Source organism: Nocardia sp. alder85J, from assembly GCF_020176955.2.
In the GTDB taxonomy this organism is placed as follows: domain Bacteria; phylum Actinomycetota; class Actinomycetes; order Mycobacteriales; family Mycobacteriaceae; genus Nocardia.
Window position 1 is genome coordinate 977,850 of record NZ_JAIUCZ020000003.1, and the last position, 55,822, is coordinate 1,033,671.

Annotated in this window: 52 protein-coding genes, 5 tRNA genes, 1 other RNA gene and 1 pseudogene (1 of these 59 running past the window's edge); 24 read left to right on the top strand and 35 right to left on the bottom strand. The window is 68.5% G+C overall.

Annotation, left to right across the window (positions count from 1 at the left end; genetic code table 11):
- From LBW94_RS15645 to LBW94_RS15655, 3 genes are all read right to left on the bottom strand, one after another.
- Positions 1–463 carry the 5' portion of a transglutaminase-like domain-containing protein gene (locus LBW94_RS15645; protein ID WP_225058145.1) on the bottom strand. 338 nt of this gene lie to the left of the window's left edge, so only the first 463 of its 801 coding nucleotides appear in the window; its start codon is at positions 461–463; its stop codon lies beyond the left edge, outside the window.
- A 523-nt stretch (positions 464–986) separates the two neighbouring features.
- Positions 987–1,072, bottom strand: a tRNA-Ser gene (locus LBW94_RS15650).
- 63 nt (positions 1,073–1,135) lie between these two features.
- Entirely contained in the window at positions 1,136–2,122 is a 987-nt protein-coding gene (locus LBW94_RS15655) for a hypothetical protein (protein ID WP_225058144.1), read from the bottom strand.
- 175 nt (positions 2,123–2,297) lie between these two features.
- Between LBW94_RS15655 and ffs the strand changes: the two genes are divergently transcribed.
- Both ffs and LBW94_RS15665 read left to right on the top strand, forming a co-directional pair.
- Positions 2,298–2,392, top strand: an RNA gene (gene ffs, locus LBW94_RS15660) — signal recognition particle sRNA small type.
- Positions 2,393–2,548: 156 nt separating this feature from the next.
- Positions 2,549–3,838 carry an aminotransferase class I/II-fold pyridoxal phosphate-dependent enzyme gene (locus tag LBW94_RS15665; protein WP_225058143.1) on the top strand — a complete coding sequence of 430 codons (1,290 nt, stop codon included), beginning with the start codon at positions 2,549–2,551 and terminating at the stop codon, positions 3,836–3,838.
- Positions 3,839–3,907: 69 nt separating this feature from the next.
- Here LBW94_RS15665 and LBW94_RS15670 read toward each other — a convergent pair whose 3' ends face one another.
- Together LBW94_RS15670 and LBW94_RS15675 are read right to left on the bottom strand one after the other, a co-directional pair.
- Entirely contained in the window at positions 3,908–4,732 is an 825-nt protein-coding gene (locus tag LBW94_RS15670; protein ID WP_225058163.1) for a methyltransferase domain-containing protein, read from the bottom strand.
- 87 nt (positions 4,733–4,819) lie between these two features.
- Positions 4,820–6,301, bottom strand: coding sequence for a WS/DGAT domain-containing protein (locus LBW94_RS15675; RefSeq protein ID WP_225058162.1), 1,482 nt, complete (start codon positions 6,299–6,301; stop codon positions 4,820–4,822).
- A gap of 200 nt (positions 6,302–6,501) precedes the next feature.
- Here LBW94_RS15675 and LBW94_RS15680 point away from each other — a divergent pair, with 200 nt between their 5' ends.
- Positions 6,502–7,044: a hypothetical protein gene (locus LBW94_RS15680; RefSeq protein ID WP_416276892.1), complete on the top strand. Its 543-nt coding sequence runs from the start codon at positions 6,502–6,504 to the stop codon at positions 7,042–7,044.
- Between the two features lie 83 nt (positions 7,045–7,127).
- On the opposite strand, the gene LBW94_RS15685 is transcribed toward LBW94_RS15680, so the two are convergent.
- A complete protein-coding gene (locus LBW94_RS15685) occupies positions 7,128–7,337 on the bottom strand; it encodes a DUF397 domain-containing protein (protein WP_225058142.1) in 210 nt (69 codons plus the stop codon).
- A 394-nt stretch (positions 7,338–7,731) separates the two neighbouring features.
- On the opposite strand from LBW94_RS15685, the pseudogene LBW94_RS15690 reads away from it, so the two are divergent.
- From LBW94_RS15690 to LBW94_RS15700, 3 genes and pseudogenes are all read left to right on the top strand, one after another.
- A pseudogene (locus tag LBW94_RS15690) lies at positions 7,732–8,031 on the top strand (DUF309 domain-containing protein); the annotation flags it as partial.
- A 129-nt stretch (positions 8,032–8,160) separates the two neighbouring features.
- On the top strand, positions 8,161–9,111 hold the full coding sequence (gluQRS, locus tag LBW94_RS15695; RefSeq protein ID WP_416276903.1) for a tRNA glutamyl-Q(34) synthetase GluQRS: 951 nt from the start codon (positions 8,161–8,163) through the stop codon (positions 9,109–9,111).
- Positions 9,112–9,166: 55 nt separating this feature from the next.
- Positions 9,167–10,015: an RDD family protein gene (locus tag LBW94_RS15700; RefSeq protein ID WP_225058141.1), complete on the top strand. Its 849-nt coding sequence runs from the start codon at positions 9,167–9,169 to the stop codon at positions 10,013–10,015.
- 80 nt (positions 10,016–10,095) lie between these two features.
- Here the strand turns inward: LBW94_RS15700 and LBW94_RS15705 are convergent, their stop codons facing one another.
- Entirely contained in the window at positions 10,096–10,632 is a 537-nt protein-coding gene (locus LBW94_RS15705; RefSeq protein ID WP_225058140.1) for a DUF4190 domain-containing protein, read from the bottom strand.
- A 157-nt stretch (positions 10,633–10,789) separates the two neighbouring features.
- On the opposite strand from LBW94_RS15705, the gene LBW94_RS15710 reads away from it, so the two are divergent.
- On the top strand, positions 10,790–11,464 hold the full coding sequence (locus tag LBW94_RS15710; RefSeq protein WP_266271237.1) for a queuosine precursor transporter: 675 nt from the start codon (positions 10,790–10,792) through the stop codon (positions 11,462–11,464).
- A gap of 60 nt (positions 11,465–11,524) precedes the next feature.
- Here LBW94_RS15710 and LBW94_RS15715 read toward each other — a convergent pair whose 3' ends face one another.
- The 6 genes from LBW94_RS15715 to LBW94_RS15740 form a co-directional block, all read right to left on the bottom strand.
- Complete coding sequence (locus LBW94_RS15715) at positions 11,525–12,118, bottom strand: universal stress protein (protein ID WP_225058138.1); 594 nt, start codon at positions 12,116–12,118, stop codon at positions 11,525–11,527.
- 189 nt (positions 12,119–12,307) lie between these two features.
- A complete protein-coding gene (gene tgt / locus LBW94_RS15720) occupies positions 12,308–13,603 on the bottom strand; it encodes a tRNA guanosine(34) transglycosylase Tgt (RefSeq protein WP_416276893.1) in 1,296 nt (431 codons plus the stop codon).
- 136 nt (positions 13,604–13,739) lie between these two features.
- Positions 13,740–15,668, bottom strand: a complete 1,929-nt coding sequence (locus tag LBW94_RS15725) for an ABC transporter ATP-binding protein (RefSeq protein ID WP_225058137.1) — start codon at positions 15,666–15,668, stop codon at positions 13,740–13,742.
- 70 nt (positions 15,669–15,738) lie between these two features.
- Positions 15,739–17,475 carry an ABC transporter ATP-binding protein gene (locus LBW94_RS15730; RefSeq protein WP_225058136.1) on the bottom strand — a complete coding sequence of 579 codons (1,737 nt, stop codon included), beginning with the start codon at positions 17,473–17,475 and terminating at the stop codon, positions 15,739–15,741.
- Between the two features lie 12 nt (positions 17,476–17,487).
- Positions 17,488–18,015, bottom strand: a complete 528-nt coding sequence (locus tag LBW94_RS15735) for an RrF2 family transcriptional regulator (protein ID WP_225058135.1) — start codon at positions 18,013–18,015, stop codon at positions 17,488–17,490.
- Positions 17,999–18,643: a TetR/AcrR family transcriptional regulator gene (locus tag LBW94_RS15740; RefSeq protein WP_225058134.1), complete on the bottom strand. Its 645-nt coding sequence runs from the start codon at positions 18,641–18,643 to the stop codon at positions 17,999–18,001. Before LBW94_RS15740 ends, LBW94_RS15735 begins: the two co-directional genes overlap by 17 nt.
- 219 nt (positions 18,644–18,862) lie before the next feature.
- On the opposite strand from LBW94_RS15740, the gene LBW94_RS15745 reads away from it, so the two are divergent.
- On the top strand, positions 18,863–21,229 hold the full coding sequence (locus LBW94_RS15745) for an MMPL family transporter (protein ID WP_225058133.1): 2,367 nt from the start codon (positions 18,863–18,865) through the stop codon (positions 21,227–21,229).
- Positions 21,230–21,407: 178 nt separating this feature from the next.
- Here LBW94_RS15745 and LBW94_RS15750 read toward each other — a convergent pair whose 3' ends face one another.
- Entirely contained in the window at positions 21,408–22,343 is a 936-nt protein-coding gene (locus LBW94_RS15750; RefSeq protein ID WP_225058132.1) for an LLM class F420-dependent oxidoreductase, read from the bottom strand.
- Between the two features lie 145 nt (positions 22,344–22,488).
- Between LBW94_RS15750 and LBW94_RS15755 the strand changes: the two genes are divergently transcribed.
- Positions 22,489–22,683, top strand: coding sequence for a DUF6374 family protein (locus LBW94_RS15755; protein WP_225058131.1), 195 nt, complete (start codon positions 22,489–22,491; stop codon positions 22,681–22,683).
- A 37-nt stretch (positions 22,684–22,720) separates the two neighbouring features.
- On the opposite strand, the gene LBW94_RS15760 is transcribed toward LBW94_RS15755, so the two are convergent.
- The 3 genes from LBW94_RS15760 to LBW94_RS15770 all read right to left on the bottom strand — a co-directional run bounded on the left by LBW94_RS15760 (position 22,721) and on the right by LBW94_RS15770 (position 23,899).
- Positions 22,721–22,811 (bottom strand) — tRNA-Ser (locus LBW94_RS15760).
- 65 nt (positions 22,812–22,876) lie between these two features.
- Positions 22,877–23,332, bottom strand: coding sequence for a nucleoside deaminase (locus LBW94_RS15765; RefSeq protein ID WP_225058159.1), 456 nt, complete (start codon positions 23,330–23,332; stop codon positions 22,877–22,879).
- Between the two features lie 30 nt (positions 23,333–23,362).
- Positions 23,363–23,899 carry a tRNA adenosine deaminase-associated protein gene (locus tag LBW94_RS15770; RefSeq protein ID WP_225058130.1) on the bottom strand — a complete coding sequence of 179 codons (537 nt, stop codon included), beginning with the start codon at positions 23,897–23,899 and terminating at the stop codon, positions 23,363–23,365.
- 58 nt (positions 23,900–23,957) lie between these two features.
- On the opposite strand from LBW94_RS15770, the gene LBW94_RS15775 reads away from it, so the two are divergent.
- A complete protein-coding gene (locus LBW94_RS15775) occupies positions 23,958–24,908 on the top strand; it encodes a prephenate dehydrogenase (protein WP_225058129.1) in 951 nt (316 codons plus the stop codon).
- A gap of 9 nt (positions 24,909–24,917) precedes the next feature.
- Here the strand turns inward: LBW94_RS15775 and LBW94_RS15780 are convergent, their stop codons facing one another.
- From LBW94_RS15780 to LBW94_RS15820, 9 genes are all read right to left on the bottom strand, one after another.
- On the bottom strand, positions 24,918–25,466 hold the full coding sequence (locus LBW94_RS15780; protein WP_266271240.1) for a putative glycolipid-binding domain-containing protein: 549 nt from the start codon (positions 25,464–25,466) through the stop codon (positions 24,918–24,920).
- Between the two features lie 174 nt (positions 25,467–25,640).
- The gene (locus LBW94_RS15785) at positions 25,641–27,767 is read right to left on the bottom strand and encodes an ABC transporter ATP-binding protein (protein ID WP_225058127.1); all 2,127 of its coding nucleotides are present in this window, start codon (positions 27,765–27,767) and stop codon (positions 25,641–25,643) included.
- A gap of 34 nt (positions 27,768–27,801) precedes the next feature.
- Complete coding sequence (locus LBW94_RS15790) at positions 27,802–29,577, bottom strand: ABC transporter ATP-binding protein (RefSeq protein WP_323137870.1); 1,776 nt, start codon at positions 29,575–29,577, stop codon at positions 27,802–27,804.
- 279 nt (positions 29,578–29,856) lie between these two features.
- Positions 29,857–30,681 (bottom strand): DUF998 domain-containing protein, encoded by an 825-nt coding sequence (locus LBW94_RS15795; RefSeq protein ID WP_225058126.1) that lies wholly within the window; start codon positions 30,679–30,681, stop codon positions 29,857–29,859.
- Between the two features lie 87 nt (positions 30,682–30,768).
- Positions 30,769–31,185 carry a very short patch repair endonuclease gene (locus LBW94_RS15800; protein WP_225058125.1) on the bottom strand — a complete coding sequence of 139 codons (417 nt, stop codon included), beginning with the start codon at positions 31,183–31,185 and terminating at the stop codon, positions 30,769–30,771.
- Between the two features lie 96 nt (positions 31,186–31,281).
- A complete protein-coding gene (locus LBW94_RS15805; protein WP_225058157.1) occupies positions 31,282–32,424 on the bottom strand; it encodes a DNA cytosine methyltransferase in 1,143 nt (380 codons plus the stop codon).
- A 194-nt stretch (positions 32,425–32,618) separates the two neighbouring features.
- Positions 32,619–32,691, bottom strand: a tRNA-Arg gene (locus LBW94_RS15810).
- 48 nt (positions 32,692–32,739) lie between these two features.
- A tRNA-Ser gene (locus LBW94_RS15815) sits at positions 32,740–32,829 on the bottom strand.
- A gap of 87 nt (positions 32,830–32,916) precedes the next feature.
- Positions 32,917–33,636 (bottom strand): dienelactone hydrolase family protein, encoded by a 720-nt coding sequence (locus LBW94_RS15820; protein WP_225058124.1) that lies wholly within the window; start codon positions 33,634–33,636, stop codon positions 32,917–32,919.
- Positions 33,637–33,760: 124 nt separating this feature from the next.
- Here LBW94_RS15820 and hisC point away from each other — a divergent pair, with 124 nt between their 5' ends.
- Positions 33,761–34,840, top strand: a complete 1,080-nt coding sequence (gene hisC, locus LBW94_RS15825) for a histidinol-phosphate transaminase (RefSeq protein WP_225058123.1) — start codon at positions 33,761–33,763, stop codon at positions 34,838–34,840.
- Positions 34,841–34,844: 4 nt separating this feature from the next.
- Here hisC and LBW94_RS15830 read toward each other — a convergent pair whose 3' ends face one another.
- A complete protein-coding gene (locus tag LBW94_RS15830) occupies positions 34,845–35,753 on the bottom strand; it encodes an alpha/beta hydrolase (protein ID WP_225058122.1) in 909 nt (302 codons plus the stop codon).
- Between the two features lie 301 nt (positions 35,754–36,054).
- Between LBW94_RS15830 and LBW94_RS15835 the strand changes: the two genes are divergently transcribed.
- The 3 genes from LBW94_RS15835 to LBW94_RS15845 all read left to right on the top strand — a co-directional run bounded on the left by LBW94_RS15835 (position 36,055) and on the right by LBW94_RS15845 (position 37,134).
- A tRNA-Ser gene (locus LBW94_RS15835) sits at positions 36,055–36,139 on the top strand.
- Between the two features lie 464 nt (positions 36,140–36,603).
- Positions 36,604–36,798, top strand: coding sequence for a hypothetical protein (locus LBW94_RS15840; protein ID WP_225058121.1), 195 nt, complete (start codon positions 36,604–36,606; stop codon positions 36,796–36,798).
- 24 nt (positions 36,799–36,822) lie between these two features.
- Positions 36,823–37,134, top strand: coding sequence for a Clp protease N-terminal domain-containing protein (locus LBW94_RS15845; protein WP_225058120.1), 312 nt, complete (start codon positions 36,823–36,825; stop codon positions 37,132–37,134).
- 384 nt (positions 37,135–37,518) lie between these two features.
- On the opposite strand, the gene LBW94_RS15850 is transcribed toward LBW94_RS15845, so the two are convergent.
- The 3 genes from LBW94_RS15850 to LBW94_RS15860 are packed head-to-tail and all read right to left on the bottom strand — an operon-like array spanning position 37,519 to position 39,175.
- Positions 37,519–38,262 (bottom strand): hypothetical protein, encoded by a 744-nt coding sequence (locus LBW94_RS15850; protein WP_225058119.1) that lies wholly within the window; start codon positions 38,260–38,262, stop codon positions 37,519–37,521.
- The gene (locus LBW94_RS15855; RefSeq protein WP_225058118.1) at positions 38,259–38,888 is read right to left on the bottom strand and encodes an RNA polymerase sigma factor; all 630 of its coding nucleotides are present in this window, start codon (positions 38,886–38,888) and stop codon (positions 38,259–38,261) included. The genes LBW94_RS15850 and LBW94_RS15855 overlap by 4 nt, the downstream gene beginning before the upstream one ends.
- Positions 38,885–39,175, bottom strand: coding sequence for a hypothetical protein (locus LBW94_RS15860; protein ID WP_225058117.1), 291 nt, complete (start codon positions 39,173–39,175; stop codon positions 38,885–38,887). Before LBW94_RS15860 ends, LBW94_RS15855 begins: the two co-directional genes overlap by 4 nt.
- Positions 39,176–39,477: 302 nt before the next feature.
- On the opposite strand from LBW94_RS15860, the gene LBW94_RS15865 reads away from it, so the two are divergent.
- Positions 39,478–40,464 (top strand): NAD(P)H-quinone oxidoreductase, encoded by a 987-nt coding sequence (locus LBW94_RS15865; protein WP_225058116.1) that lies wholly within the window; start codon positions 39,478–39,480, stop codon positions 40,462–40,464.
- A 4-nt stretch (positions 40,465–40,468) separates the two neighbouring features.
- Here the strand turns inward: LBW94_RS15865 and LBW94_RS15870 are convergent, their stop codons facing one another.
- Complete coding sequence (locus LBW94_RS15870; RefSeq protein WP_225058115.1) at positions 40,469–41,674, bottom strand: cysteine desulfurase-like protein; 1,206 nt, start codon at positions 41,672–41,674, stop codon at positions 40,469–40,471.
- 88 nt (positions 41,675–41,762) lie between these two features.
- Here LBW94_RS15870 and LBW94_RS15875 point away from each other — a divergent pair, with 88 nt between their 5' ends.
- From LBW94_RS15875 to LBW94_RS15905, 7 genes are all read left to right on the top strand, one after another.
- Positions 41,763–42,341 (top strand): bacterial proteasome activator family protein, encoded by a 579-nt coding sequence (locus tag LBW94_RS15875; protein ID WP_225058114.1) that lies wholly within the window; start codon positions 41,763–41,765, stop codon positions 42,339–42,341.
- Positions 42,342–42,466: 125 nt separating this feature from the next.
- Positions 42,467–43,333, top strand: coding sequence for an ABC transporter permease (locus tag LBW94_RS15880; protein ID WP_225058113.1), 867 nt, complete (start codon positions 42,467–42,469; stop codon positions 43,331–43,333).
- An 8-nt stretch (positions 43,334–43,341) separates the two neighbouring features.
- Positions 43,342–44,154, top strand: coding sequence for an ABC transporter ATP-binding protein (locus LBW94_RS15885; protein ID WP_225058112.1), 813 nt, complete (start codon positions 43,342–43,344; stop codon positions 44,152–44,154).
- A gap of 11 nt (positions 44,155–44,165) precedes the next feature.
- A complete protein-coding gene (locus LBW94_RS15890; protein ID WP_225058111.1) occupies positions 44,166–45,089 on the top strand; it encodes a glycosyltransferase in 924 nt (307 codons plus the stop codon).
- 540 nt (positions 45,090–45,629) lie between these two features.
- A complete protein-coding gene (locus tag LBW94_RS15895; protein ID WP_225058110.1) occupies positions 45,630–46,478 on the top strand; it encodes an SDR family oxidoreductase in 849 nt (282 codons plus the stop codon).
- Positions 46,479–46,641: 163 nt separating this feature from the next.
- The gene (locus tag LBW94_RS15900; RefSeq protein ID WP_225058109.1) at positions 46,642–47,226 is read left to right on the top strand and encodes a UbiX family flavin prenyltransferase; all 585 of its coding nucleotides are present in this window, start codon (positions 46,642–46,644) and stop codon (positions 47,224–47,226) included.
- A gap of 24 nt (positions 47,227–47,250) precedes the next feature.
- Positions 47,251–48,354, top strand: a complete 1,104-nt coding sequence (locus LBW94_RS15905; protein ID WP_225058108.1) for an LLM class flavin-dependent oxidoreductase — start codon at positions 47,251–47,253, stop codon at positions 48,352–48,354.
- Between the two features lie 152 nt (positions 48,355–48,506).
- Here LBW94_RS15905 and LBW94_RS15910 read toward each other — a convergent pair whose 3' ends face one another.
- A complete protein-coding gene (locus tag LBW94_RS15910) occupies positions 48,507–50,084 on the bottom strand; it encodes a DUF2142 domain-containing protein (RefSeq protein ID WP_225058107.1) in 1,578 nt (525 codons plus the stop codon).
- 65 nt (positions 50,085–50,149) lie between these two features.
- On the bottom strand, positions 50,150–51,121 hold the full coding sequence (locus LBW94_RS15915; RefSeq protein ID WP_225058106.1) for a glycosyltransferase: 972 nt from the start codon (positions 51,119–51,121) through the stop codon (positions 50,150–50,152).
- A 130-nt stretch (positions 51,122–51,251) separates the two neighbouring features.
- On the opposite strand from LBW94_RS15915, the gene LBW94_RS15920 reads away from it, so the two are divergent.
- Together LBW94_RS15920 and LBW94_RS15925 are read left to right on the top strand one after the other, a co-directional pair.
- Positions 51,252–51,806: a GtrA family protein gene (locus LBW94_RS15920; RefSeq protein ID WP_225058105.1), complete on the top strand. Its 555-nt coding sequence runs from the start codon at positions 51,252–51,254 to the stop codon at positions 51,804–51,806.
- Between the two features lie 71 nt (positions 51,807–51,877).
- Positions 51,878–53,743, top strand: coding sequence for a glycosyltransferase (locus tag LBW94_RS15925; RefSeq protein WP_225058104.1), 1,866 nt, complete (start codon positions 51,878–51,880; stop codon positions 53,741–53,743).
- A 70-nt stretch (positions 53,744–53,813) separates the two neighbouring features.
- On the opposite strand, the gene rfbB is transcribed toward LBW94_RS15925, so the two are convergent.
- A complete protein-coding gene (gene rfbB, locus LBW94_RS15930; RefSeq protein ID WP_225058103.1) occupies positions 53,814–54,815 on the bottom strand; it encodes a dTDP-glucose 4,6-dehydratase in 1,002 nt (333 codons plus the stop codon).
- 164 nt (positions 54,816–54,979) lie between these two features.
- The coding region (locus LBW94_RS15935; RefSeq protein ID WP_266271170.1) for an alpha/beta hydrolase at positions 54,980–55,822 on the bottom strand (843 nt) is incomplete at its 5' end.

A 55,822-nucleotide genomic window follows, 5' to 3' on the forward strand; every position in this document is an offset into this window, starting at 1 on the left:
CACCGGAGAGCAACGTCTCCGCGGCCCCATCGATGGGATCACTGCTCCCCGCGACGTACCGAATCCGCGACCCCACCCAATTCGACACCGCCAGCGGCAGATCCGCGCTCGTGACGTACCCGAACTCGGTGGCCGCGAACCCGAGGAACTTGTCCGATTCGGCGTACCGGCTCGGCCGCAGATAGACCGACAGATCATAGTCGGAAGCAGGCACGGCGAACGCCGTACCCAGCACGCTGGCCTCATACCGAGCCCGCAGATTCCCACTGCCGCAATCGAATCGGTGAATCCGGGTACCGTGCGGCCCGCAGATCTCCCACGGGACGATGGACCTGCCATCGAGCTCGAACGACAGATCCTCGATCACCTCGAGCCCCTCCTGCCGGGCGACCGTGATCTGGAATTCGAGCGTGGTAGGAGCCTGTACCTCGATGTCCAAACTGGTGGACACGTCGCGTTTCACCACATGATCGTCCCGTGAAAACCCCTGGGCCGCTCGGTTGGCAGTCACCGGTACTCAGGTCGGCCGCACGGAGATGACGGGTGCCCACCGGACGGGGGCATCCCAGCGACCGACCTCCGACGTGACCTGCACATGTCTCCACGGTACGCGCCGAGACGAAGCCCACCTCGATCCCGTTGCGTCGCAGCCGATTCGCGAGTTTCGGCGAGAAGGTGGTTTGCCGGTGGAGTGGGTACCGACCACCGCGATCGTCCGAAATATCGCTGGTACGAGCGATCCGGACACGGAAACGGCCGGGCACGTGGTTCAGCTGGCCGCGGTCGTCGAACTCGGAGTCGACCGCCGGGTTCTTGGCGGGATCGTTGCTGGTCCAGTCGTACACCTTGCCCGCGTACGGGTTGATCCAGTCGTCGACCAGGGCGTATTCGCGTGAGCCGTTTCCAGACCGCTGGTGTTGCCGCAGCTGTTGCCGTGAAGCCTGGCCAGAAACTGAAATACAGTCCCTGGCCAGGCCTTTCCTCGGCGGAGGATAGGGGATTTGAACCCCTGAGGGCTGTTAACCCAACCCGCGTTCCAGGCGAGCGCCATAGGCCACTAGGCGAATCCTCCGTCGAGCAATATACCGGTTGACCCCCGGTTGTGGGCAAATGGGCCTGTCAGTGGGGGTGGGGACTACTTGTGGAGGGTGCTGAAGACCTTCTTCAGCTGATCGGTGCAGGTGTTGGCGACCGTGGTGGTGTTGAGGGTGCCGGGGTCGGCGTGGACGCGGAGTTCGACCTTCGCGGAGAGGTTGGAGTCCAGGGCGGCGCAGGTGTAGTCCAGGACGGTGAAGGACGAGTAGTCGGTCTGCTCGGAGGCGTAGTAGGCCTGCTGGCCGATGCCGGACAGGGCGCCGGAGGCGCGGCCGGAGCCGGTGGTGCGGGTGTCCGAATCGTGCCAGGAGTTGTACTGCGGGGCGCCGTAGTCGCTGGCGAAGGTGGCGTTGGCGCTCAGGTTGGCGTCGTTGCTGCCGTATTTTCCGGCGCCGCTGTAGCGCGCGGAGCAGTTCAGGGAGCCGCCGTCGTAGCTGGTGGGCTGGCGTTCGGTGTGTTCGGGGGCGCTCGCGGTGGGGGCCCATTTCTGGAGCACGGTCGGGTCGACCATGGCGCAGGCGTTGCTGTCGGCCTTGGTGATGACGTAGTTGCCGTCGTGCTTGCTGCCGGTGGACGAGCCGCCGGCGGCGGCACCGGACTTGTGGCCGAGCAGGACGGCCGCGGCGACGACGGCGCCGATCAGGATCACGACGCCGGCGATCACGCCGATGATCAGGCCGGCGTTGCTCTTCTTCGGCGGCGGGGCGCCGTATTGGGGGGCGTACTGCGGGACCGCGCCGTACTGCGGTGGCGGCGGTGGTGGGGCGCCGTACTGCTGGGCCGGATAGCCGGGCGGGACGGGCTGGTAGGCGGCGTGCGGGTCGTAGACCGGCGGGGCGGGCTGCTGGGGATAGGGCGAACCCTGGTACTGCTGTGGCGAACTCTGGAAGCCGAGCACCGTGGGATCGGTGCCGGTGACGGGCGCCCCCGGGGAGCTGTTGGCAGGTGGGGTGGACCACCACTGCACGGTTTCGTTGGGGTACCCGTCGCCCGGATTTCCGTCCTGCGGCGGGTTGCTGCGTGTCACTTGCTCGGTTCCTCCCCGGTCCGAGGCGGGAAATCCGCGACGAACCTCTCGAAACGCGGAATTCCGCGACGAACTTCGCAGCGATCGTAACCAGTGTGCGGACATCCGTCACCGGGGTCGACCGGCGGTCGCGGCGGGGGCGGCGGGTCAGGGTCCGGGCACTGCTACACTGGCCGACGGATCCCGCGCGGCGAGCATCCTGTGAATCCCCCCAGGGCCGGAAGGCAGCAAGGGTCAACGGGCTCTGCCGGGTGCGCGGGGTCCCCTATTCTCTCGCCGCGGCAGGTGTGCGGCACTTCTCCCCGAATACCGCCGGCGGCGTGCTGTACGCCGTCGCCCGCACCGGGACCGGCGAGTAACGTGGTCCGCTGGACCGGCCGCGGAGCCGGTCGCGCACCCACATCGCCGTAGGAAAGGCCACTCACGATGCCCCGGCAAACGCAGTTCGGTTTGATGAGCCATGCGGAACTCGTGTCCGAACACGAGACGCAGACCGCGAACTACGCGAAGCTCCAGACCGAGAAGCTGACGCTGGATCTCACCCGGGGTAAGCCGGCGCCGGAGCAGTTGGATCTGTCCGCGGACCTGCTGTCGCTGCCCGGCTCCGGGGACTACCGTGACGCCACCGGCACCGACTGCCGCAATTACGGTGGACAGCAAGGGCTTCCGGAGCTGCGCGCCATCTTCGGCGAGCTGCTCGGCATTCCGGCGGCGAATCTGCTGGCCGGCAACAACTCCAGCCTCTCGCTGATGCACGACCTGCTGGCGTTCTCGCTGCTCTACGGCACCGCCGACTCGGCCCGCCGGTGGGTGGACGAGCCCGTGGTCAAGATGATCTGTCCCGCACCGGGTTACGACCGGCACTTCGCGCTGAGCCAGGCGCTGGGTATCGAGATGATCCCCGTGGCCATCGGGCACGACGGCCCGGACGTGGCCGCCATCGCGGCGCTGGTCGCCGACGATCCGCAGATCAAGGGCCTGTGGGTGGTGCCGAACTACTCCAACCCGACCGGTGTCACGCTCTCGCAGGAGGTGGCCCGCGAGCTGGTGTCGATGCCCGCGGCAGCGCCCGACTTCCGGCTGTTCTGGGACAACGCGTACGCCGTGCACCCGCTGACCGATACCGCGGACCCGGTGCTGGATGTGCTCGGGCTGGCGGCCGCCGCCGGAAACCCGAACCGCCCGTTCGTGTTCGCCTCCACCTCGAAGATCACCTTCGCGGGCTCCGGGGTGAGCTTCCTCGGCGGCTCCACAGCCAACCTGAACTGGTACCTGAAGCACGCGGGCGTGCAGAGCATCGGCCCGGACAAGATCAACCAGCTGCGCCACGTGCGCTTCTTCAAGGATGCCGACGGGGTGCGGGCGCACATGCAGAAGCACCGCGCCCTGCTGGAGCCGAAATTCGCACTGGTGCTGCGCATCCTGGAAGAGCGGCTGGGACCGTCGAAGGTGGCGTCCTGGACCGAGCCGAAGGGCGGCTACTTCATCAGCCTCGACGTGCTCGAGGGCACCGCGGCGCGCACCATCGCGCTGGCGAAGCAGGCGGGTATCGCGCTGACCGCCGCCGGTTCGGCCTTCCCGTACGGAAAAGATCCCGAGGACAGGAACATTCGCATCGCGCCCAGCTTCCCGTCGCTGACGGAGCTGGAGACGGCGATGGACGGGCTGGCCACCTGCGTCCTGCTGGCGGCGACGGAGAAGCAGCTCACCGTCTGAGCCGACCTGCGGCCCGCCGCCGTTCGGCCCGAGCGGCGGCGGGCGATGTCGTCCGGGTTCGTCCGGGGGCTATTCGGGTTTGTGGGCGAGCACGGCGAAGACGGTCACCGACAGGTGGATGTCGCCGGTGCGCGCACCCATCGCCAGATCGGTGAGCAGCCGCTCGCGCTGCGGTTCGGTGATCGCGCCGCGCGCCACCGCCATCGCGGAGATGCGTCCGACCAGCGCGCCCGCTCCGGCACTCGGGTCCTGCACCAGCGCATGTGAGGCCACCTCGTCGATGACCAGGCCGGCCTGACTCAGCAGCCCGGACAGCCGGCGGCCGGAGAACGGCTGCGTGGTGCTCGCGATCAGGGTCTCGACCACCTCCTGCGCCACATGCCGGTCGCCCGGATGCACGATCGCCGTGCCCCAGTCGGCGTCCATCAGCACCACGCGACCACCGGGCCGCAGCACCCGCGCGATCTCGGCCGCGGCGCGGGCCGGCGCGGTCAGATGCTGGAAGACGCGCTCGCACAGGGCGACATCGAAGGTGTCGGTGCCGAACGGCAGACCGTACGCGTCACCGGAGACGAACCTGGCGGCCGAACCGGCCTGGGCGGCACGGCGTTCGGCTCCGGACAGCAGATCCGGATCGGGTTCCACGCCGACGGCGGCGCCGGTGGGCCCGACCGCGGTCGCGAAAGTCATGACCTCCGAACCGGTTCCGGAGCCGATGTCGACGGCGTTCTCACCGGGCGCGGCGGCCAGGGCCTCGTGGGCCCAGGTCCGTAGCCGGTCGATGCCGGGTAGTGTCGCCCGCAGATCCCGGACGTCGACGAGTTGGTCGTAACCCTCTCGGTCGAAGCGGTCCGGACGCAGGCCGGGAAGCGAGGTGCTGGGTGTGGGCGCCATGGCGGTAGGGGTTGTTGCCAGAGTGTCGGGCATGCGCACACCCTACGCGGGACCGCCACCTCCGGTGGGGTTTGATTGTGAGATCCGTCACCGTGGCGCGCCGGTCGCCGCCACCACCCGCGTCAGCGCCGCGTCCAGCGCGTCGGCGTAGTCGCCCAGGTCGGGCAGCACGTCCGCATCGGCGTGCAGGGATACGGTGACCGTCCCGCCGAGGCCGTGCACGCCGTGCGTCAGGTGCATGACCGCGCCCAGGGCCGGGAATCCGGCGGTGAATCGGACCGGGGCGCCCGCGCAGGTCAGATCCGCCGGGCCGCGGTGGACGCTGGAAACGACGGTGTGCGCCGACAGTGCCGCGGGGACCGTGTCGAGCGGGAAGGCGGCGATGTCCCGGCGCAGCACCGGGGCCGGAAGGGCGGCGGTGACCCGATCGGGCGCGGCCAGCAGCGGATGCCCGGCCCGCTCGCGGCGGGCCGCGAGCTCGGCGGCGATCAGATCGGCGCGCCGCCGGAGATCCGGTTCGGCGCAGGGTAATTCGACGGCGATATCCCGATAGTTGTTGCGCCCGAACCGATCCGATCCGGTCAGTGCGACCGGCACCTGGGCGGCGAGGGCGGCGGGCGCCTCGCCGCGGCGGGCCAGAAAGGCGGGCAACGCCACCGAGATCGCGGTGAGCGCCAGCACCGTCACGGTGTGACCGGGAGCCCGGAGGTCGTCGCGCACCAGCATCCGCACGATCCGGTGGCCGGGTACGGGCGGGTGGTTCAGTGTAGTCGGCGCGAATTTCCCTGCCGGTGGCGGGATTTCGCCACGCGCCGTCAGCTCGCCGAGTTCGCGCCGGGACCGCTCGGCGGCGATCCCCCGAATCAGGGTGAGCCCCAGATCTCCGGGCATCGCCAGCAGCGCCCGCGCCTCGATCAGCCGGTCCACCGCGCGCGGGACGACACCGTGCTGCCACGCGCGCACCGCCTCCGATCGACGGCGCGGGCCCGGCTGTGCGCGGGCGGACCGTTCCGCACGACGGTCCGCGACGACCGCCGCCCCGGGGTCCGGATCGGCGAAACGGTCACGGCCCCGCCGTGCTTCGCCATCGCCGGCCCGCGGCGACTCCCTCACCGGTTCCGCGCGGAACAGCGCGCGGGCGATCTCGGCGGCCCGGCGGCCGTCGGCCAGGGCGTGCGACAGTTGCAGCACCACGACCAGGGCCGGGCCGGGGCCGCCCGGAGCGCCGGTGACGCCGGGGAACAGGTGCAGCCGCCAGGGCCGCCGGTCGGCCCGCACCCCGTCGGGGAGCACCGCGGCGAGCGCCGTCACCATCGCGGCCCAGTCCGATTCCGGCAGTTCGTGTTCGACCAGCTGGTCGGCGTCGATCTCACACGGTACCCAGCGCGGATACGCGAACCGGTACTCGCGCAGCCGGATTCGCAGGTCGGCGATCGTGGCACAGCGGGCCGTCAAGGCGGCGCGCAGCCGGTCCGGGCCGATGCCGGGATCGTCGAAGCAGTACAGCAGGAACAGGTCGTTGCAGGCGCGCTGGGACAGCCAATAGGAGATCGCGTCCCGCGGGACCATCGTGTGCACCCGCCGACGATAGCCGCGGGCCGGTGATGTCCGGCCCCGGATCGTGCCGGTGTTCGCGCTGGATCAGGGTGCGTTCTTCATGCTCACCCTCGCCGTGGCGATCCTGACGCCGCTACTGTTCGCGCTGCTCGTCAGCTATCCCTGGCCGGAGAAGCGGCCGACCGGGGATCGCGCCCACCACATCCAGCGACGTGCCGGTGCGCACCGCGATCGGCGCGATGTCGCCGGGCTGCTACCCGGTACCGACCCCGGTCTGCGTCAACGACATCATCGCGCTGGAGTTCGACATTTCATCGAACGCGACGACCTGGATCTTCCGGGTCGGATTGCTGATCGTGCCGCCGCCGGCCTATTTCGCCGACTATCGGCGGTGCCCGGCTCCGCGATGCGCCGATCGAGCGATGCTGGAGCACGGCATCGAAACCGGGATCATCCGCCGCCTGCCACCCGGAGAATACATCGAACTGCATCAACCGCTGGGGCCGGTCGATGCGCACGGTCACCCGATTCCACCGACCTACCAGGGCGCCGCGATTCCGAAGAAGATGAACAGGCTCGGGCTTTCCGGGAAACCGGGTAGCGGAAGCTTCTTCCGGGCCGATCCGCAGCCGGAAATCGAGCAACTGCGCGCGGCCGGGCACAGTGTGGAATCACGGCAACTCGCGGTGCTGCGGCATGTTCGGGAAATGGCGGACGGTACCGCCGGATCCGGGATAATTGAGCACCGGAGCTGAAACGGTCGATTGAAAGATATACGGTCGAACACGGCCCCGGGCGCTCGGCCCGAGGCCGGTTCCGTACCGTACGTACGTGCCGATCAGGCTCGGCCGATCATCCCTTCCGTCACCTCCGAGACGAATGCATCCCATTCGCCGGGAGTGAAGGCCAGGATCGGACCCCGACCCTGGTCCTTGGTGTCGCGCACTGCGATATTGTCGTCGCCCAGAAACGCGACCTCCACGCAGTTTCCGTCGGGACCGCTGTATGTACTCTTTCGCCACACAGCACCGGTCACGTCGACCTTCACAGCTATAGCTCCTTCGCTACTTCGAGAATACGGGGGGTTATCCCTGACAAATTATTCGATCTTGTTCCGGGACCTGTCGGACATCGAATCCCGCGATGCGTCCCGGTGGCGGCGCGCAACGGCAACTCGCGTCGGTCGTGCGCATCCACCCGGTTCACTTTGCGGATGTTGCCCGCCGTGTTGCACAGTAGCAGGTTTTCGTAATCGCGCCAGGGAGAGTTTCGACGTTCACCGAGCGAAATCCGGACATATCAGGACCTCGACATGTTTGCGGACAAATTGCTTCCGGAAATACAAGATCAATACAACGGTCTCTCGGGAATTACCGGGAACGCGATCCCGAGTGGTGCGTACCGGATATTCACGAGTCAGCGGAAGCGGGCAGAATGGACCGATGACCGAACGTGACCGAGACGACGCCGGACATGCCCGGAATGCCCGGCCCCGCGACCGGCTCGGCCGCCCGCTACCACCGGGTAGCGTCGGGGTCCCCCGGATCCCGGAGGACCTCCAGCTAACTTCTCGGCAAACTTTGGACTACGCACAACGGCTGCTGGACGACGGCACGGCCTTCCACGCGCACGAGGTCCTGGAGGCCGCCTGGAAGAACGGACCGGTTGCCGAGAAGATGCTGTGGCAGGGCCTGGCGCAGTACGCGGTCGGGCTCACCCATATCCAGCGGGGTAACCCCAAGGGGGCGCGGCTGCTGCTCGAGCGGGCCGTGGGGCGGCTGGAAGCCGCCGCTCCGCTCCCGTACGGCGTGGACGGCCCGGGCCTGATCGCCCACGCGCGGAACCTGCTGGACGAACTCGCCGCCGGGCGGCTGCCCGCGGAATCGCGCCTGCGGCCGCGGCTGCGGGTGCCGGCCGCCGGCGCCGGGCGCTTCGCCCCCACCCCCTCGGGCGATCTGCACCTCGGCAATCTCCGGACCGCGCTGCTGGCCTGGCTGTTCGCCCGCTCGACCGGCCGCGAATTCGGTATCCGCATCGAGGATCTGGACACCGACCGGTCCCGCCCCGACATCGCCGACCGGCAACTGGCGGATCTCGCCGCGATCGGCCTGGACTGGGACGGCCCGGTGGTGTGGCAATCGCAACGCCTGGACCGGCACCACGCCGCCGTCGAGCGGCTCACCGCGGCCGGGCTGACCTACGAATGTTATTGCACGCGAAAGGAGATCCAGCAGGCCGCGACCGCGCCGCACGGACCGATGGGCGCCTATCCCGGCACCTGCCGCGAGCTGACCGGCGCGGAACGGTCCGCCCGGCGGGCAGCGGGCCGCCCGGCGGCGCTGCGATTGCGTTCGGCGGTCACCGAATTCGAAGTGATCGACGAAATCCACGGATGCTACCGGGGTCTCGTGGACGATTTCGTGCTGCGTCGCGGAGACGGCACGCCCGCATACAATCTCGCGGTCGTCGTCGATGACAGCGAACAGGGCTTCGACCAGGTGGTCCGGGGTGACGACCTGCTGCCCTCCACCCCGCGGCAGGCCTATCTGGCCACCCTTCTCGGCTTCGACGTGCCCCGATACGCCCATGTGCCATTGGTTCTCAATCGAGACGGCAAGCGACTGGCCAAACGGGACGGAGCGGTCACGCTGGCCGATCGGCTCGCCGCCGGGGAAACGGCGCGGCAGGTGGCGGCGGTGCTGACGAACTCACTGGGTACGATCGCGAGCACACCGCGCGAGGCCCTCGATCGATTCGATCCGGAAACGTTGTCGCACTCACCATGGATATTCGAACCGAGCGGCTTGTTGCGACGCGGTTGATTTCCGTAACGTAACCGGTCGATACCGGTACGACAATTCATCGAGGAACCCAGATATGACCAATGGTGGGTACGATCCCAACCAGCAATCCGGCGGACAGTCCTTTGGGCAACCGTATCCGCAAGGCGGCCAACAGTACTCGAATCAGCCGTCGTACGGCCAGCAGCAGCCCTACGGGCAGCCGCCCTACGGGCAGCCGCAATACACACAGGGTGGGCAGCAGCCGGGTCAGCCGTACGGGCAGCAGCCCTACGGCCAGCAACAGCCGTACGGCCAGCAGCCACAGGACGCCTACGGCCAGCAGCCCTACGGCCAGCAGCCGCCCCAGGGCCAGCAGCCGTACGGCCAGCAGCAACAGCCCTACGGCCAGCAGCCGCCGCAGGGGCAACAGCCCTACGGCCAGCAGCCCTACGCGCCCTACGCGCAGCAGTTCGGGCAGCCGCTGAACCTGCCCCCGGGCACCCAGCCGGCCGATCTCGGAATCCGGTTCGCGGCCAGGCTGATCGACGCCGTCATCGTCGCGATCCCGTCCTGGCTGGTCAGTTTCGTGCTGCTGCTGGCCATCGGCAACTCCGGCCTGATCTCCCGCTTCCTGCTGCCGATCCTGGTGTCGGTGCTCGGCGTGCTCTACTACATCGGCCTGGAGACCCAGCTCGGCGCCACGCTGGGGAAGAAGGCGCTGGGCCTGCGCGTCATCGGACCGGACGGCAGCAATCTCGACGCCGGCAGCTCGCTGAAGCGGAATCTGTTCCTGCTCACCGGCATCATCCCCTGCCTGGGCAGCATCGCCTCGCTGGTGCTGGTCATCCGCATCGCGATGACGATCTCCTCCGATCCCAACCACCAGGGCTGGCACGACAAGTTCGCCGGTGGCGCGGTGGTGGTCAAGGAGATCCGGGCCTGAGAACCGGCCCGGCACACCGGAAGACCACGGGGCGCATCCGTAACCGGATGCGCCCCTTGTCGTCCGTGAGGTGATCGGGATCAGCGGCCGTTGGTCGCGACGTCGATCGCGACGATGATGACGGTCAGGGCGATGCCGATGGTCGCGATGATGATCCCGGCGAGGGCCATCCCGCGGCCCTGCCCGCCGCGCTCCTTGATCTGGTTCAGTGCCATCACGCCGCACACGATGCCCGCGATCCCGGCCGGGCAGCAGAACAGCCCGACGAGCGACAGCACGAGCGAGGCGATCGCCAGGCCGTTGTTACCGGTCGCCTGCGGCTGCTGCGAATATCCCGGCCCCTGATACGGCTGATAGCCGTACCCGGGCTGCTGCTGCCCGTACCCCGGCTGCCCGTACTGCTGGGCGGGCGGGGCCTGGTACGGAGGCGGCGGCGCGGGATATCCGGGGTACGGCTGCGGCGGCGGTGTGACCGGCGGATTCTGGTATTGCGGGGCCGAGGAGTAGCCGGCCGGCGGGGCGGCCGGAGGCGGCTCGGAGCGCCCTCCGGACTCGGCGGAGACCCCCTCGCCACCGTATTGCTTCCACCACTCGTCGGAATCGCCGGGATTCGTCATTGACTCAGCCTATTCCACAGCGCCGACGTGCAGGTATCGTCGACACCTCGTGAGTGAGACACAACTACCCGCAGTCGATACAGACAACGACGGGCCTGGGCGCCCCGAGACCGAACACGCGTCCTTCGCGAAGGTCTCGGGGAGTGCTTACACCCTGATCGTGGCACTGTTCACCACCGTTCTGATGATCTCCAACATCTGCGCGACCAAGGGCGTGCAGTTCTTCGCCGACAAACACGTGTCGCTGGGACCCATCGACATCCTGCCGATCACGACCGACGGCGCCTTCTTCCTGTTCCCGCTGGCCTATGTCATCGGCGACATCCTCAGCGAGGTGTACGGATTCAAGGCCGCCCGGCGGACCATCTACTACGGCTTCAGCATGCTCGCGCTGATGGTGATCTGCTTCTGGATCGCGATCGGGCTGCCCAAGGCCGACTTCTACGATAATCAGGACGCCTTCCGCACCGTGGTCGGCACCACCCCGCAGCTGGTGGCCGCCGGCTTCGCCGGCTACGTCATCGGTCAGTTCCTGAACTCGGTGACGCTCGTGCTGATCAAGGAGCGCACCAAGGAGAAGCATCTGTGGGCCCGGCTGCTCGGTTCCACCGTGGCCGGTGAGTTCGGTGACACGCTGGTGTTCTGCTCGATCGCGGCCACCGCGATCGGCATCAACACCTGGGGCGCGTTCATCAACTATGTGATCGTGGGCTTCGTCTGGAAAACCATGTGCGAGGTCTTCATCATGCCGATCAGCTATCGCTGCATCGCCTATCTGAAGAAGCACGAGCCCAGCTACGCCCCGCTCGATCGGGCCGCGCTGTACAGCTGATCCATCGCACACCGATCCGGCACCACGGGACAAGCGGGGTGCCGGATCCTGTCCGACCGGTCAGACGGTGCCGACCGGCCGGGCCGCCGCCTCCGGAAGCAACGGCGCCGGACGTTTCGCGAAGGACAGCCAGCCCGGCAGCCACGAGCCCGCGCGCTCCAGCTCCCGCTGCAACTCCGGCTTGGGCACCACCAGCACCGGGCACGCGGCCCGGCGCAGCAGCCGCGCCGCCACCCGCCGCCGCAGGCAGCGGCGCAGCCAGCCGCCGCCGGAACCCACCACCAGCAGATCCTCCGACCGATCGGCGCAGGCCAGCAATGCCTCGGTGATATCGCCGCGGACCAGCTCGGCCCGCAGCGGCACACCGGGATCGATCCCGGCGAACGCGTCGTCGAGGGCGGCCAGCAGCCGGCGCCGGGCCTCCGAACGGGCCGCGTCCAGCAGTTCCGGGCACGGATATCGCGACTGCGCGTACTCGCCGCCGGGCGGCTGCCACGCCAGCACCGCGACCACCTCGGCCATGTCGGCCGCCGGTCGGCGCCGCGCCTCGGCCACGGCCCGATGCAGGGCCGCGAGACTGTCCAGCGATCCGCTCACCCCCACCACGATGCGGGGGGACAGTCGTTGTTCCTGCGGGACATCATATGTCGCCACCTGGACCCTCCAGAGCTCTCGATCCCCGCCGGACAACCTCGCGACCTGCGGCGGAGGAGCAGCTCCCCGGCGGATTCGCACACTGGCGCGGCGATTCCGGGCGGAACCTCGACACTCGCCGCCGATCGATCCGACGGTCTGGAGAAATATTACCCCTCTGTTAATTTCGGATGCCAGAGCTGTTGCGCCTCAGGATCGGTGACTTCGGATACGTCCCTGCCAGCGGCCCAGCGCCTCGGCCTTGAAATCGTCGTAGCGATCCGCCTCGATGCTCTCCCGGATCCGGTCCACGAGTCGAATGGTGAAACGCTCGTTGTGAATCGTGCAGAGCGTGGCCGCCAGCATCTCCTTGGCCTTGAACAGGTGATGGATGTAGGCACGGGTGTAATGCGCGCAGGTGTAGCAGTCGCAGGTCTCGTCGATGGGCGTGAAATCGCGCCGGAAACGACTGGTGTTGATGTTGAATCGGCCCTCGTCCACATAGATGGCGGCATTGCGGGCCACTCGGGACGGGTTCACGCAGTCGAAGGTGTCGATACCGTTCTCGACGGCGACGAAGAAGTCCTCGGGCTCGCTGATGCCCAGCAGGTGACGCGGCTTGTGCTCGGGCAGTTCGTCACAGCACCAGCCGACGATGGTGCCCAGATTGCTCTTCTCCAGCGCGCCGCCGATGCCGTAGCCGTCGAATTCCGTTCCGCCGCTGCCCCGCATCGCCTCCAGCTCGCGACAGGCCTTGCGACGCAGGTCTTCGTACTGCGCGCCCTGGATCACCGCGAACAGCGCCTGATACGGACGGTGACTGCGCGCGGTGGTCAGGCGTTCGTGCTCGTCCAGGCAGCGCTGCGCCCACTCGTGGGTGCGTTGCAGCGACTTCTCCTGGTAGCCACGGGTATTCATCAAGGTGGTGAGCTCGTCGAAGGCGAACATCACGTCGGCGCCCAACCGGTGCTGGATGCCCATCGAAACCTCCGGCGTGAAGCGGTGTTTCGAGCCGTCGAGATGGGAGCGGAAGGTGACGCCGTCGTCGTCGACGACCGCGAGGCGCTCCTTGCCCGGCGCGACCACATCGTCGCGCTGCACCCCCACCGCCTCCATCGCCAGCACCTTCTTGAAGCCGACGCCCAGCGACATCACCTGGAAGCCACCGCTGTCGGTGAAGGTGGGGCCGGGCCAGTTCATGAATCGGCTCAGCCCACCGGCCTCGTCCACGATGTCCGAACCGGGTTGCAGGTACAGGTGGTACGCGTTGGCCAGCAGCGCCTGCGCGCCCAGCTCCCGCATGGTCTCCGGCAGCACCGCCTTCACCGTCGCCTTGGTGCCCACCGGAACGAAGGCGGGGGTGGCGATGCGGCCGTGCGGAGTGGTGAGCACGCCACTGCGGCCGTGCCGGTCCGCCAGCCGGGTGCGCACCTCGAATCCGAAGCCGGCGACCGGCGCGGTGGGGACGGGCGGCGCGGAGGCGAGGGGGGACGCAGGATCAACCACTCCGCAATCCTGCCAGACCGCTCATCACCACCGCGGCGAGCCGCTCATCACCACCGCGGCTAGCCGCTCATCACTGCGGACCGCCACGGTGGCAGCCGCTCCCCAGCCGATCACCGCCACCGTGCACCGCCGCCGATCACCCGGCGTCGACCGTCTCCTCGACGGCCGCGCCCGCGAACTGCGCGTTGTACAGCTCGCGGTACGGCCCGCGGGCCGCCAGCAGTTCCCGATGCGAACCTTGTTCGACGATGTGGCCCTTGTCCATCACCACGATCAGATCCGCGTCGCGGATGGTGGACAACCGGTGCGCGATGACGAAACTGGTACGGTCGCGGCGCAATTCGGCCATCGCCTGCTGCACCAGCAGTTCGGTGCGGGTGTCGACCGAGCTGGTGGCCTCGTCGAGGATCAGGATCGACGGCTTGGCCAGGAAGGCGCGGGCGATCGTGATCAGCTGCTTCTCGCCCGCGCTGACACCGGAGCCCTCCTCGTCCAGCACCGTGTCGTAGCCGTGCGGCAGCGCGTGCACGAACCGGTCCACGTACGCCGCCTTCGCCGCGGCGACGATCTCCTCCTCGGAGGCGTTCGGATTGCCGTAGGCGATGTTCTCCCGGATGGTGCCGCCGAACAGCCAGGTGTCCTGCAACACCATGCCGATCCGGGAGCGCAGCCGATCGCGGGTGATGTCGGTGATGTCGACGCCGTCGATGGTGATGGCGCCGGAGTCGATCTCGTAGAACCGCTCCAGCAGATTCACCAGCGTGGTCTTGCCGGCGCCGGTGTGGCCGACGATCGCCACCACATGGCCGGGCTCGGCGACCAGCGACAGCTCCTCGATGACCGGGGTATCCGGCTCGTAGCGGAAATCCACCTGCTCGAACGCCACCCGGCCGCGTTCCAGCGGCCGCAGATCCTCCTCGGCCGGATCCGGATCCTGCTCGTCGGCGTCGAGGATCTCGAAGATGCGCTCGGCGGAGGCCACACCGGATTGCAGCAGGTTGATCATCTGCCCGACCTGCATCAGCGGCGCGCTGAACTGCCGGGAGTACATGATGAACGCCTGCACCTCGCCCAGCGACAGGCTGCCCGAGGCCACCTTGAGGCCACCGACCACGGCGATCAGCACATAGTTGAGATTGCCGAGCAGGGTCATCGTGGGCATGATCAGGCCGGAGATGAACTGCGCCTTGAAGCTGGCCTGGTGCAGCTTCTCGTTGCGCTCGTCGAACTGCTCGCCCACCTCGCGGATGCGGCCGAACGCGGTGATCACCTCGTGGCCGGTGTACGCCTCCTCGACCTGCGCGTTCACCAGGCCGGTGTACTTCCACTGGTCGATGAAGTGCGGCCGGGACCGCTTGGCGATCTGGGCGGTCAGCCAGATCGCCACCGGCAGCGTGATCAGCGCGATCACGGCCAGCGTCGGCGAGATCCAGAACATCATGGTCAGCAGGCCGATCACCGACAGCACCTGGATGACCAGCTGGCTCATCGTCTGTTGCAGGCTCTGCGAGATGTTGTCGACGTCGTTGGTGACCCGGGACAGCACGTCACCACGCGGGGTCGAGTCGAAGTAGCTCAGCGGCAGCCGGTGGATCTTGTCCTCGATATCGCTGCGCAGCCGCTTCACCGTGCGGTTGATGACCTCGTTGATCAGGTAGCCCTGCAACCAGGTGAACACCGAGGCCACGATGTAGAGCACCAGCACCAGCATCAGCACCCGGCCGACCGCGCCGAAATCGATTCCGGCGCCGGGGATCACGTCCATGCCCCGGAGCATGTCGGCGAGTCGGTTCTGCCCGTGGTCGCGCAGTCCGGCGATCGCCTGATCGCGGGTGAGCCCGGCGGGCAACTGCTTGCCGAGCACCCCGTCGAAGATGAGGTTGGTGGCCCGGCCGAGAATCTGCGGGCCCAGCGTGTTCAGCACCACCGCGGTGGTCGCGAGCACGAAAATGATTGCGAGATAGAACTTCTCGGGTGCCAGCCGGACCAACAGCCGCCGCAGCGACGGCCGGAACGACTTGGCCCTGGTCCCCGGCGCCCCCGGCCCCGGCATCCCCGGCCTCATCGGGCCGCCACCTGAGCCATGCTCGACATCCGCACCCGGACGGCCCGATCAGCGGCTCCGCCATTGTGGCTCATCGGGCCGCCTCCGTGACACTCAGCTGGGATTCCACGATTTCTCGATATTCCTTGCACTCGCGGACCAGGTGGTCGTGGGTTCCGAGGCCGACGATCGCGCCGTCCTCCAGGACCACGATCTGGTCGGCCTCCCGGACCGTCGAAATGCGCTGGGCCACCGTGATGACCGCGGCGTCGGCGGTCTCCGGTCGCAGCGCCTCGCGGACGCGGGCGTCGGTGGCCACGTCCAGCGCGGAGAAGCAGTCGTCGAACAGGTAGATCCGCGGCCTGCGCACCAGCGCGCGGGCGATCGCCAGCCGCTGCCGCTGCCCGCCGGAGACGGTCGTGCCGCCCTGCGCCACCGGGGTGTCGAGCCCCTGCGGCATGTCCCGCACGAAATCGGCGGCCTGCGCGATCTCCAGCGCATGCCAGAGTTCGTCGTCGGTGGCGGCCGGTTTGCCGTAGCGCAGATTGCTCGCGACGGTGCCCGAGAACAGGTAGGCCCGCTGCGGCACCAGGCCGATCGAACCGCGCAGCTGTTCCAGATCGATGTGCCGGACATCGGTGCCGCCGACGTACACCGCGCCGTCGGTCACGTCGATCAGGCGCGGGATCAGGTTGATCAAGGTGGTCTTGCCGGCGCCGGTGGAGCCGACGATCGCGGTGGTGGTGCCGGGCTCGACCCGGAACTGGACGGACCGCAGCACCGGCTTCTCCGCGCCCGGATACTTGAACTCCGCGAAGGAGAACTCGACCCGGCCCGCATCCTCGGTGAGCGGCTGCGGCAGTCGCGGCGGCTGCACCGAGGACTCGGTGTCGAGCACCTCGGAGATCCGCTCCGCGGAGACCGCCGCGCGCGGCGCCAGCATCGCCAGGAACGAGGCCATCATGACGGCCATCAGGATCTGCATGATGTACGACAGCATCGCGGTCAGCGCACCGACCTGCATCGACCCCGAGTCGATACGGTGCCCGCCGAACCAGATGACTGCCACCGTGGTGACATTGCTGATCAGCATGACCGTCGGGTACAGCAGCGCCGCCAAGCGGCCGACGTACAGCGCGGAGTCGGTGAGCGCCGAATTGGCGACCCCGAACCGCCAGGTCTCCTGCCGCTCCCGGACGAACGCCCGCACCACCCGGATGCCGGTGATCTGTTCGCGCAGCACCCGGTTCACGCCGTCGATGCGCTCCTGCATGAGCCGGAAGCCGGGCACCATCCGCGAGATGATCAGGCCCATGGTCAGCGCCAGCACCGGCACCGCGACCACCAGCACCCAGGACAGCCCGAGGCTCTGCCGCAACGCCATGACGATGCCGCCGACGCACATGATCGGCGCCATCACCAGCACGGTCACGCTCATCACGATGAGCAGCTGCACCTGCTGAACGTCGTTGGTGTTGCGGGTGATCAGCGACGGCGCGCCGAACAGTCCGACCTCGCGGGCGGAGAAGGTGCCGACCCGATGCAACAGGGCGGCGCGGACGTCCCGCCCGGCCGCCATCGCGGCCTGCGCGCCCAGGTACACCGAACTGGCCGAGGCCAGGATCTGTACCGCGGAAACCAGCAGCATCCACAGGCCGGTGTTCCAGATGTAGCCCACATCGCCCTTGGTGACACCGTTGTCGATGATGTCGGCATTCAGCGACGGGAGATAGAGCATCGCTATGACGGATATCAGCTGAAGCACCACGACACCCGCCAGCTGTGCGCGGTAGGGAGCCAGGAAAGTGCGGAGCAATCGGATCAACATGATGCGTGCAGGCTACCGCCACCGGGTGACAGGCGGCTCGCCCTTTTCTCCTCTCAACACCACGGATGGGTTGCCGTCCGGTACCGGGCGGCGGGTCCAGGCGCCGGGGTCGCTGGTGAGATCGGCCACGAAACCGGGTAGCTCGGCGGCGGCGATCTCGGCGATCGACACCCGTTCCAGGACGGCCCGGATGTTCACGCGCAGCGCGATCCAGACCTGTTGCAGGGGTTGTGCGGAACCGTCGTACGCCACGTCCTCCGGACGCTGACCGCGTACCGAGGCCAGCGGGCCCTCCACCGCGCGGATCACGTCGGCCACGCTGATCAGCGCGGGCGGCCGGGCCAGCCGGTAGCCACCGTCCGGGCCGCGGCGGCTGCGCACCAGTTCGGCGCGGCGCAATTCGGCCAGCACCGTTTCCAGGATCTTGGGCGGAATCGCCTGGGCGGCGGCGATGGTGTCGGCCTTGGCCGCGGCCGGCTCCGCCCGCGCGATCTCCAGCAGCGCCCGCACGGCGTAGTCGACCCTAGCGGTGATGTGCACGCGCGCCCTCGGTTCCGTCCGCCGCCGACGACACGGACTCGGCCGGTCCGACATCCAGCACACCGAGCGCGGCGTCCAGCACCACCCGTTCGATGAGCTCGGTGTCGGCCTCGGGCACCAGTTCCTGTGATGCGAGCACCACGCTCAGCACCTGGAAGGCCGCGGCGGCGCGCAACATTCGCTCGTCGCCGGGATCCGGACCGGCCAGCCACCGGCACACGCGCGTCCGCGCATTCTTCAGTTCCTCGTCACGGTTGGCGATGGCCCGCGCGATGGCCGTGGTGTCGCGCACGAACATGAGGACCGTGCGCCGATGCCGCAGCATGGCCCGCACCTGCCGGACGAGCACCTCGCGCACGGCCGCCGGGCCGTACGGCAGTTCCTCCAGCCCCTCGGCCACGGCGTGCAGATCGTCGATGATCGGATCGACGATCGCCAGCAGCAGATCCTGCTTCGAGGCGTAGTGGTAATACAGCGAAGCTTTTGTGATCCCTACCGCATCGGCGACCTCACGAAGACTGGTCTGCTCGAATCCTTTGTCCGAAAACAGCTGGATCGCGGCCTCCCGAATGGCTTCTTTGGTACTTCTACCTGTGACAACCGCTCCGGGAGTACTGCGCACCGCCATCAGGTGATCCTCTCATCGACTTCCCTGCCACCTCGGATGATCCCCTAATATCGAGGTTGTACCTCCGTTTCGGTATGGGTAGTCTACCTACCGCACGGTAGGCAGATAGCGTTACATGGAGGCGGCTCGCGGCGCGGCGACCGCGTGAGTGCTGCCCCTAACGGGCCCCCACAACAGCTCAGCACCAGATCCGAAGCCATCCACTAGGAGCCATCCCTCGTGTCCGTATATCTGTACCGATGGGGCAAATTCGCCTTCCGTCGGAAATGGATCGTCTTACCCGTCTGGCTGCTGATCATCGTGGCGCTCGGCGCTCTCGGCGTCGGCCTGAAGAAGCCGGTCAAGGACGACTTCAACATGCCGAATCTGCCCTCGGCCCGCGCCACCGAGATCCTGGACAAACAGTTCCCGGGTATGTCCGCGCAGTTCAAATTCGACGCGGTCACCGGCACCTATGTCGTCGGCGCACCGGCCGGCCAGAAGCTGACCGACCCGAACAATCGGGCCGCGCTCACCGCGCTGGTACAGAAGCTGAACAACCTCGACATCGTCGACCACGCCAAGCCGCTGACCGACCCGATCGAGGCCAGCACCCAGCTGAACTGCCTCACCGGCGACCGGACCGCGACCGACTTCGTGTCCCGCTGTAGCGCGGCGCCACTGAACGTGCTGAGCAAGGACATTCCCGACTCGGTCGCCGTGATCAACGTGCCGTTCGCGATCAAGAAGTTCGCCGACGTCACCGATGCCGACCGGACGCTGGCCTACGACGTCGCGAACGACGCCCGCGCCACCGGACTCACCGTCGAGATGGACGGCACCGTCGCGCAGAAGCAGATGCAGAGCAGCGGCAGCGCCGAGATGATCGGGTACGCGGTCGCCTTCATCGTGATGATGATCGCCTTCGGCGCCCTGATCGCGGCCTTCGTGCCGATCCTCACCGGCATCATCGGCGTCGGCTCGGCCTCGGCGCTGATCATGGCCGGCACCTCGATCGCCAACATCCCGGCCTTCACCACCGTGCTGGCCTCGATGATCGGTATCGCGTTGTCGATCGACTACGCGCTGTTCATCGTCTCCCGGTACAAACACGAGCTGGCGGTGCAGGATTCGCCCGAGGAGGCGGCGGGTACCGCCATCGGCACCGCCGGATCCGCGGTGGTGTTCGCGGGCATGACCGTCATCGTGGCGCTGTGCGGGCTGAGCATCGTCGGGGTGAGCTTCCTCACCTGGATGGGTCTCGGCGGCGCGCTGGCGGCGGCCTTCGCGATCATGGTCGCGCTGACCCTGCTGCCCGCGCTGATGGGCGCGTTCGGCCGGTTCCTGTTCAAGCCGAAGCTGCCGCTGGTGGCCAAGCACGATCCCGAGGACGAGACCTCGGTCACCAACGGCATGCGGGTCGGCCGCCTGATCGGCCGGATGCCGGCGGTGACGCTGATCCTGAGCATCGTGGTGCTCGGCCTGCTGGCCCTGCCCGCGACCAAGCTGACCCTCGGCCTGCCCGGCGAGGACGCGCAGCCGAAGACCACCACCATCCGCAAGGCCTACGACCTGCGCACGGAGGGTTTCGGTGAGGGCAGCAACGGTGGGCTGACGGTGGTCGCCGATCTGACCAATGTCGATCCGGCGCAGCGCAAGACGGCGGTCACCGAGCTGCACGACAAGCTGGCCGCGTATCCGGGTATGGACTACGTGACCTCGGCGCAGACCAACGCCGTGATCAAGCCGGCCGAGGGCGCCGGGCCGGGCGCCACCGCGACGAACGACTACGAGCACAGCACCGGCGCGCTGTTGAAGGCGGTGCCGACCTCGGGCCCGAACAACAAGGCCACCCAGGATCTGGTGAAGCACGCCCGCGACGCCGAGAGCGCGTTCAAGGCGCGCTACGGCATGGAGTACGGCATCACCGGCACCACCGCGATCTACGCCGATGTGTCGAACGCGCTGCTCGGCAAGATCGTGCCGTACATGACGATCGTGGCGCTGGCCGCCTTCGTGCTGCTGGTGCTGGTGTTCCGGTCGATCCTGGTGCCGCTGACCGCCGCTCTGGGCTTCCTGTTGTCGATGGCGGCCACCTTCGGCGCCACGGTGCTGATCTTCCAGGAGGGCAAGCTGGGGCTGATCAAGGAGACCCATCCGCTGGTCAGCTTCCTGCCGATCGTATTGATCGGCTTGGTGTTCGGCCTCGCGATGGACTACCAGGTGTTCCTGGTGACCCGGATGCGCGAGGAGTACAAGCACGGCCGCTCGCCCAAGGACGCCGTGGTCGTCGGCTACCACCACGGCGCCCGGGTGGTGACCTCGGCGGCGATCATCATGATCTCGGTGTTCGCGGGCTTCCTGATGGAAAGCGATGTCACCGCGAAGTCGATGGGCTTCGCGCTGGCCGCGGGCGTGCTGTTCGACGCCTTCCTGGTCCGGATGGTGCTGATCCCGTCGCTGCTGGTGCTGCTGGGCAAGTGGGCCTGGTGGCTGCCGAAGTGGCTGGACCGCGCCCTGCCCGATATCGACGTCGAGGGTTCCAAGCTGCGGGAGTTGCAGCAGCGGAACAAGCAGGCGGAACAGGAGCCGGTTCCGGTCGTCTGACCTGTCCAGGCGAAAAGCTCGGCCCCGCACCCGAATTCGGGTGCGGGGCCGAGTGCTTTCCGGACCGGGCCGAGGGCGCCGACCCGAGCCGGGCGAGCCGCCGAATCGGTCCGGGCCGCAGCATGATTCGGTCCGGGCTGCGGTGCGATTCGGTCCGGCCGCGGCGTGATTCGCGCGATCAGCCCAGCTGCGGGGCGATCTCGGCGGCCACCAGCTCCAGGTGGTCCAGATCCGAGAGGTCCAGCACCTGGAGGTAGAGCCGGGTGATGCCGGTGGTCTCGCGGTACCGGCCGATCTTGTCGACCACCTCGGCGGGCGAGCCGGCCAGCCCGTTCTCCCGCAGTTCCGCGGGTTCGCGGCCGATGGCGGCGGCCCGGCGGGCCACCTCGGCCTCGTCGCGGCCCACGCAGATCACCTGAGCCACCGAGCGCGTGATCTCACCCGGATCCCGGCCGATCGCCCGCGCCGCTGCCGCGACCCGCTCGAATTGTGTGGTGGCCGTGGTGGTATCAGTGAAGGCGACATTGAACTCGGCGGCGTACCGGGCGGCCAGTTCGGGGGTGCGCTTCTTGCCGAAGCCGCCGATGATCACCGGCGGTCCCGGCCGCTGCACCGGTTTCGGCAGTGCCGGTGCGCCTTCCAGCCGATAGTGCTTGCCCGCGAAATCGAAGCTGCCGCCCTCCGGGGTCGCCCACAGGCCGGTGATGATCTCGAGCTGTTCCGCGAAACGGTCGAAACGCTCTGTCACCGCGGGCAATTCGATGCCGTAGGCGGTGTGCTCGTCCGCGAACCAGCCCGCACCGAGCCCGAATTCCACTCGGCCGCCGGACATCCGGTCCACCTGCGCCACCGAGACCGCCAGCACCGAGGGGTGCCGGAAGGTGGCCGAGGTGACCAGGGTGCCGAGCCGGATGCGGGAGGTCTCCCGGGCCAGCGCGGCCAGCGTGAGCCAGGCATCGGTGGGGCCGGGCAGCCCGGACACCCCACCCATCTTCAGAAAATGATCGGAGCGGAAGAACGCGTCGAAGCCCGCGTCCTCGGTCGCCTTCGCGACCCGCGACAAGTCGTCGTAGTCGGCACCCTGCTGGGGCTCGGTGAAGATCCGTAGGTCCACGTCGGCCCACAATAGTCCCTTGATCGGATGAATTTCCGGATGCGCGACCGCGCACCGGGCCGGATGCGACGGAATGCGCGCGGGTCCAGGCGGCCGAGACAGATTCGTTATCGAATGTACGTTCGAATGCGAGTAGTCTCGGCACATGCCCCTCGACCGCCACCTCCACTTCGCGCAGCTGTGGCTCGAACAGGTCCGCGACCATCTGGCCGCGGCCGCCGCCACCGGCACCCCGCTGCCACCCGAGCAGTTGAACATCATGTCCGGCAAGATCGCCGCAGGCCTGCGTGTCTTCACCGAATTGGCCGAACACCGGCCGCACTGGGAACAGGCGGGATGAAAAAGGCCCCTCACCCGGCAATTCAGGTGAGGGGCTGTGGCGGTGGCGCAGGGATTTGAACCCTGGGTGGGGGGATACCCCACACACGCTTTCGAGGCGTGCTCCTTAGGCCGCTCGGACACGCCACCGCTGGTGACTCTACCGGACTGGGTGGCGAAACCGTAAATCGCCTGGACTCCCGGTCACTCGCCGATCAGGGGCGCTGGGTGCGGAAGAAGGCGTCCAGCCGTGCGGCACATTCGGATTCGAGAACACCGCCGCGCACCTCGGGCCGATGGTTGAGACGACGATCACGCACCACGTCCCACAACGACCCGACGGCCCCGGTCTTCGGCTCCCACGCCCCGAACACCAGCCGCCGGACCCGGGCCAGCACCAGCGCGCCGGCGCACATCGTGCAGGGCTCCAAGGTGACCGCCAGGGTGGCGCCGGTCAGCCGCCAGCCGTCACCGGCCACCGCGGCCGCGCGGCGCAGCGCGAGGATCTCCGCATGCGCGGTCGGATCGCCGGTCGCCTCGCGGGCATTCGCGGCGCGGGCCAGTTCCCGGCCGTCGGCGTCGAAGACCACCGCACCGACCGGCACATCCCGCGGATCCGCGGCGGCCGCCGCGGCCAGGGCCGCGCGAACGAACTCCTCGTCGGCGGTCAGGCCGGACGACCGATCCGCGCCCCGGACCATTCAGTGCGGCAGCTTGTCCAGCACCGCGGTCAACTCCCCGGAGAAGCCCAAGCGCTGCGCGATCATGGTGATCTGCTCGTCCGGATAGAGCTCGGTGTCGGCGAGGATCACGCTCAGCACCGGCTCCGGCAGGCCGAGGTCGGCGAGTACACCGAGATCGCCCTCGCCCCAGGGCTCGACGTCGTCGATCTCGTCGGGATCGATGTCCGGAATCTCGATGTTCAACTCGTCCAGCACATCGGCGGCAATGTCGTAATCGATCGCGGCGGTGGCATCGGACAACAGCAGGCGGCTACCGGCCGGGCCCGGGCGCAGCACGACGAAAAATTCGTCGTCCACATCCAGCAGTCCGAACACGGCTCCCGTGCTGCGCAGCGCTCGCAGTTCGTTCTCGGCCGCCTCCAGGCTGAGCAATGCCGCAGAGCTGAGCGGGCTGCACCGCCATTTGCTGTCTTCGCGAATCACCGCCACGGCAAACCCATCCACGTCGTCGTTTTCATCCGACGCCGCCCTGTTCGTGCTGGAGCGCTGTGCCATGGCCGCAACGGTAGTCCGCTTCGGCGCAAATGTTGAAGTCGTATGCGAATCTGATTCGATGACAGCCCTACGGAAATCGGCGGTATGTGTCCTGGGTACCGGACTGATCGGCGGTTCGGTACTGCGCGCCGCGACCGCGGCCGGGTACCGGACCTGGGGTTACAACCGATCCGCCGCGGGCGCGCAGGCCGCCGCGGCCGACGGTTTCGATGTCGGCACCGATATCGCGCCGGTGCTGAGCCGGGCGGCGGCCGAGGATGCCGTGGTCGTGGTGGGGGTGCCGATGCCCGCGCTCGAGTCGGTGCTCTCCGATATCCGGCTGCTCGCGCCCGACTGCGTACTCACCGATGTGATCAGCGTGAAGGCGCCGGTGCTGGCGACCGTGCGCAAACACGAACTCGGCGGCCGCTTCGTCGGCGGGCACCCGATGGCGGGCACCGCCGAATCCGGTTGGGCGGCATCCACTGCCGAGTTGTTCACCGGCGCCGCGTGGGCGGTGGGCGTCGACCCCGGCACCCATGCCGAATCCTGGACACGGGTGGCGCGGCTGGCGCTGGACTGCGGCGCGACGGTCGTCCCGGTGGTCGCCGACGAACACGATCGCGCGGTCGCGCGGATCTCGCACCTGCCGCACGTGCTGGCCGAGGCGCTGGCGGTGGCCGGGGCAGCGGGTGGCGATCTGGCACTGGGTTTGGCGGCCGGATCCTTCCGCGACGGCACCCGGGTCGCGGCGACCGCACCCGATCTGGTCCGGGCGATCTGCGAACCGAACGCGTCGGCGCTGCTGGACGCGCTCGACGACACCCTGCGGCTGCTGACCGCCGCCCGGGCCTCGCTGGCCGCCGACGGCGTGCTGGGCGAACTCGCCGACGCCGGCTACAGCGAGCGCAACCGCTACGACACGCTGGATCGCTGGGACATCACCGATATCCGGCCGGGCGACCACGATTGGCACGAACGGTTGCGGGCGGCCGGGCAGCGCGGCGGGGTGATCCGGCGGCTGGACTGACCCGCGCGGTCAGATGCGCTCGGCGAGTCCCGGATAGTTCAGCAGGAAACCGTCGGAGTCCACGGTCACCGTGGCGGTGGACACCGGCGACAGCACGTGGATGCCGTCGGCGCCGCTGGAATAGGTGAGCTTGGACTCCTCCACCAGCAGCTCCGGCAGCCGCACGTAGACCACCGGCACCTCCACGTATTCCGTGGTGCGGGCCAGGCCGTAGCGACGGATCGGCAACGTGTTGAAGAACGGGCTGAGCACCACGTCGACATCCAGGGCGTCGCCGAAGGTGGATCGGACGTGGGTGCCACCGGCATCGATCAGCCAGTAGTTCTCCTCGTCGCGGGCGATCGACGCGTGCCGCTCGCCGGCGGCGACGGTGCTGCGCAGCGACAACCGCTTGGTCATCCCGTTCTCGTCCGTGACCAGGTCGTACGAGGCACTGAAGGCCGGATGGTCCTCGCATTCGCCGCCGATGATCCGGCCGGAGGCGCGGATGCGGTTACCGGTGACGGTCACCCGCACCGACTCCATCCGGGAGGCGTTGTGTGCTCGCCAGGTGAGAATCGCCGGCCAGCGCGACTCCGCCGCGACCGTGTCCCCGTTGCGGCCGCTCGCCTGGGCGGCCGTCGTCTTGCCCTGGGCTGGATTCGTCACCCCTCTACGTTAGGTGACGTCGGCGCGGAGGTTACGCCGCAGCCACCGAAGTGCGGCCGCCACGAATTCCGAACGGAATGTCGATCACACCAGCGAATCCCGCCAGGCCGTGTGCAATGCGGCGAAACGACCTGTGGCAGCGATCAATTCGTCCGGTGATCCGTCCTCTACCAGGCGGCCGGAATCCAGCACCAGAACACGATCGGCGATCGCCACCGTGGACAGTCGATGGGCGATGATCACGGCCGTGCGGCCGTGCAGCACCGTCTCCAGCGCCTGCTGCACCAATCGTTCGCCGGGGATGTCCAGGCTCGAGGTGGCCTCGTCCAGCACGATCACCGCCGGATCGGCCAGAAATACCCGGGCGAACGCCACCAACTGCCGCTGACCGGCCGAGAGCCGGCCGCCGCGCTTGCGGACATCGGTCTCGAAACCGTCCGGCAGCGAGTCGACGAAGTCGGCTAGCCCCACCGCGTCGGCGGCGCCACGCACCTCGTCGTCGGTGGCCGCCGGCTTGCCGAGCCGGATGTTGTCGGCCACCGATCCGGAGAACAGGTACGACTCCTGGGTCACCATGGCGATATTGCGGCGCAGGTCGGCATCGGTGATGTCGCGCAGATCCACCCCGTCGAGCCGGACGCTGCCGGCGGTGGGGTCGTAGAACCGCGCCACCAGCTTGGCCAGCGTCGACTTCCCGGCGCCGGTCGCCCCGACCAGCGCCACCACCTGCCCCGCCGCAACGCTGAGCGACAATTCCAGCTGGGTGCGCCGCTCACCCCCGTGCCCTGACCGGTCCGGATCATCATCGTCCGGGTCGGCGGCGGGCTCGGCGCCGCCACGGAACGGGTAGTCGAAGGACACCGCGTCGAAGCGCAGTTCGCCGCGCGCCCGGCCACCCGGTGCGGCGACCGCGCGGGGTGCGATCGGATCGGCGACGGTCGACTGTTCCTCCAGGATTCCGGAGATCCGCTCGAGCGCCGCGGCCGCCGACTGGTAGGAGTTGAACACCTGGGCCAGCTCGTCCAGCGGCCCGTAGAACTGCCGCAGATAGAGCAGGAAGGCTGCCAGCACGCCGATCGCGGTGTGCCCGTGGATCACCCGCCAGCCACCGACCAGCAGGATCACCACCGTGGTCGCCGCGCTGATCGTCCGCACCAGGCCGATGTACGCGGCCATGCCGCGCAGGGCGCTGCTGTTGGCGGCGCGGTATTCGTCGTCCTCGAGGTCGAGGATGTCCTCGTTGCGCTGTTCACGCCGGAATGCCTGCACCGCACGGATACCGCCCATGGTCTCCACGAAGTGCACGACCACCTTCGCGATCGCGCCGCGGGTCCGCCGGTATCCGGCCCGCTGATTCCGCTGCGCCCAACGGGTGATGTACACCAGCGGCACGAAGCCGACCAGCACCACCAGCGCCAGCGGCACATCCATCCACAGCAGCACCACCGCGATCGTGGCCAGCGACAACACCGCGCCGAGCGCGTCGTTGAGCGCCCGGTCCAGCAGATCCTCCAGCGATTCCAGATCGCTGGTCAGCCGCGCGACGATCTTGCCGGAGGTGTAGGTCTCATGGAAGACGACCGGTAGCCGTTGCACGTGCAGGAACACCCGCATCCGCAGGTCGAACAGCACCTGCTGGCTCAGCCGCGCCGCGGTCCGCACGAAGACGAAGGTGGTCATGCCGCTGAGCAGCGCGCACCCGGTGGCGCCCCCGACCGCGACCAGCAGCGCCGTCCAGTCACCGCGCGTCGCCCCGGCCACGCCGGCATCGAGCCCGTGCGCGACGAACAGCGGCCCGGCCACCATCGCGGCGTTGTCCAGCACGATGATCACCAGCGCCAGCACCACCCGCGCCCGGTACGGCCGCAGCAGCGACCACAGCAGCCGCCGCGATCGCGCCGCCAGCGCGAGATTCACCGCCTCGGTGGCCTCCGCCTCCTCGGCCGCCACCCCGCGCCACAGCTCCTCCCCGGAGACGGCGACCACGGAGTCGCCGGACTCCGCGCCCGCACCTGCCAGCCGGACGGAAACAGGTGCGGCCGTGGCGACCACACCCGCACCGGCCTGCGCGCCGCCGGCCGGCGCGTCGCCGCCGAATGCCGACGCGTCGCGCGTACCGGACGAAATCTGCTCGGCCACAGCCGAATCGAGCCCGGATCCGGCGGCAGCACCGGCATCCGGGACACCGTCGCCGGGTGTGATGTGCGGCATGGTTTCACGTGGCACCACGTCGCCGGGTTTCGTGTCATCGGACGTAGACCGGGGCATCGACCTCGCCTCCCATCAATTCCCGGTAGCGCGGGCTGGTTTCGAGCAGTTGTTCGTGCGGGCCGTCGGCGACGATGCGGCCGCCGTCCAGGACGGCGACCCGATCCGCCCAGGCGGCCGTGGAGGGACGGTGTGCCACCAGCAGCACGGTGGCGCCCGACAGGGCAGCCCGCAGCCGGGTCTGCACGCGTTCCTCGGTGGCCACGTCCAGCGCCGACAGCGGATCGTCGAGCACCACGATGTGGCCGCCGGGCCGGTGCTGCCGGGCGAGGACGGCGCGGGCCAGCGCCAGCCGCTGGCGCTGGCCACCGGACAGGCTCAGGCCCTGCTCCCCGATCCGGGTGCGCAGACCCCACGGCAGATCGTGGACGAATTCGGTGGCGCAGACGACCTCCAGGGCCGCGCGGACCTGGGCCTCGGTGGCGTCGGGGAAGCCCAGCGTCACGTTCTCCCGCACGCTGGCGGAGAACAGCACCGGATCCTCGAACGCCATCGAGACGACCGACCGCAGGTCCGCCAGCCGCAGCGTGCGGACGTCGATCCCGTCGATGGTCACCCCGGGACCGCCGGTGACGTCGAACAGCCGGGCCACCAACCCGAGCACGGCCGACTTGCCGCTGCCGGTGGCGCCGACCAGCGCGACCGTCTCACCCGGGCGCAGCCGTAGCGAGACCTCGTGCAGCAGTTCCCGATCCGCGTCCGGGAAACGGAAACTCACCCGCTCGAACCGCAGTTCGCCGCGCAACAGCCGGGGCAGCGGCACCGGCAGCGCCGGATCGGTGATCTCGACCGGGGTGTCGATGACCTCCCAGTACCGCTCGGCGGCGGTGCGGGAGTGGTTCAATTCGGCCAGCAGCATGCCGAAGCCGATGATCGGCCATTGCAGGAAAGTGGTCAGCGTGATGCCGGCGACCAGGGTGCCCAGCGTCATCGCGTGCTGTACCAGCAGGTAGCCGCCGATCGCGAGCGCGGCGGCGATACCCATGGCGGACAGGAAGTTCAGCGCCGCCCACAGCCGCGCGGCGAGCCTGGCCTTGGCCAGCTCCAGGGATTGCAGGACCGCGGCCTGCCGCCGGAACCGCTGCCCGAACCACGGCCCGCGGCCGAACGCCTTCAGCACCCGGATGCCCTGCGCCGACTCCTCGACCGTGGTGGCCAGGTCGCCGGACTGGTCCTGAGCGCGCCGGGAGGCCAGGCCGTACTCGCGTTCGAAGCGCAGCGCAAGCAACAGCAGCGGGACCGCGATCGCCAGCTCCACCAGCCCGATCTGCCACGCGAACAGGCACAGCAGGCTCATGCCCACGGCGACCGTGGCGCCCAGGGCCACCAGCGACGGCAGCACGAACGCGAAGAACCGGCGCAGCGTGGACATGTCGGTGACGGCCCGCGAGGTCAGCTGCCCCGACTCCATGCCGTCGTGCGCGCCGACCGACAGGATCTGCAATCGCTGGAACAGGGTGGCGCGCAGCGTGGTCTCGACCGCGGCGGCGGGCCCGGCGATGACCGCCCGGCGCGCCCAGGCGGTACCGGCATTGATCACCCCGAGCAGCAGCATCAGCAGCACCGGCGACCACAGGCCGGACACGTCGTGCCGGGCGATGGGACCGTCGATGACCCGGGCCGTGACCGCGGGCTGCACGATGTCGCAGATCATCCCCGCCCCGGCCAGACCGGCACTGAGGTACAACGCCCGGCGGAAGACCCGCAGATCGGGCCACAGGCGTCGTAACGGCCCGGAACTCGGAACCAGCACAACTCCCCCCTTCGTCAGCACACACGCGAAAGTTTCGAACCGGCCCGCCCCGGCCACACGAACACCGCTAGTACTCGGCCCGCGGCCGAACATTCACTCGAGGGCTTCTCCAGGCTGCCAGCATTCGCCCGCGCGGCCAACCGAATTTCCGTTCCCGCACCGCTCTCAGGATTTACCCACGCAGCGCACCGCGGCCCTGGAGCCGGCGGTGTGACCCTCGTGTCATGACCTTCTTGGAGAACGCCCTCGCCCTCACCGTGATGCTGACCGTGCTGGTGGTCATGGCCAGTTCGAGCGCCCTGGCCGCCGCGGCGCCCCGAACCCTGGTCGATGCCCGCCGGTGGCGGCGCTGACCATCGCATCGGTGGCATTCGTCTCGGCCTCGCGGCGGGCGGTCACGCCCAGCTGGACCCCGAGTGCGATCAGCCACAACGAGATCGACCCGATCTGGATGCGCTGCGCGATGCCCAGGCCGTAGTTGCCGGGCAGATTGTCGGCGATCAGCATCCAGGCCGTCACGGCCGACGCGAGCACGAGTATCCACAGCCCCGAATGCCGCAGCACCGGCCACTTCCGGTACCGGAACGCCGCGGCGCTGAACGCGATCATCGCCACGAAGATCGACGTCACCGCCAATGTGCTGGTCAGGGCATGCACCTGGTGCAGCTGCGGGAACAGGCCGCTGTCATCGGTTTTCGGGCAGGGATCCGGACGACAGGTGCGCAACGGCAACTGGGCGTCGGCGATCGTCGACATCCCGAAGCAGCCGAGCGCGACCCAGGCCGCGATCGACACCTTGCCCCAGGAGTATTCGAAAATGCCACCGACCGCGGCGATCAGGGCCAGAATGCCGGTGAGCGTGTCCGCGGTGGAGAAGACCCAGCCGTAGGACCGGCCCTGCGCGTCCAGTTCGCTGAGGAACGAGTTGACCGGATCGAGTCCGATCGGCAGCACGAATTCCAGCACCCAGGACGAGTAGCAGATTCCGGCGAGAGCGACGGCAAGGGCAACACACCACCGCAGGACCCGCGGGCCCCGGCGTACCGGCGCCGACGGCGGGTCCAGAACTGCCAGACCGGCCCGGCTGTGTTCCGTTGGCGTCATTGCCCTCGATTCGTAGGTTCGTCGGCGCCACAAACTGGTCGGATGGTTGCCTCGGTACCCACCTCCATCATGACCCACCCGCTCGGACTATCGATCGGCGAGGGCCGCCTGTACCCGATCGGCCGCCGTCGCGGCGTCCTCGTGCTCCCAGATCCGCACCACCTGCCAGCCGGCCGCGATCAGCCGGGTGTCGGTATCGCGATCCCGCGTCACGTTGCCCGCCAGCTTCTCCGACCACCACTGCGCGTTGTTGCGCGGTGACGTGGCGTGTTGCGGGCAGCTGTGCCAGAAACAGCCGTCCACGTACACGGCCACGCGGCGGCGCGGGAACACCAGGTCGGCACGGCGGCGCAGACCTTTCAGCGGCGCCCGGTCGACGAAATACCGGCACCCGCGCCGATGCAGTTCGCGTCGCAACGCGAGCTCCGGCGCGGTACCCACTCGCCGCTGACGGGACATCCGCGCACTCGTCGCGGCATCGGTCGCAGGCCGCCCGGAACCCATGCACCACCTCTTCAGCGCCCGGACCGGCGTCGATGTTCCCACCCGGAAAGTATCGGGCAGAGATCCTCGAGATTTCGTGAGGCTCAGCCGGGCTCCTCACGCCGCTTCCTGTGGGAAGCCTCCCATGCGCAGCAGATGGTTCTCCACATCGGCGAGGAAGCCGGGCGGGAAGCGGAGCGTGCCGCGGCCGGCTCGGCGCAGGAATCCGGCGGTCGCGCGGGCCGACAGCAGCCGCGCGTCGTCGAGGAACCAGCGCAGATCCTCGTACGGCTCGTGCACCGGCCAGGTCGACACCGGCACCCGGTACGCCTGGCCCGCGCGGCCCCAGGCGGCGGTGGGCCAGCGCGGGCCGGTCAGCGGAAGTTCGTCGGGCAGCGGCGAATCGGCCGCGCCCGCCAGCCGCGAGCCGATCCAGGTCGCCATCCGCACGCTGACCGCGTTGCCGACCAGCTTCCAGCGATGCCCCGCCCGGACCCCGGGCGCGTTCACCGCGGGCGCCGTCCAGTCCCTGGAAAAGCCTTGCAGCCGTTCGGCATCGGTGAGTCCGGGAGTGACGATCTCGCCCGCGGGCAGCCGGACCGCGGGCGGGCTGGCGATGCCCAGCCCGGAGCCGCCCTTCAGCGTGGGCACCGCGTTCACCGCCCAGCCCAGCCCGCGCACCCCCTCGGTCCAGTAGAAACCACACGGATCGGTGTCCGGATCGCCGACGGTCCGCGGCCCGGCCTCGGCGCCGAACAGCACCGGTCGCGGATCCTCGGTGCGTGAGGCCAGCATCAGCACCCGCTGCCGGCGCTGCGGCAGCCCGAAGGCGCGCGCGTCCACCACCCGATAGGCCCAGGTGTAGCCGAGTTCCTCCAGCACGGTGGTGATGTGCCGCATCGCCGCGCCGCGATCCAGTTGCAGCATGAACGGCACGTTCTCGATCAGCAGCCAGCGCGGGCCGCGGCGGCGGCGCACCAGCCGGAACACCTCGTCCACCAGCCCGGACCGTGACCCGGTGATCCCGGCGGTGCGACCGGCCTGGGACAGGTCCTGACAGGGGAAACCCGCGGCGACCAGATCCGTGCCGGCGGGTAACGCTCGCAGCCGGGTCACATCGGCGTGCCGCTCCACCTCGGGAAAATGGGCCGCCAGCACCGCCTGTGCGCCCGGATCGATCTCACAGAGCAGTTCGGTGTGCCATCCGTGCGCGCCCAGCCCGAGCTCCAGCCCGCCGATCCCGGCGAACAGCCCGACCATGCGCGCGCCCGTCACTCCCGTCCTTTCGCCCGCCGATCCGGCCACCCGCCGGCACGACGGGTCGTGGGTGCAGGGTACTCGAGCCACGAGGTACCCCCGGTGAACAACTCGCCCTGGAGCCCATGAAAACGGGATACACATCACATGGGAAAAAGACTGTCCCCCATCGGATTTCCGACGGGGGACAGCTTCTGCGCGCCCGGAGAGACTCGAACTCCCAACCTTCTGATCCGTAGTCAGATGCTCTATCCGTTGAGCTACGGGCGCAGGCAAATATGTAATTGTGGCGTCCTTTGCCGTTGCCGGGGCCGGACATGGCGGAGGCGAGAGGATTTGAACCTCCGGTCCCCGTGAAGGGACAACTCATTAGCAGTGAGTCCCATTCGGCCGCTCTGGCACGCCTCCTGGAGCCTTCTCTTCGAGGGCACCGGTCCTTTCGAACCGCCGAGACGAAAGAGTACAGAGCAACCGCTCAGGACGCAAAACGGCTGGTCATCGCAGGTGGCTGTCGAACCAGTCGAAAATCCTGGTGACCGCGTCCGCCGGATCGGCCGAATCGAAACGCGGCTGGTCGGCGCGGTGCAACCGGCCCGCGCAGGTGACCACCAGGGTGGCAACGGCGGCTCCGGCGGCGGCATCGCGCAGTTCGTCCACCAGATCCGCCGGGATGGTCGGATCGTCGGCACCGTACAACCCCAGCCAGGGCGCTTGCAACAGCGGCGCGGCGTGCACCAGCGCGGGCGCCTCCGCCGTCAGCGGCGCGGCGATACCGGGTGCGGCGACACTGATCGCGGCTCCGATCGGGCGGTTGGTGGCGACCAGGAAGGCGGCGGTGCCCGCGGTGTCGAAACCGAGCACGCCGACGCAGTCCGGGAACACCCCGCGACCGGTCAGCCAGTCGAAGGCGGCGTCGAAATCGTCGAAGAGATCCTGGCCGAACACCGAATCCGGGGGCGAGTCGGCGAGCGGATCACGATGGAACAGGTGCGGCGCCACGACGATCCAGCCGTCGCCCGCCAGCGAGCCCATCAACTCCAGCAGCGGGACCGCGAATTCGCGCGACTCGTGCAGGACGACGATTCCGCCGCGCCCGACGCCTTCCGGCTCGACCACTGTGAGGGGCACCCGTGTCTGCAATGCCGCGGACGGCCCGCCCGCCGTCTGCGGAACCCGGTCGCGCACGAGTGCGATGTCTCGATAGACGCCCGACATGTCGCCATAATAGTTCGCCGACGTAACTTCGTCAGAAATCCCGAGTAACAGGTGAACATCCAAAAATTTTCCGGCGGTCCGGGCGGTGTGAATGCGCTCGTCCGGCACCCTTTACTGTAGTTGTGTGAGCGCTCGTATTCGCCCGGACCTCGCGTCCATCCCGGCCTATGTCGCCGGCCGCAGCTTGCCCGATGTGGTCAAGCTGGCCAGCAACGAGACCACCTTCGGCCCGCTGCCGTCGGTGTCCAAGGCCATCGCGGAGGCGGTCGAGCAGGTCAACCGCTATCCGGACAACGGCGCCGGTGAACTGCGCGCGGCCCTGGCGAGATTCCTCGGCGTCGAGGTCGAGAACGTGGCGGCCGGATGCGGCAGTGTCGCGCTGTGCCAGGAGTTGGTGCAGATCACCTGTGACGCACCCACCGACGAGGTGATCTTCGCGTGGCGGTCCTTCGAGGCGTATCCGATCGTCACCCAGGTCGGCAACGCGCGGGCCGTCCCGGTACCGCTGACCCCCGCATTCGCCCACGACCTGGACGCCATGGCCGCGGCGGTCACCGAGCGCACCAAGCTGATCTTCGTCTGCAATCCGAACAATCCGACCGGCACCGCGGCCGGGCGCGCCGAGTTGCTGCACTTCCTGGACCGGGTGCCCGAGCACGTGCTGGTGGTGCTGGACGAGGCGTACTACGAATATCTGCGGCTGCCCGCGGACGATTTCCCCGACGGCATGGCGATCCGCCGCGACCGCCCGAATGTCGTGGTGCTGCGCACCTTCTCCAAGGCGTACGGCCTCGCGGGCCTACGGGTCGGCTATGCCGTCGGCGATCCGGAGGTGATCACCGCACTGCTGAAGGTGCACATCCCGTTCAGCGTGAACCGGGTGGCCCAGGCCGCGGCCATCGCCTGCCTGGAGGCCCGGCACGAACTGCTGGACCGCACCGATTCGGTGATCGCCGAACGCGACCGCATGCGCACCGCGCTGCGGGCCGCCGGCTACACCGTGCCGCCGAGCGAATCGAACTTCTTCTGGCTGCCGCTGGGCGACCGGTCCGCCGAATACGGCCGGGCCAGTGAGGAAGCGGGCGTGGTGGTGCGCCCCTACGGCACCGACGGCGTGCGGGTCACCGCGGGCGACCCGCACGAGAACGACCTGTTCCTGACCTTCGCCACCGATCCGGCCACCCTCACCCGCTTCCTTCGCTGACCGTTCACGGCACGCCCAGCGCCTGTGCCAGGGTCGGCCAGGCGTGGGCCAGGTCGTCGGCCCAGTACGGCCACGAATGCGTGCCGCTGGGCCGCATGTCGACCGTCGCCGGAATCTGCATGCGCGACAACCGATCCGCGAGCACCATGGTGCAGATGTTGGAGCCCGCCTCCAGCGGCCCGCCGAACACGACGGAATTCAGGGCGTCGAGACTGACCCCGCTGTCGAATTCACCGGGCAACCCACTGCCCGCGGACAGATAGATCGCCTTGCCGCGCAAGGCTTCCGCATTGATCAGCACATCGTGCGCCAGCCAATCCGGATCGTCCTGATCACCGAACATGTTGTCCGGATTGCCACCGTAGGTCTGCACCACCGCGCGGGCCTGGGCCTGCCCGAACTCCGACCCCATCGCATAGCACCCGCTGTGCGCGGCAACCGCCCGGTACAGCCCCGGATTACGCATGGCCAGCATTGTCGCCGCCTCCGCACCCATCGACACCCCCTCGACGGCATTGTGCCCGTTACCGCCGAACTCGGCATCGATCAGCGGCGGCAACTCCTTGGTGAGAAACGACTCCCACTTGTTGTTGCCCAGCACTGGATCCGGATGCTGCCAGTCGGTGTAGTACCCCGCCGGCCCACCCACCGTCGCCACCACATTGACGCCCTTGTCGGCGAAGAACTCCGCCGCATTCCCCCGATCCAGCCAACTGTTCCCGTCGGCGCTGGCGGCCCGTCCGTCGAGCAGATAGACCGTAGGCCGCGGTTTCTCACGATCCTCCGGCAACAACACCTGCACCTGCACGGTCCGCGCCATCGACGGCGAATTGACGAACACTCGTAGCCACCGATCGGTGATCTCCTCGACATGGTCGAGCGAGACCTCCTCCGGAGCCACCGGTCGCACCACCGGAGGCACTCCCCAATCCGCCGACCCCGTCGGGGGCAGACCGGGTTGCGCCTGAGCAGGCGACGTCACAGCCAGTGCTGCGTTGGAGACGAACGCAGCACAGACGAAAGCGCCGGACAGCCGGCGCCACGTGCGGCGACCAACCATGCGGCCCACTCTGACAGGGTCGATGGCAATCGATCAGCTAATCAACCCGTGTCCGTCGTAGTGTGACCGGCGACACACTCCCCCGTTCCCGCCGATTGTGTATCCCCCACCACCCGCCAGTACTCTTGAACCCGCTCCGGGAGTCCGCGAGCGAGGTGGGTTGCCCGAGCGGCCTAAGGGAACGGTCTTGAAAACCGTCGTGGTTCACGCCACCGTGGGTTCAAATCCCACACCCACCGCAGGTGCGGGGGGTCGTGCTCCTCATGTCCCGGCTCATCGGCGCCAGGCAGCTGATCCAGTCCACTGCCGTTCTCGACGGACTCAATGCCCGCCCCGTTCCGTAACCCGCCACCCGGGCCTTTGCACTCGCCTCCGACACCTCGGCAGGGCGGGGGCAGGCCACCCAGAGGGACCGGGAACGGAAGCGGCGGTCGTGCGGTCTGCCGCAGCCTGCCGGCCGCCACCGAGCAGCACCACAGTTCGACCGCCGCGCGTAAGATCCCTGCGGCGCACGCGGACCGCGATCACGGCCCGCGCGCGCCGGGGGCTTCAGAACAAACCGGCTGATCCAGGGGGAATCGACATGCACCACACGCTCACTCAGCGATCCCTGTTTCGCATCAGCCGGTCGTGCTCGGTCACGCTCGCCGGCCGACCGGCGGTCCTGCACTAGGGCCTCGTGCCGAACGGAACGGAGGATCTCATGCGAATCGCCAAGCAGCTCACCATGATTGCAGCCAGCATCGCCGCTGCCATGATCCTGGCCAGCGGCGCCGCTCACGCCGAATCGGTCACCAGAACCGTCTGCATCGAGGGCAATGGGCGTGTGGTCGAGAATCCCACCTTCCCGCATCTGTGCGTCGGCGGACGCTACGACGGCGCCGAAGTCTGGTCCTGAACCAAGGAAAAGGAGTACCCCACAATGGAAACTGCGACAGAGAACTTCGTCCGCGTCGATGGGTGGGTAACCCCGCGCCTCGAAAAGATTCTGCGCCGAGCGGTCGAGATCTCGACCGAGCACGGCTACAACTACCTCGGCGTCGAACATCTCGCACTGGCCATCGCCGAAGACCCGCAGTCGCTGCCGATCAGCGTCTGGCAGGAACCCTTGACCGCCGACGAATGGCGGACCGCGATCACCGCAGCGCTTCCAGGACTCCCGGCCGGGACCAGCACCCAGTCCGACCCGCTCACCGTCACCGTGGCGCGCAACGACCCGAACTACCAGAACTGACCCTCCCAGCACGATCCGAGAGCCCCGAAGCGGCGGCGCCTCAGGGCTCTCGCTGTGGTCGGCGGCAGACCGCATGAACGCCGCCTCCGTTCCCGGTCCCTGTGCGGGTGCGACGTCTCCACTGTGTCCTTCTTCGCCACGGCGGCCAGTGTCTCCGACATCAGCCGGTCCTTCCTGCCGAACCAGCACGGTTCAGCTCAACGGACCGAGATCAGATCCACCGCAGTTCCGACAGTCCCGGTAGATCATCCATCCGGATGTTCCCGATGGATTTACCTGCGAGTCGTCCTCCACTGCGATGGATTTCGTTGAATATACCGCGCACATCGAACAATTCGCCGTGGAGATCGACTTCCTGTAATGAGAATCGGCGCACAAACCACTTCAGGCGGGGTGGTCGTCGGGAATCGTGGTGTCCTGGTCCCAGATTCGGAGCCAGCCGGGGCGCGGTGGGGGGTTCTTGATGTGGTTCAGGCGGCGGAGGAGCTTTTCCAGGGGGAGGTGGACGTCGGCTGCCAGGGTGCGCATTTCGTCGAGCATGGTGGTGCTGTCGAGGTCGTGGGCGGTGAGGATTTCGTCGAGAATCATGAGGCTGTAGACCTGTTTTCGGGTGAGGATCACCTCCGGCAACCAATTGATCAGCCAGCACTCACCGTCGTTGCCCTGGGTCAGGCGGGCGGCGAAGGCGTCGGTGTTGCGGCTGGTGATCCGCAGCGGGGTTGCTCTCAGTCCGGTGAGGTAGGCGGCGGCGGGGCCGCGGTGGGTTTCGAACCAGTCCAGGGTGGCGCCCGCGCCCAGGGCGGGAGTGGCGCGGACGACCTCGGCCAGGAAGCTGTATCGGCGGCACGCGTGGTCGAGGTGTTCGGCGCAGCGGCGTGCGGGGTCGGTGCGGTCCGAGTCGGTCGATGCCGGGAGGCTGTGCGTGCCGGGGCGGGGTGCGCCGGAGAGGTGTTGTTCGAAGCGGGTCAGGCCGGCGTCGACGTCGTAGTGGTAGGCCTCCACATGGTCCGAGAGGTATTGGTCCACCGCGCGGAAGATCGCGCTCATCGCGAGTTCGTGCGTTCGGGGAGCCGGGGGGGTGATCTCGGGTGGGGGCTGGGCTTTCGTGATGGGCTGTACGACGCTCATGCCGGTAATTCACCTCCATGGAAGTCGTGGGGATCCGATTCGCCGGTCGTGTCGAAAACGAGCCGGTAGTGGCCGGGCAGCATCGACTCGATCTTCTTGCGGGCGCGGCTGCGGTGGGACCGGACGGTGCTCAGGGTCTTGTTCGTGGCTGCGGCGATCTCGGCGTCTTCCAGGCCCAGGCGGGAGGCCATCAGCAAGATCTGGTACTCGGTGCCGGTCAGGCGCACCTTCAGCATTCGTATGATGTCGCGCAGATCGTATTCGGCCAGTAACAGGTCCAATGGGTCGCGGGTATCGGTGGAACCACGATGGGCCGGCGTGCTGTGGTCGGCATAATCGGCGACCGAGATCGCCGGGTCGGTGCGACGGTACAGATCGTGCACCCGGCAGGCGACGATGCGCTTGATCAGTCGCCGGGCGTGTTCCTCGGTGGCGGTGGCGAAATCGCGGTCGTACTGCTTCCATACCTGCTCGAAGACCTGCTGCACAATGTCCTCGGCCCGGTGCCGGTCACCGCGCAATGCTTGGAACGCGTACTTGTACACCATGGGGCTGAACTTCTTGAACAGGTTGGTGGCTCCGGTGTGCGAGCCGCCCAGATCCTCGTCCGATTCCCGATCGATCATTCGGCATGCGTCTCCTTCGCGATGCTCACCACGGCGCCGGTGACCGATCGACGGGGTACATCGCCCACAATGATCGCGAAACCGGACATTCCACCGGGGCCGCGCCGCACCAGGGTGATCCGGCTGCCGGTCGGGGCGGACCGTAGTAGCGTGCCGATCGTTCTGTGCCGGAGCCATTCTCGGGCAGCGGCCACGAGCTGACAGGCGATCGCCGACATCGTCGGCCCGGCGACCGGGTACGTCGAGAATTGCTCGACGACCAGATGCCATCCGGGGGAATTGGTCATGCCGATAATTCGCGAAACGACCCCCGAGAATTGAGGCGTTCGGGTGTGTCGTACTCGGACACGCCGAAATCGAGATATTCGTGCAGGTCGTGGGGATCGTCACGAACAGTTGCTTCTGTCCGGCTTGTCCAGCTCGGTGTTCCGGGCAACGAGATCCATTGCGGGCCCGGTGACGCCGGGGTGGCGATACCCGTGCGCGGCGGGCGGGCCGATGTCACGCCCGGCTCGTCCGGCTCCGCCGAACACGCGCGAAAGACGGGGGCGCGTCCGAAGTGGGTGGTTGGCGCGGGACAATACGGACCGTGTATGCAATCACGCTGGATGGTTTCGGGGGCCCCGAGGTGATGCGGTGGGCGGCGGTGCCCGATCTGCCTGCGCCCGGGCCCGGGGAAGTGCTGATCGATGTTGTTGCGGCGGGGGTGAATCGGGCTGATCTGTTGCAGCGGCAGGGGTTCTATCCGCCGCCGCCGGGGGCCAGCGACATCATCGGGATGGAGTGTTCCGGGGTGGTCGCGGCGGTTGGGGAGGGGGTGCGGGACTTCACTCCGGGGCAGGCGGTATGTGCGTTGTTGAGTGGTGGGGGGTATGCGGAGCAGGTGTTGGTGCCTGCTACGCAGGTGTTGCCGGTGCCGGAGGGGGTGGATCCGGTGGTGGCGGCAGGGTTGCCCGAGGTGGCGGCTACCGTGTGGTCGAATCTGGTGATGCGCGCGGGGTTGCATGCGGGGCAGTTGTTGTTGATCCACGGTGGGGGGAGTGGGATCGGGACGCATGCGATTCAGGTGGCGGTGAGTCTGGGGGCTCGGGTGGCGGTGACCGCGGGGTCCGCTGACAAGTTGGAGCGGTGCAAGGAACTCGGGGCCAGCACGCTGATCAACTATCGGGAGACGGATTTCGTTGCGGTGCTGGGGGATATGGGTGGGGCGGATGTGATTCTGGACAATATGGGGGCGGCTTATCTGGGGCGGAATGTGGAGGCGCTGGCGCCGGACGGGCAATTGTGTGTCATCGGGATGCAGGGTGGGGTGCGGGGGGAATTGAATTTGTCTGCGCTGCTGGGGAAGCGGGGGACCGTGCATGCGACCGGGTTGCGGGGGCGGCCGGCCACCGGGCGGGCGGGGAAGGCCGAGATCGTGGCCGAGGTGGGGCGGCGGGTGTGGCCGTTGATCGCGAGTGGGGCGGTGGCGCCGGTGGTGCATGCGGAGGTGCCGGTGGCCGAGGCTGCCGAGGCGCATCGGTTGCTGGATTCGGCGGAGACCGTGGGGAAGGTGTTGTTGCGGGTCCGGGAGTGAACCGTCAGCGTTCGAGGGCGGTGAGGGCGCGGCCGAGTTGGTCTATTTCGAATCTCGTCGTGTAGGGGGCCAGGCCTACCGTGACCGCGCCGCCTTCGTCGTTGACGCCCAGGGCGTCCAGCAGGCGGCTGCCGCCGTGGACGCCGCTCAGGGTGCCGATGCGGTGGTCGGCCAGCTTCGCCGAAATCTTCTCCGCTTGCATGCCGGCGACGGTGAAGCTCACCGTGGGGATGCGGGTGGAGGCGCGGCCGATCACCGTCAGATCGGGGATGCGGTCCAGGACTGTCATCAGGTGTTCGAACAGATGGTCCTGGTAGTCCTGTAACGAGCTGATCGAGATCTCGAGGCGTTCGCGGCGGGTGCCGCCCGCCTGTTCGTCGAGGCCCGCGAGGTAGTCGATGGAGGTGGTGAGGCCGGCCAGCAGGGCGTACTGGTGGCCGCCGACCTCCAGGCGTTCGGCGCCTTTGGCGTAGGGGTTCAAGGACATCGCGGGGATGCGGTCCAGGAACGCCGGGTCGCGGAAGACCAGGGCGCCGATCTGGGGGCCGCCCCAGGCGGGGGCCGACAGGGCGATGACATCGGCGTTGAGTTCGGTGATGTCGATGAGGGCGTAGGGGGCGGCGCCTACGCAGTCGGCCACCAGGAGGCCGCCCACCTCGTGGACGCGGTCGGCGGCCACGCGGACGGCGGGGGCGGAGCCGACTATCGGGGAAGCGGCGGTGAGCGCTACCAGGCGGGCGGTGGGGCCGATCAGTTCCTCGAACTGCCAGGCCGGCATCTCGCAGGTCTCGATCTCGACCTCGGCCCAGCGGACGTGGGCGCCGTAGCGGTTGGCGATGCGCAGCCAGGGGGCCACGTTGGCCTCGTCGTCCAAGCGGGACAGCACGATTCCGGTGCCGAGGCCCAGCCGCGAACTCAGCGATTCGGCGAGCCAGGCCAGCAGGACCGCGCGGTCGGGGCCGAGGACGACGCCGGCCGGATCGCCGCCGACCAGGTCGGCTACCGCTTCGCGGGCAGAGTCCAGGATGGCGGCGCTGCGCTTGGCGGCGGTGTGGCGGTTGGTGTGGGTGAAGGCGGAGGTGCGGAAGCCGGTCGACACCGCCCTCGAGACCGAATCCGGAACCAGCATGCCCGCCTGCGGGTCGAGATGGATCCAGCCGTCGCCCAGGGACGGTATGAGGCCCCGAACCCTCGCGACGTCGTAAGTCATGCGAGCCACTCTAAGGGCACCCGCCGAGACGGCGTAACCGTGTTCCCGCATTTAGCGCGCCGCGCCGATACGCGACATGATAGGGAACATGACGCACCCGGACGGAGCACCTGATTCCATCGTGGTGATCGGACCCGAGGGCCGACCGCTGGTCGTACCCGCCGGTCAGATCGTCGGCGGGCAGGTCGTCGGCGACAGCGGCGACCACGCCGGCGATGCCGACACCGACAGCAAGGACGAATCGCTGGCCGACATGGTCGAGCAGCCGGCGAAGGTCATGCGCATCGGCACCATGATCAAACAGTTGCTCGAGGAGGTGCGGGCCGCACCGCTGGACGACGCCAGCCGCACCCGCCTCAAGGAGATCCACACCACCTCGATCCACGAGCTGGAGCAGGGGCTGGCCCCGGAGCTGCGCGAGGAGCTGGAACGGCTGGCGCTGCCGTTCAGCGACGACGGCATCCCCTCCGACGCCGAACTGCGGATCGCGCAGGCCCAGCTGGTCGGCTGGCTGGAGGGGCTGTTCCACGGCATCCAGACGGCGCTGTTCGCACAGCAGATGGCCGCGCGGCAACAGCTGGAGCAGATGCGGCACGCGTTGCCGCCGGGGATCCACGCTCCGCAGGAGGGCCGGCAGGGTAGTGCGGGCACCGGTCAGTACCTCTGATCCGGCGCGCGCACACCGCGGATCGGGGTCCTCGTCATTCGCCCCGATCGGCTGGTCACTCACGTACCGCGGATCGGACACCGCTACAGTCGAGCACTGTGCCTGCAGCTGCCCCCGCTGAATCGGTGACCGAGGACCAGACCCCGGCCGACGTCCCGGCGCCGCCGGTGTCGGACTCGCAGTCGTTCCGACGTGCCTTCAAGGATCTGAGCGACGGGTTCGCGCAGCGCGAACTGTGGCTGCAACTCGGCTGGCAGGACATCAAGCAGCGCTATCGGCGTTCGGTGCTGGGCCCGTTCTGGATCACCATCGCGACCGGTGTGCAGGCGGCGGCGATGGGTCTGCTGTACGCGGCGCTGTTCCATCAGCCGTTGAAGTACTACCTGCCGTATGTGACCGTCGGCCTGATCGTCTGGAACGTCATCCAGAACTCCATCCTGGAGGGCTCGGAGGTGTTCATCGCCAACGAGGGGCTGATCAAGCAGTTGCCGTCGGCACTGAGCGTGCACGTGTACCGGCTGGTGTGGCGGCAGTTCCTGTTCTTCGCGCACAACGTGGCGATCTACGTGATCATGCTGGTGGGCTTCGGGCTGTGGCGCAATCTGCACTGGACCAGCCTGCTGGCGATTCCGGGCGTGCTGCTGATCTTCGCGAATTCGATGTGGGTGTCGCTGGTGTTCGGCATCCTCGCCACCCGTTATCGCGATATCGCGCCGATCCTGTCGAGCACCACGCTGATGCTGTTCGTGCTGACGCCGGTGATGTGGAGTACGAAGGCGTTGCAGGACCACGGCGGTTCGGTGAGCGATCGGGCCAAGCTGGTCCAGGTCGTCCCGACCTACCATTATCTGGAGATCGTGCGCGGACCGCTGCTCGGTGATCCGCTGCGGCTGCACAGCTGGCTGCTGGTGCTGGGGATCACCGTGGCCGGCTGGATCGCGGCGATCCTGGCCTTGAAGCAGTTCCGTTCCCGCGTCCCGTACTGGGTGTGAGAGGTCTCATGACGAGCCGAGTCAGCATCGACACCCACGACGCGTGGGTGGAGTTCCCGATCTTCGACGCCAAGTCCCGATCGCTGAAGAAGGCGTTTCTGGGCAAGGCCGGCGGCGCGATCGGGCGCAACGCCTCCGATGTGGTGGTGGTCGAGGCGCTGCGCGAGATCACCATGTCGCTGCGCGAGGGCGACCGGATCGGCCTGGTCGGGCACAACGGCGCCGGCAAATCGACGCTGCTGCGGCTGCTGGCCGGTATCTACGAGCCGACCCGGGGCAGCGCGCGCATCCAGGGCCGGGTGGCGCCGGTGTTCGATCTCGGCGTCGGCATGGATCCGGAGATCTCCGGCTACGAGAACATCGTCATTCGCGGGCTGTTCCTCGGGCAGACCCGGAAACAGATGCTGGCGAAGATCGATGAGATCGCCGAGTTCACCGAACTGGGCGACTATCTGGCAATGCCGCTGCGCACCTATTCCACCGGTATGCGGGTGCGACTGGCGATGGGTGTGGTGACCTCCATCGACCCGGAGATCCTGCTGCTCGACGAGGGTATCGGCGCGGTCGACGCCGAATTCATGAAGAAGGCCCGGATCCGGTTGCAGAAATTGGTGGCCCGGTCCGGCATCCTGGTGTTCGCCAGTCACTCCAACGAGTTCCTTGCGCAATTGTGCGATCGCGCACTGTGGATCGATCACGGACACGTCAGAATGTCCGGAGGGATCGAGGATGTGGTCCGGGCCTACGAGGGCCCGGAGGCGGGGGACCACGTCGCCCACGTGTTGCGCGAACTGGAACGAGAACGGGAACTCACTGCATGAACGGTCAGGGCATGAATCCGCCGATATCGGGTGCTACCACCTGGAGCCCGTCCGCGCGGATCGTGGCCGTGGTCGTGACCCACAAGCGGCGGGACCTGCTCGCCGCCTCGCTCGAGGTGCTGTGCTCGCAGACCCGGCCGATCGATCACCTGATCGTGGTCGACAACGCCAACGAGGCCGAGGTCGGCGAACTGGTGCGGGAGCAGTCCGTGGAGGCCACCTACCTGGGTTCCGAGCACAATCTCGGCGGCGCGGGCGGTTTCGCGCTCGGCATCCTGCACGCCCTGACCCAGGGCGCGGACTGGATCTGGCTGGCCGACGACGACGGCCGCCCCGAGGGCCCCGACGTGCTCGAGAAGTTGATGAATTGCGCTCGGCGGCACCGGCTCTCGGAGGTGTCGCCGGTGGTGTGCGATATCGACGAGCCGGACCGGCTGGCCTTCCCGCTGCGCCGCGGCCTGGTCTGGCGGCGGCACCGCTCCGAACTCGGCGACGACGACTTCCTGCCCGGGATCGCCTCGCTGTTCAACGGCGCCCTGCTGTCCGCCGAGGCGGTCGACAAGATCGGCGTGCCGGATCTGCGGCTGTTCGTGCGCGGCGACGAGGTGGAGATCCACCGCCGGCTGGTGCGCTCCGGGCTGCCGTTCGGCACCTGTCTCCAGACGGCGTACCTGCATCCGAACGGGTCGGCGGAGTTCAAGCCGATCCTGGGCGGGCGCATGCACACCCAGTACCCGGACGATCCGGTCAAGCGCTACTTCACCTATCGCAATCGCGGCTATCTGATGTCGCAGCCGGGCATGCGGAAGTTGTTGCCGCAGGAGTGGGCCCGATTCTCCTGGTTCTTCCTGGTGCAGCAGAAGGATCCGGCCGGACTGGCCGAATGGCTGCGACTGCGGCGGCTGGGGCGCCGCGAGCAGTTCGACAAGCCCTGAGCCACTTCCACACGAAGCACGTACCGGCCCGGGGTTTCCTGTCGGGAAAATCGTTTGCGCCGAGGGTCTTCGGGCTGTCATCGTGAAAGTCGTTCCCGCACCGCGACCCCGCGGACGGACCGAGTAGGGCATGAGGCCCGCGCACGTCGAGGAGGTGGATACGTGATCGCGAATTCGGCGACGGTACATGCCGTTTCGCTCCGGTTCGGCGAATGCCGCACCGGCGACGGACTGTCCACCGCCCGGCTCGCCCACTGAGCCACCGCCGTCTCGCTGCCGCCGCACCGCCGTTCGGTACCGGCTGGATCCCGGCCCCGCGTTCTCGCCACCTACTCCCATACTCACCACGCCGCGCCGAATCCACCTCGGTCGCGGCGGGTCGAGACGCGGGCGGATACCAACGCCGTCGCCGGTGTGGCGCGGCACGATACGTGCTGACCAATACACCCGTTATGTCCCGATTACCGGCCCGCCGTGGCGTCCGGCGGCGGCACCCGCCATGATCGTTCGCAGGGATTGCCGCACGACGAGGAGCTGCCAATGACGGAAGCAAGCAAGCCACTGGCCGGTCGGACCATGATCATGTCCGGCGGGAGCCGGGGCATCGGGCTGGAGATCGCCAAGCGCGCGGCGGCCGACGGCGCCAACATCACGCTGATCGCGAAGACCGATACACCGCACCCGAAGCTGCCCGGCACCATCCACACCGCCGCCGCGGAACTCGAGGAGGCCGGCGGCGCGGTCCTCAAATACGTCGGCGACGTGCGCGACGACGCCGCGGTCGCGGATGCGGTCGAGCAGACCGTGCAGCGCTTCGGCGGGATCGACATCGTCGTCAACAACGCCTCGGCGATCGATCTGTCGCCGACCGAGACGCTGTCGATGAAGAAGTACGACCTGATGCAGGACATCAACGCTCGCGGTAGCTTCCTGCTGGCGAAGACGTCGATTCCGGCGCTGAAGCTGTCCGCCGAGGCCGGGCGGAATCCGCACATCCTGACCCTGTCGCCGCCGCTGAATCTGGATCCGAAGTGGGCCGGATCCTCGCTCGGCTACACCATCGCCAAGTACGGCATGTCGCTGACCACCCTCGGCCTGGCCGAGGAGCTGCGCAAATACGGGATCGGCGTCAACTCGCTGTGGCCGCGCACCACCATCGCCACGGCGGCGGTGCGCAATCTGCTCGGCGGTGACGAGACGATCGCCAGTTCCCGCACCCCGGACATCTACGCGGACGCGGCCTATCTGGTGCTGACCTCGCCGGCGAAGGACACCAGCGGCAATTTCTTCATCGACGACGATGTGCTCGCCGCGCACGGCATCACCGATCTCGACAAGTACCGGGTGGTGCCCGGCGACGGGCCGTTGAGCCTCGACCTGTTCCTCTGAACCGGGACGCCCGGCGGTTGCGCCGGGCGTTTCCACCACGCCGCGCCGGGTCACTTCTGTGTCTCGGTGCGTCGTCACGCTTGCCGTCGAACGCCCGGCCGCCATACGATCCGGGGGCATCGTCCCTGGTCGTGCCGCTCGCCTCGTCCGGCAAGGAGTGCTCATGCATCTGACCGTCGCGATGACCGGCGCCACCGGATCGATCTTCGGTATCCGTTTGCTGCAACGCCTGCGGGAGCTACCCGAGGTACAGACCCATCTCATTCTCTCGCGATGGTCCGTGGTGAATCTGACCACGGAGACCGACTACCACGCCGATGATGTGAAGGCGCTGGCCCATCACGTCTACCAGGCCAACGACCTCGCCGCGAAGCTCTCGTCCGGCTCCGCTCGGATGGACGCGATGGTCGTGGTGCCCTGCACGATGCGCACCCTGGCCGCGATCCGGCACGGCCTCGCCGACAATCTCGTCGTCCGGGCCGCGGACGTGGCGCTGAAGGAGGGGCGGCGACTGGTGCTGGTGCCGCGCGAAACCCCGTTCAACAGCATCCATCTGGAGAACATGCTGGAGCTGTCCCGGCTGGGGGTGCGAATCTGCCCGCCGATGCCGTCGTTCTACAGCCGCCCGGAATCGGTGGACGACATCGTGGACCACATCGTGGTGCGGATTCTGGACCAGCTGGATCTCGAGATCGAGTACGACAAGCGCTGGGCCGGGCTGCCCAACCACCACGACGTCCCGGACTGAACGGCCACTGGGATGGAGGCGCGTATGCGGGTCGGTGCGTATCTGATGCCCTGCCATCCGCCCGAACGGCCGATCGCCGAGGGACACCGCATCGACGTGGACCAGCTCGAGCTGCTGGAACGCGCCGGCTGCGCCGAGGCGTGGCTGGGTGAGCATTTCACCGCGCGCTGGGCGCCGGGTCCCGCGCCGGATCTGCTGATCGCGCAGGCCTTCTCGCGCACCTCGTCGATCCGGCTGGGGCCGCTGGGGCAGTTGCCGTGCCACCATCCGATCGAATCGGCGTACCGCGCCGCCTATCTCGATCATCTCGGCGGCGGGCGCTACCAGTTCGGGGTGGCGAGCGGCGCGCTGCCCACCGATCGGCAGGTGTTCGGGGTGGACCGGGTACCGGGCCTGCATCGTGCGATGACCTTCGACGCGCTCGATACGATCGTCCGGCTGTGGACCTACGGGCCGGAGGGCAGGCGCGGCCGGTTCTGGGCGGCGGACGTGCCGGACGAATCGCTGTCGCCGCTCGGGCATTTCCTGATGCCGATGCAGCGGCCGCATCCGCCGATCGCGCTCGCGGCCATGCGGGCCGATTCGGCGCACCACCGCCGGGCCGGGGCGGGTGGGCACCTGCCGGTCAGCCTGACCGTGACACCCGACAATCGGTATCTGGCACGGCATTTCGCGACGGTCGCGGCCGGGGCGGCGGAGGCGGGCCGGGTGGCCGACCGCGGCGACTGGCGGATCGTCCGCGACGTCTACGTCGCCGACACCGACGCCGAGGCCCGCCACCGGGCCCGCACCGGTGCGATGGGCCGCTGCTGGGAACAGTTCCTGTTGCCGCTGTATCTGCGGATGGGGCTGGCGCCGCTGCTGGGCCGGTTGCCGAACGGCCGGACCGTCGACCCCGACCGGATCGATCTCGATTTCGTGGCCGAGCGACTGTGGCTGACCGGGTCGCCCGACACGGTCGCCGAGCAACTCGCCGATCTGTGCCGGGAGACCGGCGGATTCGGCACGCTGCTGCTGAACGTGCACGACTTCGGCGACGAACTCCCCGCCTGGCGGCATTCGGTCGACCTGCTCACCACCGAGGTGCTGCCCCGCGTGCACGCCCGGGAATCGGTCGGGGCCCGATAATCCGCCGCGCCGATACGGCACGACACCGCATACCCGCAGTTCCGATGGACGCCTCGCCTGCGCCGGTCGCGGGCCGGCTGCACAACGCCGGCGCCGAGCGCAACCGTCTCGATTGCCGATGTCGCACGACGGGATGCCGCACGGCCTCCGGTTCAGCCCCAGACCATGTAGTGGTACTTGCTCACCGCCGCGACGAGACCGACCAGCGTCGCCGCCACGATCACCACCGCCGCGGCGCGGGCGGGCACCCGGCCGCGGGAATCGCTGAGCCGCATCGGGATCCAGCGCAGCAGCACCGCCAGGCCGACGATCGCCAGCGGGACGAAGTAGCGGCCCTGCACGCCGTCGATCAGGTAGTAGTCGACCGGGGTGAAGGACATGTACAGCGTCACGTAGATCATCGCGACGCTCGCCAGCACCGTCAGCGCCACGATCGCGGTGCGCCACCGCCCCGCGGTGAACCGCTCGGTGATGCCGGCGCTCACCGCGAACGCCAGCAGGCAGGCCAGGATGGTCAGCGCCGGGACGTCCACGTACGAGAAGCCGAGCTCGCCGAAGAACTGGGTGAACCAGCGCTGATCGCGCAGCCAGATGCTGTCGGTGAACACGCTGACGAAATGCGCCGGGTGCGAGAGGATTCCGTGCAGCTGATCACCCGGGCGCACCGAATACCACTGGTGCTCCGGCCGCATCAGGCCCATGCCGTCGCCGGTGGGGGCGGCGAGCTTCATCCAGGCCGCGAACGCGATCGCGCCGACCGCGGCGGTCACCCACGGAATCCACTTGCGCCACTGTGTGAATCCGAATTCGCGGGCCGGGATCAGCACCACCAGCATGGCGAGCAGCACATAAGTCGGTTTGCTCAGTGGCAGCAGCAGGGTGGCGGCCAGCGCCGCGGCCCGCTCCGGGACCGTCAGCGGGGCGCCCAGGAACAGGCCCTTCACCAGCAGGCAGGACACCAGGATCGCCAGCGCGTTGGTGGCCGTGTCGGCGGTCACCGTACCGGCCTGGAACAGCGCGATCGGCAGCACCGAGACCGTGAACGCCAGCCACTGCACCCGGTAGCCGCGCAACGCGCGCAGCGCGAAGCCCACGATCACCAGATAGGCCAGCAGCCCGCACAATCGGGTCAGCTCCACGGTGTCGGAGACGTGCAGGCCGGTCGCCTGTGCGATCCGGATGCCGACGGCGGCGGGCACGTACGCCACCGGCGAGTAGGCCGCGGTGTTGGTGAACCACATCTGCTTGGTGGCCGCGGTGATCGGCGCCGCGCCGATCTGCCGGTACGCGCCGGCGTCGGCCATCAGCGGGTCGGGTTCGTCGCCGTTGCGGTTGTAGTCGTCGAAGGCGTAGGACATCAGGCCGTCGATGCTCAGGGGGATCTGCCCACCGTAGGCGACGCCGCGCGCGTCCTCGATGCGCTGCGGGGTGAATCCGCCGTGCGCGACCTGATAGGCCCGGCCGAACTGGGTGATCTCGTCGTGCCCCCAGAAGGCCGGGGTGACCAGCGAGAAGATCACTCCGAACAGGCCCGCGACCAGCACGAAAACCGCGGCGGCCGCGCCGATGTGGCGATCGGTCCAACTCGCGGCCCGGCGCAGGGCCGCCGGCGCGCCGGACGCCCGGCGGTCCGTGGTCGGCTCCGGGAGCTCGGGTTCGGGGACGACCACCCGCGCAGCCTCCGTCGTGGACACCGCCTCCGTCGTGTGCACCGCCTCCGTCGTGGACACCGTCTCCCTCGTGTGCACTGCCTCTGTCGTGTGCATTGCCTCGATCACCGGCTCGGCCTGGATGGTCATCGGTACGCCTGCCGGACCGGCTCGGCGGAGTCCACGCCGACGGCCGAGTACCGCAGGTACATCAGCCGGGCCGCCTCGTGCCGGGAGCGCCGGATGCCGTCCAGGATCAGCCCGGCGGTCCAGGCGAGGCTGCCCAGCAACACCAGAGTCAAGCCGAGGAACAGCGTCGGGAACCGGGGCACCTGATGAATTCGGTAGAACTCCACCACGATCGGTGTGATGAGAATCACCGAGATGAGCCAGGAGAGCGTCCCGAACAGACCGTAGAAGGCGACCGGTCGCTCGTGCCGGGCCAAGCCGACGATCAGGGCCAGGATCTTGAACCCGTCGTGATAGGTGCGCAGCTTGCTCTCGCTACCGACCGGGCGATCCCGGAAACCCACCTCCACCGCGGTTTTCGGCACCCGCAGATGCAGCGAGTGCACCGTGAGCTCGGTCTCGATCTCGAATTCCCGTGACACCGCGGGGAAACTCTTCACGAAGCGCCGGGAGAACACCCGATACCCCGAGAGCATGTCCTCGACGTTCTCGCCGAAAACCTTGCCCACCACGCCGTTCAGCACCCGGTTACCGGTCTCGTGGCCGGGGCGGTAGGCCGATTCGGCGCTGTCCGGCTGCTTGCGCACGCCGAGCACGTGATCGTAGGGGCCGGCCAGCAGGGTCTGGATCATGACCGGCGCGGCGAAGGCGTCGTAGGTGTCGTCGCCGTCGATCATGACGTAGACGTCGGCCTCGATGTCGGCGAAGGCTCGCCGCACCACATTGCCCTTGCCCTTGGTGGTTTCGGTGCGCACGATCGCGCCGGCCTCGCGGGCCCGCTCGGCGGTGGCGTCGGTGCTGCGATTGTCGTAGACGTAGACGGTGATGCCGGGCACGGCGGCGCGCAGATCGCTGACGACCTTGCCGACCGCGGCCTCCTCGTTGTGACACGGCACCAGTGCGGCAATGCGAAGCTCGGTGGGGTCCACCCCGTCAATCCCTCATCTGATCGAAAGGCGTGCAAAGAGCTTTCCCGGGTTAGGGGAACCGGTTGGGGACTGTAGCAGGGCGGCTGACCATATGCTGTGAATCGCCTGCGGCTGCGGTACCGTACGCCGGGTGTCCAGCAGCGAGTCCGTGACCGGAACCACCGCGCGGGCCGAGGACGGACCACCTGCCGCCACCGCGCCCGCACCCGGCGGGCTATCGGCCACCCTGCGCCGCAGCGCCGCGTTCCTGGTGGTCGGGGGGATCGGGTTCGTGGTCGACGCCGGCACCTACAATCTCCTGGTCTTCGCCGGTGGGAAGGGTGTGCTGTATCACGCACCGCTGCTTGCCAAGATCATCGCCATCGTCACCGCGACGGTCGTCACATATTTCGGCAACAAGTGGTGGACCTACGGTCAGCGCGGTGGCGGTTCGGCGCGGCAGTACGTCTTGTACGCGCTGTTCAACGTGATCGCGATCGGCCTGCAACTGGGTTGCCTGGGTTTCTCCCGCTATGTGCTGGAGCTGTCCAGCCCCCTGTCGGACAACGTCTCCGGGACGCTGATCGGGCAGGCGTTGGCGGTGGTGTTCCGGTACTGGGCATACGGGGCATTCGTGTTCACCACGACCGGGCGAGAATCCGGCGCGGCGGATCCAGCACCGGCAGGACCTGCGACGAATCACTGATGTAGACATAATGGTGGCCGCTCGATGCCGAGCCGGAGGGCACCATCGCCAGACAGCACAGAGGGAATTACATGGACCAGGGCCAGGCCGTGACCGCACCCGAGACCGAGGATCGGGTGACCGATCGTCATGCCTCCGACCGGCTCGTGTTGCAGCGGGGCGTGTTCACCGGGCCGTCCGCGCGGGTCAGCGACGATCTGTACGCCACCGTCAAGGGCAAGGTGGAACGCCAGCGGCAGGCGTTGCGCCTGGAGAAGGGCGCGCGGGTCGACACCAATACCTATTTCGGCCGGTTCGCCGCCAGCTACTGGCAGCGCTGGACCACGGTGACCGCGGTCGAGGCGGCCATGACGCTGGAGGTGTCGGGCCGGGTACGGATTCGGCTGGCCGCCTCCGATATCGCCGGACATCGCCGGGTCGTCGACTTCGCCGATGTGTCCACCGACGGCCGGGTGGTGCTGCGCGCGCCGCTGAACCAGTTCGTCGACGGCGGCGCGCTGTGGCTGGAGTTCGAGGCGCTCGGCGGCGGGGTCACCGTCAGCGAGCTGGCCTGGACCGCGGCCGCGCCGGAGCGGATCCGCCCGGTCGCCGTCGCGATCTGCACCTTCAACCGCGCCGACGACTGCGCGGCGACGGTGGCGGCGCTGGCCTCCGATCCGGCGGTGCTGGATCTGGTGGATTCGGTGTACGTGGTCGACCAGGGCACCGACGCGGTGGAGACCCGGGCGCTGTATCAGGAGACCGCGCCGCGGCTCGGCGCCAAACTGCACTATCTGCGGCAGCCGAATCTCGGTGGGGCGGGCGGTTTCACGCGCGGCCTGTACGAGGTGTCGGCGCGCGAGGGTGAGCCGGTCGACATCCTGCTGATGGACGACGACATCCTGTGCGAGCCGGAAACGGTGTTGCGGCTCAACGCCTTCGCCAACCTGACCACCGAACCGACCCTGGTCGGCGCGCAGATGTTGTTCCTGCTCAACCCCGATTACCTCAACGTGAGCGCGGAGGAGGTGCATCTGAACGAGCTGCGGCACGGGCAGAAGGTGCCGAAGGCGTTGCGCAACACCAGCATGCTGAAACACCACCAGGAGCGCCGCGTCGACGCCGGGTACAACGCCTGGTGGACCTGCCTGATCCCCGCCGAGGCGGTCGCCGAGATCGGGCTGCCACTGCCGATCTTCTTCCAGTGGGACGACGTGGAATACGGCCTGCGGGCCCGCAAGGCGGGTTTCGTGACCGTCACCCTGCCGAATGCGGCGGTGTGGCACGCGGATTTCTACTGGAAGGACTACGACGACTGGGCGCGCTACTTCAGCATGCGCAACTCCCTGATCGTCGGCTCGCTGCACACCGATCTGGACCCGAAGGCGGTGTCGCGGCGGCTGTTGCGCGAACTGTCCGAACATCTGGTGGCGATGCAGTACGGCCTGGCGCACACCACGTTGCAGGGCATCGAGGATTTCCTGCAGGGCCCGTCGGTGCTGCGCGACGGTGGCCGGGCGGCGCTGGCCGCGGCCCGCTCCGGCCGCGGCGACTATCCGGAGACCGTTCAGCATCCGATGCCCACCGCGCCGGTGCGCTCGTCGGACATCCAGTTGCGCCGGGCCACCGGCGAACCCAGCCGGCCGCTGCTGGTGCTGATCAAGCGTGCGATCCTGCAATGGACCGGCCGCACCCAGCACGGGATCATCGGCGTCACCCGCGAGGACGCGTACTGGTGGCACGTCTCGCTGTTCGACCACGTGGTGGTGACCGACGCCTCGCAGGCGGGCGTGCGGATCCGCCGCCGGGACAAGGCGCGGGCGATGCGCCTGCTGGTGCGCACGCTCCGGGTGCTGCGCCGCTTGCAGCGCGAACTGCCCGAACTCACCGCGCAATACCGCGCGGCGGTACCGGAGCTGATCAGCCGGGAGAACTGGGAACGGTTGTACCGCAGCTGATTCCGGGGGCGGGCGCCGGAACACCCACTCCCCGGCACCGGCCGGAGCAACGGCTCCAGGCCGGCGCGGGCTAGAGCACTCGCTCGCCCGCCGCGGCGTAGGCGCTTTCGGTGGCGGCCTTCTGCGGTCGCCACCAGTCCTCGTGTTCGCGGTACCAGCGGACGGTCGCCGACAGCCCGGCCCGGAAGTCGGAATACTGCGGCACCCAGCCGAGTTCGGTGCGCAGCAGGGTGGCGTCGATGGCGTACCGCTGATCGTGTCCGGGGCGATCGGTGACGTGGTCGAAATCGTCCGCGGCGCGGTCGAATTCGGCCAGGATCAACTGGACGACGGATTTGTTGTCCGCTTCGCCGCCGGCGCCGATCAGATAGGTCTGGCCGATCCGGCCGCGTTCCAGGATCGCCCACACCGCCCGGTTGTGGTCGTCGACGTGGATCCAGTCCCGGATCTGGTGCCCGGCGCCGTACAGCCGCGGCCGGACCCCGTCGATAAGATTGGTGATCTGGCGCGGGATGAACTTCTCCACGTGCTGGTACGGGCCGTAGTTGTTACTGCAGTTGGAGATCGTGGCCCGCACCCCGAACGACCGCACCCAGGCCCGGACCAGCAGGTCGCTGGCGGCCTTGGACGAGGAGTAGGGGCTGGACGGGTTGTACGGGGTGTTCTCGTCGAAGGCCGGCTCGTCCAGCGACAGATCGCCGTACACCTCGTCGGTCGAGATGTGGTGGTACCGGACCTGATGCCGCCGCACCGCCTGGAGCAGCGCATAGGTGCCGACGATATTGGTCTGCACGAACGGCCACGGCTGGGTCAGCGAATTGTCGTTGTGTGATTCGGCGGCGAAGTGCACCACCGCGTCCACACCGCCGATGAGGCGATCGACCAGTTCCTGATCCGCGATGTCGCCCTGCACGAACTCGATGCGATCGGCGATCGGCGCCAGCGAGGCCCGATTGCCGGCATAGGTCAGCGCGTCGAGCACCACGACGTGGACGTCGGGCCGCTCGGCGACGGTCTGGTGGACGAAGTTCGCGCCGATGAACCCGGCGCCCCCGGTTACGAGCACTCGCACGACCGCCACCCTAACGGCTCGGCTGCCCCGCTCGGCCGCAGCGTCGATCACGGACAACCGTGTCCGGGACAGTTCCGGCATACCGGACCACCATCGGACGGGCCGCACCCCCGCCCGATGTCCTCCGGACGGGGGTGCGTTTCAATCGGGCCTGTGCGGCGCGGTCAGGCGGTGCGGGCGGGCGTGACCGCGGGTTCCTCGGTCCGGGCCCGCACGAAGCGGGCCACCCGGCCCAGCGCCATCCGGCTCTCCGGCATGCCGGGCAGGATGCTGGTGAAGGCGTGCACCTGCCCGCGCCACAGTTCGAGCGTGTTGGGCACCCCGGCCGCGGTGAGCCGGCGCGCCATCAGCTCGCAGTCGTAGCGCAGCAGTTCGTCCTCGCCGACCACCAGCAGCACCGGCGGCAGGCTGGCCAGCGCGCCGTTCACCGGGGACAGCAGCGGGTCGAGTTCGCCGTCGAATTCCGCGCCGTAGCGGACGATCGCCTCCAGGCCCGGCAGCGGGATGTAGGCGTCCCGGGCGACGTTGACGTAGCCCTGTTTGGCCGCGTGATCGAGATCCAGCAGCGGCGACAGGCCCACCAGCCCGGCCGGGACCGGCAGCCCGATCTCGACGGCCCGCAGCGCGGTGGCGAAGGTGAGGAAGCCGCCCGCCGAATCGCCCGCGATCACGATCCGGGCCGGGCTCGCACCGTGCGACAGCAACCAGCGGTACGCGGTCAGGCAGTCCTCGATCGACTGCTGGATCCGGGTGTCCGGCAGCTGCCGGTACTCGACGCTGACCACCGGCAGGCCCGTGCGGCGGGCCAGCGCGGCCACCACCGGGCGATGGGTCTCCAGCCCGCACAGGACGAAGCCGCCGCCGTGCAGGTACAGCACGGCGCCGTGCCGCAGCGAGCGCCGGGCCCCGGCGGGCCGCACGATCTCCATCCGGAATCCGGGCAACCGGACCTGCTCCCGCTCGACCCCGGCCGGATCCGGCCGCAACCGCGCGAGGGTGTCGACGGT

Excerpts from the sequence above, each read along its gene's own strand:
- LBW94_RS15860 (WP_225058117.1), bottom strand. The coding sequence starts at position 39,175 with ATGACCAATTCCCCCGGATGGCATCTGGTCGTCGAGCAATTCTCGACG.
- LBW94_RS15675 (WP_225058162.1), bottom strand. The coding sequence starts at position 6,301 with ATGGTCCCGCGGGACGCGATCTCCTATTGGCTGTCCCAGCGCGCCTGC.
- LBW94_RS15840 (WP_225058121.1), top strand. The coding sequence starts at position 36,604 with ATGCGAATCGCCAAGCAGCTCACCATGATTGCAGCCAGCATCGCCGCT.
- LBW94_RS15870 (WP_225058115.1), bottom strand. The coding sequence starts at position 41,674 with ATGACTTACGACGTCGCGAGGGTTCGGGGCCTCATACCGTCCCTGGGC.
- LBW94_RS15820 (WP_225058124.1), bottom strand. The coding sequence starts at position 33,636 with ATGTCGGGCGTCTATCGAGACATCGCACTCGTGCGCGACCGGGTTCCG.
- LBW94_RS15700 (WP_225058141.1), top strand. The coding sequence starts at position 9,167 with ATGACCAATGGTGGGTACGATCCCAACCAGCAATCCGGCGGACAGTCC.
- LBW94_RS15785 (WP_225058127.1), bottom strand. The coding sequence starts at position 27,767 with ATGCCGCACATCACACCCGGCGACGGTGTCCCGGATGCCGGTGCTGCC.
- LBW94_RS15795 (WP_225058126.1), bottom strand. The coding sequence starts at position 30,681 with ATGACGCCAACGGAACACAGCCGGGCCGGTCTGGCAGTTCTGGACCCG.
- LBW94_RS15705 (WP_225058140.1), bottom strand. The coding sequence starts at position 10,632 with ATGACGAATCCCGGCGATTCCGACGAGTGGTGGAAGCAATACGGTGGC.
- LBW94_RS15850 (WP_225058119.1), bottom strand. The coding sequence starts at position 38,262 with ATGAGCGTCGTACAGCCCATCACGAAAGCCCAGCCCCCACCCGAGATC.
- LBW94_RS15770 (WP_225058130.1), bottom strand. The coding sequence starts at position 23,899 with ATGGCACAGCGCTCCAGCACGAACAGGGCGGCGTCGGATGAAAACGAC.
- LBW94_RS15740 (WP_225058134.1), bottom strand. The coding sequence starts at position 18,643 with ATGGCGGTGCGCAGTACTCCCGGAGCGGTTGTCACAGGTAGAAGTACC.
- LBW94_RS15845 (WP_225058120.1), top strand. The coding sequence starts at position 36,823 with ATGGAAACTGCGACAGAGAACTTCGTCCGCGTCGATGGGTGGGTAACC.
- LBW94_RS15755 (WP_225058131.1), top strand. The coding sequence starts at position 22,489 with ATGCCCCTCGACCGCCACCTCCACTTCGCGCAGCTGTGGCTCGAACAG.
- LBW94_RS15665 (WP_225058143.1), top strand. The coding sequence starts at position 2,549 with ATGCCCCGGCAAACGCAGTTCGGTTTGATGAGCCATGCGGAACTCGTG.
- LBW94_RS15905 (WP_225058108.1), top strand. The coding sequence starts at position 47,251 with ATGCGGGTCGGTGCGTATCTGATGCCCTGCCATCCGCCCGAACGGCCG.
- LBW94_RS15885 (WP_225058112.1), top strand. The coding sequence starts at position 43,342 with ATGACGAGCCGAGTCAGCATCGACACCCACGACGCGTGGGTGGAGTTC.
- LBW94_RS15725 (WP_225058137.1), bottom strand. The coding sequence starts at position 15,668 with ATGAGGCCGGGGATGCCGGGGCCGGGGGCGCCGGGGACCAGGGCCAAG.
- LBW94_RS15775 (WP_225058129.1), top strand. The coding sequence starts at position 23,958 with ATGACAGCCCTACGGAAATCGGCGGTATGTGTCCTGGGTACCGGACTG.
- LBW94_RS15890 (WP_225058111.1), top strand. The coding sequence starts at position 44,166 with ATGAATCCGCCGATATCGGGTGCTACCACCTGGAGCCCGTCCGCGCGG.
- LBW94_RS15900 (WP_225058109.1), top strand. The coding sequence starts at position 46,642 with ATGCATCTGACCGTCGCGATGACCGGCGCCACCGGATCGATCTTCGGT.
- LBW94_RS15925 (WP_225058104.1), top strand. The coding sequence starts at position 51,878 with ATGGACCAGGGCCAGGCCGTGACCGCACCCGAGACCGAGGATCGGGTG.
- LBW94_RS15875 (WP_225058114.1), top strand. The coding sequence starts at position 41,763 with ATGACGCACCCGGACGGAGCACCTGATTCCATCGTGGTGATCGGACCC.
- LBW94_RS15895 (WP_225058110.1), top strand. The coding sequence starts at position 45,630 with ATGACGGAAGCAAGCAAGCCACTGGCCGGTCGGACCATGATCATGTCC.
- LBW94_RS15670 (WP_225058163.1), bottom strand. The coding sequence starts at position 4,732 with ATGGCGCCCACACCCAGCACCTCGCTTCCCGGCCTGCGTCCGGACCGC.
- LBW94_RS15800 (WP_225058125.1), bottom strand. The coding sequence starts at position 31,185 with ATGGGTTCCGGGCGGCCTGCGACCGATGCCGCGACGAGTGCGCGGATG.
- LBW94_RS15855 (WP_225058118.1), bottom strand. The coding sequence starts at position 38,888 with ATGATCGATCGGGAATCGGACGAGGATCTGGGCGGCTCGCACACCGGA.
- LBW94_RS15805 (WP_225058157.1), bottom strand. The coding sequence starts at position 32,424 with ATGGTCGGGCTGTTCGCCGGGATCGGCGGGCTGGAGCTCGGGCTGGGC.
- LBW94_RS15730 (WP_225058136.1), bottom strand. The coding sequence starts at position 17,475 with ATGTTGATCCGATTGCTCCGCACTTTCCTGGCTCCCTACCGCGCACAG.